This window comes from Vibrio proteolyticus NBRC 13287, from assembly GCF_000467125.1.
Taxonomy (GTDB): Bacteria; Pseudomonadota; Gammaproteobacteria; order Enterobacterales; family Vibrionaceae; genus Vibrio; species Vibrio proteolyticus.
This window is the reverse complement of sequence record NZ_BATJ01000021.1, coordinates 1-57,671: the sequence shown is the minus strand read 5'-3', so window position 1 is coordinate 57,671 and position 57,671 is coordinate 1. Positions and strand designations below refer to the sequence as shown.

The following is a 57,671-nucleotide window of genomic DNA, read 5'->3' as shown; positions in this document are numbered from 1 at the left end:
CACTGCCCATGACCCGGGCTTTGACCATCGCATAGCGCTCCCAGTCACGGCCTTGTTCCTGATAATAATCTTCCAGCGCAGCGTAGCTCATCACCAGCGGGCCACTTTCCCCAAACGGACGCAAACGCATGTCGACCCGATAACAGAAACCGTCGAACGTGTGCTGATCGAGGGCTTTGATGATGCGCTGACCAAGACGGGTAAAAAATTGGGCATTGGCGATGCTGCGTCGTGCGCCCTGCGTTTCGCCATTTTCCGGATAGGTAAAAATCAAGTCGATGTCTGACGAGAAGTTGAGTTCACCGCCCCCCAGTTTGCCCATGCCGATAATCAGCATCGGTTGTGCTTCACCTTGCTCATTGCACGGCGTGCCCCACTCCTGACAACAGCTCTGGTACTGCCAGTGGTAAGTCTCAAAGATCATCGCCTCTGCCAGCTCGGATAAGTGCGCCAGACTCTCTTCTAATGTCCACAGATTGAGAAAATCACGCCAGGCAATCAGCACCATTTCCCGGTTGCGAAACTGACGCAATACCCGGTGACCACTCATTTCATCCGCACAGCTGGTCAACAGCGAGTTAAGACGGGAACGGTATTGAGCTGCCCGATCGGATTCAGCCAACATCTCGGGCAGGCTGCGCAGTAAGGTCTCGTCGCGCTGCAAAGCTTCAGTCACAAATTGACTGAGACCGGCAATATAGTGCAGTTGCTGTTGATGTTGCTTGGGCCAATAGGCATAAGCCGGCTGTTGAATAATCCCTTCCAGAGCAGTCTCAGCGACAGGCTGGAGTGACGCGGGTAATTGCATGATTCTTCCTTGCTTTTGGCGGGAGTGAAACCTTAATGTCATGAACTCATTTATACCAGAGTTTCCGCAATAAAAAACGCCCACTGGTGAGAGTGGGCGTTGCTTCAAAGCTTTTGGCGTCAGACTTTAAACACAGTGATCTTACGATCGAGCTCTTCCGCGTTACTTTGCATGATTTCCGAGGTTTCCAGCAGCTCGGTCACCACGGTCACCGAGGCTTCCACCAGCTCACGCACATTGGTCAGGTTCTGGTTCATTTCTTCCGCCACGCTGCTCTGCTGTCCGGCCGCGGTGGCAATCTGGAAATTCATGTCGTTGATCTGGTTTACCTGAGACACAATGCCGTCCAGCTCGGTACCAGCATTGGTCACCAGCTCCACCCCTTCCGCTGCTTCGACAACACTTTTCTCCATCAGGTCCACCGCCGAACTGGCACTGTCTTGCAACTGAGAGATCATGTCCTGGATTTCGACTGTAGCCTGCTGAGTGCGCTGCGCCAGGTTACGGACCTCATCCGCCACCACCGCGAAACCGCGGCCCGCTTCCCCTGCACGGGCAGCTTCGATTGCGGCATTCAATGCCAGCAGGTTGGTCTGCTCCGAAATGCCCTGAATGGTGCCGACCACACTGCCAATGGAGACCACGCTTTCTTCAACCTGATTCACCGCCTGGGCTGAGGCCGAGATATCCTGTGACAGCTCACTGATTTTCGACACCGTGCCACGCACAAACTGCTGACCCGAAGCCGCTTGGGTCGAAGCGCTTTCGGTCAGAGAGGACGCACTCTGAGCGTGCTCGGCCACGGTTTGTACCGTCGAACTCATTTCGCTCATCGCCGTGGCCAGTTGATCGATCTCATTAAATTCTTCCTGAGCAGACTCTTTGGTCTCCGACATGCTCAGGGTCATCACTTCGGTCAGCGAGGCCAGTTCTTGGGAAGACTGAATTTGCAGTTTGATCATCTCCTGCAACTGACGACGGGTGGTTTCCAGCTCTCTGGCAACATCTCCGTATTCATCTTTGCACGCCATCTCAATGGGCACCGACAGATCTTTGCTGGCCATCTGTTTGATCGATTCGCTCAGATAGCGGGTCTGGCGCAGCATGATCCGCGCCGCAAACAGCAACAACGCCACAAACACCACAATCATCAGCGCCGTTTGCCACGCCACCTGCACCAAATAAGCCTCGTAGTGCTGCTGGGCTACGGCCGTGTTCTGGGTCGCAGCCAGCAGGGACTGATAGAAGGTGCTCGCATCCCACAACTGTTTTGCGACAATCAAAATGGTACTGAACACCATCAGCATCACCATTTTGGGTACCAGGCGAATATCCGTGATCACCCTCTCCCATGGCTTGAATGCCATTGTTGTCATATCTGTTCTCCATTAAGTTATAGTTCTGGAACCCATTTTCTGAGCTCGTGTGCAAACACAAACGGGTTCAGCGTATTTATTTCGAGCTTCGTATGAAAAAAGATGATACCAAAGACGTCGTTAAGCCGTTGAGTCTGCTGTCACTGATTTTGTCGATTGTGTCGCTATTTGTGATCTCTGGCCTTTTGTTTATCCCGGTGGATCACGATACCCGACAGGTTCTTATCGGCCTTGACTTTGTGATCTGTAGTATTTTTCTCCTGCAGCTGACCACAGACTTGATCCGCGCCGCAGATCGTCTGCAATTTCTGAAACGCCACTGGATTGACTATCTGGCCAGTATTCCGATGATCGAACCCCTGCGTTTTGCGCGGATCTTTCACATCCTGCGGGTTATCTGGGTGATCCGCTCCGGGCGTTTTCTGATGCGCCAGTTGGTCACCAACCGACGAGAAACGACACTGGCTTCGATTTTGCTGTTGATCGTGGTGCTGCTGACGATTGGCTCAAGCATGATGCTGTCATTGGAGTCCGCTGCGCCAAATGCCAATATTCATACCGCAGGTGACGCCATCTGGTGGGCGCTGGTGACAATTTCTACTGTGGGGTACGGCGATCATTATCCGGTGACCGACGGTGGTAAGATCCTCGCAGGGGTACTGATAGTGTGTGGCGTGGGCTTATTTGGTATGACCTCCGGTCTGGTCAGTTCTTTGCTGACGTCGCCGTCACGCATTCAAGAACAGCGCTCTGCCAATAAAGAACGCATGTTGCACGAATTGCTGGCGCAGCAAAGCGAGATCCTGCGCCGTATTCACCAGTTGGAAAAAGACATTGCTGCGACAAAAAAACAGGATGCCTGAGCATCCTGTAAGTCATCATTCCTGCCAGTAAGGCTTGGCCTCGACACTGATGAGGCGCGTCTGCTCCATGGCATGCAAAATGGAACTCTCCTGGCGTTGCAGCCAGCGCAGTAACTGCTCCTGCTCTTCGCCTTCAAGCTTGTCGGTCAACACTTCCAGCGGCTTGAGCGTTAACAGGTCGTCAATGCCCTGCATCAAATCTGCCCAGGGGAGACGAAAACTCATCCGCTCGTCCGGGTTGTACAGGTTAGCAAAGCTCATCCCGGTATACAGATTGCGCATCAGACGATACTGCTGGTCAATATACTCCTGTTTGGACAACTCACGCTCCGGCGGAAACGCTTCGAGCAATTCCGCCCAGGTGCGATCCAATTGCTGCACTGAAAAGGCCTGAATATTGCGCGCCATTTTCTCTCGCGCTTTATCGTCCAGAAATGGCTGCCAGCCTCGGGTCAGGATCCAGCGGCTCAAATCCAGCAGCAGTCCGGTATAACGGGCGGAGCTGAGCAATTGCAACGTCTCTTCCCGCTCGGGGAGCTGCTCTTCCAACAATTTCAATTCACCGACCAAAAACTTGCGGGCATCGAGCTTACGCAGCGCGTGTCCTTTATCTTCCAGCAAGTCTTCCAGGTAATCGTAGGTTTTCAGCCAGCCCAATTCCTCTTCCAGCCACTTGAGTTCCTGACGTAAGATGGCACTGGCGCGGCGCGGTACGATGCCACCGAACACTGTTAAAATCTGACGGATAAAGCTGATCGCATGGCTGATTTCATGCAGCGCTGGCACCGATTCCGTTTCCGTGTACAACTGCTCATGGTCGTGCCAGTGTGCCAGCGCGTGCTCAAGCGATTTGATGAAACAGGATTCCACCGTGTCGTGCTTGTCGGTATCCACCAGAGACAAAGGTTGCGCGGTGCCAATTTCATACCCCATTGCCAGGCGGTAGCCACGCGCCGCTTTACTCAGGTTCCCAAGACGCATTCCCCCAGACTCACCCAAGGTGCGTGCCAGCGTAAACAGCGCATCGGTTTGACCCGATTTCAGCTCCAGCTCTACCTCGCAAATCGGCTCTTGTTGCTCCCCCGCGACCACCAGCCCTTGGTCAAAAGCGACTTCGACCTGGCTCCCGTCCGCCATTCCTACTAGCCATTGCTCGCGGGCAAAGTTGGTTGAGAATAAGGGCGTAAGTTCAGTTTGCAGGGTGTCTAAGGCTTTGCCTTCAGGCCAGATATCTTCGGGGTGGAGAGTTAAATCAGGAGTGTTGCAGGAGTGTTCGGCATTGTATTCCGGTCGCTGGTGCAACCCTGCGACCACCCGGCCTGCGGTTTTCACCGTTTGCACGAAAACATCATCATAGCGGCGGATCCGTAGCCCGATGTCATGCTTTCGTAACCAGTTATCAGGCGTATCAAAATAGGTATTACCAAGCTCTCGACAACTGTGCTGAAGTACTTTGGTTTCAGAAATCTTGTCACGTAAGGTTTCTGAAAATTCAGGAGAAACAAAAAACTTCAGTTCTATCTCGGTTTCCATAGTTGTACCTTTCAAAGCAGATAGCGACAGGATATTGCCTAAATTCCAGCGGGGCAAGAAGGAAATATCGCCCCAATGATGATCTAAAACAGTTTTAATGAGTGATTTAATGCGTTACCATGCGCGCCTTTATAGCCATCGTTCAACATTTCGCCACGAAATGGTGTATGTTTTTTTAAGGTTATAGCAATTAGGTTGAATAACCATGCCAGTAAATACAATCATGGGGTTATTTGCAAAGTCCCCTATTAAGCCTTTGCAGCGACACGTTGTTTGTGTAAACGAATGTTGCTCTCACCTGGTGAACTTCTTTGAAGTGTGCTCTCAGGGCGACTGGGAAAAAGCAGCAGAAATTCGCGCACAGATTTCTCACCTTGAGAAAGAAGCTGACGTATTGAAGCGCGAAATCCGCCTGAAACTTCCTCGCGGTTTGTTCATGCCTGTCGACCGTACAGACATGCTGGAGCTACTGACCCAGCAAGACAAACTGGCTAACCTGGCGAAAGATGTCGCCGGCCGTGTCTACGGTCGCCAGCTCATCATTCCTGCCCCTCTACAAGAAAACTTCATCGCTTATTTAAAACGTTGTCTGGATGCGGCGAATCAGGCGCAAAAAGTGATCAACGAGCTCGATGAGTTATTGGAAACTGGATTCAAAGGCCGCGAAGTGACACTTGTGGCTGAGATGATCAATCAACTGGATGTGATCGAAGATGACACCGATGCGATGCAAATCCAGCTTCGTCAGCAACTGATGGCGATCGAAGCGGACATGAATCCAATCGATGTGATGTTCCTGTACAAAATCTTTGAATGGGTCGGCGGTATTGCAGATCAGGCGCAGCGCGTAGGCGCACGTCTTGAGCTGATGCTTTCCCGCTCTTAACAGTTAATCAAATAACGAAGAGCACCAGACAGACACACTTGTATTTAACGATGACCTGAGCACATCGAGGGGTCATCGTGTGTCTCGTTTTTGCTCCGCTTGTTATAAAAAACAACTAGGTATTACGATGGATATCCTCGCGAACTACGGCACTGTCCTGATTATTGTTGCTGCTCTTTTCGGCTTCCTGATGGCAATTGGTATTGGCGCAAATGACGTCGCCAACGCAATGGGTACATCAGTCGGCTCAAAAGCGCTGACCGTAAAACAAGCCATCATCATTGCGATGATTTTTGAATTTGCGGGTGCTTACCTTGCAGGCGGTGAAGTAACCGATACTATCCGTAAAGGTGTGATTGAAACCTCTCTTTTCGCCAACCAGCCTGACATTCTGGTATACGGCATGATGTCCGCGCTGCTGGCAGCCGGCACCTGGCTGCTGCTGGCGTCCTACATGGGCTGGCCAGTATCGACCACCCACTCGATTATCGGTGCCATCATCGGTTTTGCTTGTGTGTCCGTTGGCACCGAAGCGGTGGACTGGGGCAGTGTGAAAGGTATTGTGGGCAGTTGGATCATTACCCCTATCATTTCCGGCTTCTTTGCTTACGTTATCTTTGTCAGCGCACAGCGCCTGATCTTTGATACCGAGAAGCCACTGATCAACGCCAAGCGCTTTGTGCCTGTGTACATGTTCATCACTACTATGGTGATCGCGCTGGTGACGATCAAGAAAGGGCTGAAGCACGTTGGCCTGCACCTGAGCAACACCGAAGCCTGGTTCTGGGCTATGGTGGTGTCGGCACTGGTGATGATCGGCGGCTTCCTCTACATTCAGAAGAAATTTGCCAACCGCGATGAAGATCACAGCTTTGCCGGTGTGGAAAGCATCTTTTCCGTACTGATGGTGATCACAGCGTGTGCGATGGCCTTTGCGCACGGCTCAAATGACGTTGCTAACGCGATTGGCCCTCTGTCTGCTGTGGTATCGACGGTTGAGCACATGGGACAAATCACCGCGAAAAGTGAAATTGCCTGGTGGATTCTGCCGCTGGGTGGGATCGGTATCGTTGTGGGTCTTGCGACGCTGGGTCATAAGGTCATGGCAACAGTTGGTACCGGTATTACCGAACTGACCCCTAGCCGTGGCTTTGCAGCGCAGCTGGCAACCGCTTCGACTGTGGTTCTGGCCTCAGGTACCGGTTTGCCTATTTCGACGACACAGACACTGGTCGGCGCGGTACTGGGTGTGGGTTTTGCGCGTGGTATTGCCGCCCTTAACTTAGGCGTTGTGCGTAACATCGTGGCGTCCTGGATTGTCACGCTACCGGCAGGAGCCCTATTGGCGGTCGTATTCTTCTATGCAATGCAGGCCTTATTCGGCGCTTAAGCCGCGTCAACACTATGTAAGCGCTCTGTCATTATTGACTCAAACGCACAGAAAGGGAGGCTTTGCCTCCCTTCTTAGTTGATCATACCGCCGAAAGTTTTTACTATTTGCTGCCTCAAGCGCGATATACAAACAAAGCAACACTGAAAGGATTTACCGTGAAAAAACTGATTTGCATGGTTCTGGCTTCAATGCTGGTAGTACCGGCGGCCCTCGCCCAAAACCGTTACATTGCGGACAAACTATTTACCTACATGCACTCAGGTCCTAGTACTCAGTACCGAATCATTGGCAGTGTGGACGCTGGTGAGAAAGTCACTCTGGTGTCTACCAGCAAAGAAGCCGGCTTCACCCAAATCGTCGATGAACGTGGCCGTAAAGGCTGGGTGGATTCCAAATTCGTGACCTCTCAAGAAAGTATGGCGGTTCGCCTGCCAAAACTGGAAGCAGAGTTATCGGACGTGAAAGACAAACTGGCTAATGCCCAGAAGAACGCCGACTCCGCCAAAGCCGGACTGGTCGACTCGCTGGACATTCGCAATAAGCAGATTGCGGAACTGGAGCAAAACTACAGTGACATCAGCCAGCAACTGACTGAGTCTCAAACCGAAGTCCGTGAACTGCGTGCTCGTCTGGATACTCAGAAAGAAGATCTGCTGCTGAAGTACTTTATGTACGGCGGTGGTGTCGCGGGTGCCGGTCTGTTGTTCGGCCTGATTCTGCCGCACATCATGCCGCGTCGCAAACGCTCTCCGGCGGGCTGGGCGTAATCGCCCCCGAAGACGTCGATAACCGAAGATAAAAAGAAAAGGTCACCCTCTGGTGACCTTTTTTGTAGTGCTTGTACTCAGCCTGGCCAGTCATACAGCGCTGGCACACGAATCAGCTTACCGCGAAAACGAATGGTGCACGATTGCGGCGCGATACGCACCAGTTGGGTATCCGCATCAATCTGTTCCCCTTGCTTGTATTCCTGACCGTTAATTTTCACCCAGCGGCGATTGGCGTCACTGGTGTACACATGGGTCTGAAAATTCATGGCAGGTAACTGACCGATCAGATCATCGCCCGCCATCGATAAATCCACCGCAGCGTCGTCCGCCTCACCGGTATCTCGCATCGCAGCTCTGACCGACTCAGACGACATGGCCGCTTCTACCCGCCGCGCCAGTGACGGTGGCAGCGAGCTGAGGTCGACCCCATCCAGCTCAGAGTCGGCACTTGGTGCCGATGAGGTCGACGGTGTTGGCTCATCGCGACGAATGGCAGGCTCCGCCTGTGGCAGTGGCGTGGTCCGCCGATTCACCGCCAGCGTTGCAAAATCCGGGTACGGTTTGACCGACAGCGCCGCTGGCACATCCACGACCACTTCTTGTGGCTGATTGCTGCTTATCCAGTCCACCAGCGCCGATTGATAACTCTGATAGCCCACCCAGGAAACCGTGGCCACCGCCGGCAGCAACAGGCAGGTTGCATGCAACCACAATGGCGTATCCGCTCTGTGACTGACGGCCTGACGACTGGCGCCCCCCGGAGCGGAATTGTGTAACTGCTGATGACTGCGCTCTGACTGCTCCAGCGCTTTCAAGACATTCGACATCAGACGTCCTCCTTCACAACAGACAGAACGGGCGGATTGGTTTGCGTCATCAACTCCAGACGACGCAGCGTCCGCACCCCGGCAATGCCGTCGACGTTCAGTCCCTGCCAGCGTTGGAACATTTCGACTTTACGTTTCAGCTCGGCATCAAAGCGATCACTGCCATCATAACTGTCCCCCATTAGCAGCGACAGACGCTCATTCAGCATCGCGACTGCTCTGCCACGCATGCCAGGTTTGAGGGTTGCATGCCAGACACTTTGCCAGATGTAATGGTATTCCCCTGACCACAGCTCTTTCAGCCACTTGGTCTCAAACTCAAGGCGCTGTCCATCCACCAACAGCTGCACCGTATCGGCACCGAGGTGATACAGCACTGCGTAGCTAGCCTGACCGTTGACATGCAGAGTTAACACCACCGGAAAACCAAGCTGCTCAATATCACTGAGCGCCCCCATGGCACTCTCACAGCGGAACAGGCTGTTGTCGTTGTCAGCACAGAAGCGATCCAGCATAGAAGCCTGATACCCCCAGACTTTATACAGCTCCGCCAGCGGCTCTTCGAGTGAGGTGGAACGAACCAAAGCCTCCGTCAGGGACGGCGGCATCACTTCCTGTGTAATTTCCACGTCCGGCTGCTGCGGATGCTGCGCTTCAATCTGTTGTTCAATCCAGGGCTGAGCCATCACCGGTGTCCATTGATACCCAAGCCAGGCGAGACCCAAGCCAATCACCACAGAAGCCGTCAGCGCCATACCAGAGCGTTTTGGCGGCGCAATCTTGGCTGAGACATTAAAGGAACTCTGAAACGCCATAACTTCTTCACAGGCGCTCTGTACGGTTGCATGGCTCGGCTTATGCTCCCCGATCTGATACGCCTGTTTGAGCGCGGCGTCGCACACCAGGTTGATCAGACGAGGAATGCCCTGCGTCTGTACCCCAATCAGTTTAAGGCTTTTGACTGCAAATAGATCCCGTTCGCCGCCGGCCAAATCGAGACGAAACTGAATGTACTTGGCGGTCTCTTCAATATTGAGCGGTAGTAAGTGGTAGCGTCCGGTGATCCGCTGAGCCAGCTGTCGCAACTGTGGCATCTGCAGTTTCTGCTGCAGTTCTGGCTGACCAATCAACAGCACCTTCAATAACTTACGGCTCTCTGTTTCCAGGTTAGTGAGCAAACGCAGTTGTTCGAGTACGTCCGCCGCCAGATGTTGCGCTTCATCGATCACCAGCAGTGTCTGTTTGCCGTGCGCATGGCTGTGGAGCAGAAACTGGTAAATGGCCTGGCTGAGCTGTTTGAGAGTCGCATCCGCCGGATACTGGATGCTGAATTCATCACAAATCGCCTGCAACAGCTCAATATCGGAGAAGGTCGGATTCAAAATAAACCCGGCCTGTGTGGTCGGGTCGAGAGATTTGAGCATTGCACGGGCAACCGTTGTCTTTCCCGTACCGACTTCGCCGCTGAGCATGGCGAAGCCGCCCCCGTCGCCTAGCCCGGCACGCAGATGCTGGATGGCTTCTTTGTGTCGCTGGCTGAGAAACAGGTAACGAGAATTGGGAACGATCGAGAACGGCAATTCCACAAATCCAAAAAATTCCTTATACATTCTCTCGTCTCTATAATTTCACTAATAAGAAAAGTACCATTGCCGTGTAATCCAAGCCAATGGCTGTTTCTGATTTTGAGGTTTGATAAGTGCAAGTATACCTAGTTGGTGGCGCTGTGCGCGACCAGTTGCTCAATATTGCTGTCTATGACAAAGATTGGGTTGTCGTCGGCAGCGCTCCACAGCAGATGCTCGACGCGGGCTTTACGCCCGTCGGTAAAGATTTCCCGGTGTTTCTGCATCCAGACACCAAGGAAGAGCATGCTCTGGCCCGAACCGAACGCAAAACCGGCGCTGGCTATAAAGGTTTTGACTGTTACTTCGCACCGGACGTCACGCTGGAAGACGATCTGCTGCGCCGCGATCTGACCATCAACGCAATGGCACAAGACACCCAGGGTAACATCATTGACCCTTATGGCGGCCAGCAGGATCTCCATGACCGGATTCTGCGCCATGTCTCGGCCGCGTTTGTCGAAGATCCCTTACGGGTATTGAGAGTCGCCCGTTTTGCAGCGAAACTCGCTCACCTCGGTTTTCGCGTTGCCGACGAAACCATGGCGTTGATGGCTAACATCGCCGCCAGTGGAGAGTTGGATCACCTGACCGCTGAGCGGGTGTGGCAGGAGTGGCACAAATCCCTCTCAACTTCTGCGCCACAGGTGTTTCTTCAGATACTGCGCGATTGTGGCGCCCTCAAACACATTTTGCCGGAGCTCGACCGGCTGTTTGGCGTCCCACAACCCGAAAAGTGGCACCCGGAGATCGATACCGGTGTTCATACCCTGATGGTGGCCGAGCAAGCAGCGCAACTGTCTGAGGCTCTGCCAGTGCGCTTCGCCGCACAGGTGCACGATCTGGGCAAAGGCGTGACACCAGAAAAAGAGTGGCCGAGCCATAAGCTGCATTGCCACACTGGCCTGAGCTTGATTGAACAATTGTGTGAGCGGATCCGGATTCCGAACGAATATCGCGATCTGGCGCTGGCGGTGTGCGCACAACATTCCAATGTTCACCGCGCGGCCGAACTTAAGCCGGCCACCAAGCTGAAAGTGCTCAACAAGCTGGATGTATGGCGCAAACCCGAGCGGTTAAACGCGGTGCTGCGGTGCTGTGAAGCCGACCACCGTGGCCGGCTTGGTCTGGAACAGAATCCGTACCCGCAACGGGCGATTTTTCTGCGCGCCTACCACGCCGCGCTCAACGTGGATGTTCAACAGGTGATTGCGGATGGATTTAAAGGGAAAGCCATTCGTGACGAGCTGGAAAAACGCCGTATTGAGGCAATCAAAACAGCGGACTGATCGCCACTGATGGACGCGCGCAGACACGCGCCTCGCAGAGACAAAAAAGCCCCGCAATGCGGGGCTTTTTAAAGTGTCTATGCTGAGCTTAAATTAAGCTTGGCCTTTCACTTCTTTCAGACCGTTGAATGGTGCGCGCTCACCCAGTGCTTCTTCGATACGGATCAGCTGGTTGTACTTAGCAACACGGTCAGAACGGCTCATAGAACCCGTTTTGATTTGGCCTGCTGCAGTACCTACCGCCAGGTCAGCGATAGTTGCGTCTTCAGTTTCGCCGCTGCGGTGAGAGATTACTGCGGTGTAACCTGCGTCTTTCGCCATCTTGATTGCAGCCAGAGTCTCAGTCAGAGAACCGATTTGGTTGAACTTGATCAGGATAGAGTTAGCGATGCCTTTCTCGATACCTTCTTTCAGGATCTTAGTGTTGGTTACGAACAGATCGTCACCAACCAGTTGGATCTTGTCGCCCAGCAGTTCAGTCTGGTGCTTAAAGCCATCCCAGTCTGACTCGTCCAGACCGTCTTCGATAGAAACGATTGGGTATTGCTCAACCAGACCCGCCAGGTAGTGGTTGAACTCTTCAGAAGTGAAGATTTTACCTTCGCCTTTCATGTTGTAGTTGCCAGCTTCTTTGTCGTAGAACTCAGAGGCAGCACAGTCCATAGCCAGAGTCACGTCTTTGCCCAGCTCGTAACCAGCAAGCTCTACCGCTTCTTTGATTGCAGCCAGTGCAGCAGCGTTAGATTCTAGGTTAGGAGCGAAACCACCTTCGTCACCAACTGCTGTGCTCATGCCTTTTGCTTTCAGAACTTTAGCCAGGTTGTGGAATACTTCAGCACCGATACGTAGACCTTCTTTCAAAGTTTTTGCGCCAACTGGTTGGATCATGAACTCTTGGATGTCAACGTTGTTGTCTGCGTGCTCACCACCGTTGATGATGTTCATCATAGGCAGAGGCATAGAGAATTGACCTGGAGTACCGTTGAGTTCAGCGATGTGCTCGTACAGAGGCATGCCTTTCGCAGCTGCTGCAGCTTTCGCGTTTGCCAGAGAAACAGCCAGGATAGCGTTCGCACCGAATTTAGATTTGTTTTCAGTGCCGTCTAGGTCGATCATGATTTGGTCGATGTCAGCTTGCGCTTTTGCGTCTTTGCCAACCAGGGCTTCAGCGATTGGGCCATTAACGGCTTCAATTGCTTTCAGAACACCTTTACCTAGGAAACGTGATTTGTCGCCGTCACGTAGCTCAAGAGCTTCGCGAGAACCGGTAGATGCGCCAGATGGAGCAGCTGCCATACCTACGAAACCGCCTTCTAGGTGTACTTCAGCTTCAACAGTTGGGTTACCGCGTGAGTCGATGATTTCACGACCTAGAACTTTAACGATCTTAGACATTAATGTTTCCTCTCGTTTCAAATATAAATGTCAAATTTAAAGGGCAGCAGCACAGCTGACGCTACTGCCCGTATCCCTTTACTTCTCTTCGCTGCGCGAGTATTCACCAGCAGCTTTAACGAAACCAGCAAACAGAGGGTGACCGTCACGAGGCGTCGACGTGAACTCTGGGTGGAACTGAGCCGCTACAAACCATGGGTGAGCCGGGTTCTCAATCATTTCAACCAGTTTCTTATCCGCAGACAGACCAGACACTTTCAGGCCCGCTTTTTCAATCTGAGGACGCAAGTTATTGTTCACTTCGTAACGGTGACGGTGACGCTCATGAATGGTGTCGCTACCGTACAGTTCACGGGCTTTCGTGCCCTTCTCCAGGTGACATAGCTGTGCGCCCAGACGCATCGTGCCACCCAGATCCGACTTCTCAGTACGCTCTTCGACGTTACCTTCGTTGTCGACCCACTCTGTGATCAAGCCTACCACAGGGTATTTGGTGCCTTTGTTAAATTCTGTTGAATGCGCACCTTCCATGCCCGCGACATTACGTGCGTACTCGATCAGTGCTACTTGCATCCCCAGACAGATACCCAGATACGGAATTTTGTTTTCACGCGCATACTGCGCTGAGCGAATCTTACCTTCAATACCGCGATCGCCGAAGCCACCTGGTACCAGGATCGCGTCAAGACCTTCCAGCACTTCTACGCCGCGAGTCTCAACATCCTGTGAATCTACATACTTAATATTAACGCTCAGGCGATTTTTCAAGCCTGCGTGTTTCAGTGCTTCGTTAACGGACTTGTAAGCGTCTGGCAGTTCGATGTACTTACCTACCATACCGATGGTCACTTCACCGGTCGGATTCGCTTCTTCGTAAATCACCTGTTCCCATTCGGCCAGATCCGCTTCTGGGGCATCAATGCCAAAACGGGCACATACCAGATCATCCAGGCCCTGAGCTCTGATCAGTTGCGGAATCTTGTAGATCGAGTCTACGTCTTTCATGGAGATAACCGCTTTCTCTGGCACGTTACAGAACAGCGCAATCTTCTTACGCTCGTTCGCCGGGATCATGCGATCGCTGCGGCATACCAGGATATCAGGCTGAATACCGATCGACAGCAGCTCTTTCACTGAGTGTTGTGTTGGCTTGGTTTTGACTTCACCCGCAGCCGCCAGATAAGGAACCAGCGTCAGGTGCATGAACATCGCGCGCTCGCGGCCCAGCTCAACCGCCAACTGACGGATCGCTTCCATAAATGGCAAGGATTCGATATCGCCCACCGTGCCGCCGATCTCAACGATCGCGACGTCGTGGCCTTCCGCACCAGCAACCACACGGTCTTTGATGGAATTCGTGATGTGAGGGATAACCTGAATGGTGGCGCCCAGATAGTCACCGCGACGTTCTTTACGCAGAACGTCAGCGTAAACACGACCGGCCGTGAAGTTGTTGCGCTTGGTCATCTTAGTACGGATGAAACGCTCGTAGTGACCAAGGTCTAGGTCTGTTTCAGCGCCGTCTTCTGTCACGAATACTTCACCGTGCTGAGTCGGGCTCATGGTGCCCGGGTCAACGTTGATGTAAGGGTCTAGCTTCATGATGGTCACTTTAAGACCACGAGCTTCTAGAATCGCTGCAAGAGAGGCCGCTGCAATACCTTTACCTAGAGAGGATACAACCCCGCCAGTAACAAAAATGTAATTTGTCGTCATGTTTAACCTGAAATTGGTTGAATGAGGGAAATGGATTTCTTCTGGACGGGACGTAAATATACCAGAAGCTCCTTACCGCCACAACGTGAAATCTATCACACTAGAATTTTTTATTTTTTGCTTCAAATCAAACCTGTGGCGGCCCGACTTGACTGGGTGCAAACAACCGGTCGCCTACTCCTCCGAGCGTTTGACCTGATCCCACAGCGCATCGAGTTGCGCCAATGAGCATTCCTGCAAGGTTTTCTCCTGCTCGCGCACTTTGGCTTCCACGCCTTTGAAACGACGCACAAACTTGGTGTTGGCTTTGCCCAGCGCCACTTCCGGATTTACCCCCAAATGGCGGGACAGGTTCACCGTGGCAAACAGCAAATCCCCCAGTTCCAGTTCCACACTGGCCGGGTCCGGTGTCACCTGAAGCGCTTCTTCCATCACTTCGTCAATCTCTTCATGTACTTTGTCGACCACGGGCCCCAGCGAGTCCCAGTCAAAGCCATAGCGGGCGCACTTCTTCTGAATTTTGGTTGCCCGGGACAGCGCGGGCAAAGAGTTTGGTATTGAGTCTAGGATACTTTGCTCCGTTTTGCCCGCACGGGCTTTTTCTCTGGCTTTTTCGGCTTCCCAGTTGGCGTGAATGTCGTCTTCGTCCGCCAACGCCATGGCGGTGAACACGTGCGGGTGACGACGAGTCAGCTTTTCATTCACGCCCTCAACCACATCGGAAAAATCAAACAACCCCTGCTCTTTGGCCAGTTGACTGTAAAAAATCACCTGAAACAGCAGATCGCCCAGTTCTTCCTGCAGATTCGGCCAGTCACGCTGATGAATCGCGTCCACCACTTCATACGTCTCTTCAATGGTGTGCGGCACAATGGTGTCAAATGACTGTTTCAGATCCCACGGACAGCCGCCGTCCGGATCGCGCAGTTTGGTCATGATCGCTTCAAGTTGTTCAATAGGATGACTCATGTTCTTCTCTTCCTGTAACCAAAAGGCGAGCCGTCTGCACCGCTCGCCCTGGTCATTTTGTTGCTTTGCGTAGCCACCGGCTGGGTAGCCTCGTTATCAGCGGCGCTTAACCAAGACGTTTCACCGACATGACGTCCCGGATCTGTTCGACCCGTTTGACGATGCGGTTGAGCACCTCAAGGTTGTTCACTTCCAGATCAAAATCCATGATCGATAACTGACTGCGATAATCAATGCGACTCTTCATGCTGGTCACTTTGATTTTTTCGTTGGCAAACAAGGTGGTGATGTCTTTCACTAACCCACCGCGTTCCATCGCTTCGACACGCACCGTCAGAATATACGAGCCGACAAAACCACTGCCCCAGACGGTATCAATGATGCGTTCCGGTGCATGATGACGCAGCTCATCCAACTGCTCACAATCACTGCGGTGAACGGAGATACCCCGTCCTTGCGTGATGTAACCGCAGATGTCATCACCCGGAATCGGATGACAGCAGCGCGCCAGATGCGTCAGCAGGTTATCGACCCCTTCGACCACCACCGCGTCTTTCTTTGGCCGACTCTGCGCCGGTGCCCGGTTTTCGGCTTCCTGCAATTTCTCCAGCGCCTGAAGATCTTCTTCTTCCGCGGTCGGTTTGTTCACCAACGCATTGATGTGATTGATGATCTGGTTGATACGCAAGTCACCGCTGCCGACCCCCACGTAGAGCTCATCCGGCGTGTTGACGTTGAAGCGCTTGAGCGCGTATTGCTCTGCATCTTTCAGCGTGGCACCAATCTTAACCAGTTCACGCTCTAAGATCTCACGACCGGCCTCGAGGTTCTTCTCCCGGCTCTGCTTGCGGAACCAGGCATTGATTTTCGCCCGTGCCCGCCCGGAATGCACAAAGCCCAGCGACGGATTCAACCAGTCACGTGACGGGTTCGGCTCTTTCGAAGTGATGATCTCGACCTGATCGCCCATGTGCAGCTTATGGGTGAACGGCACGATCCGACCTGCCACTTTGGCCCCGATACAACGGTGGCCCACTTCAGAGTGAATGTGGTAGGCGAAATCAAGTGGCGTGGCCCCCATCGGCAAATCCACTACGTCACCACGTGGCGTAAAGGCGTATACCCGGTCATCAAACACCTGGCTGCGTAACTCATCCAGCATCTCACCGGAGTCGGACATCTCTTCCTGCCAGTCAAGTAGCTTGCGCAGCCAGGTGATTTTCTCATCGTAGCCACTGCGCGCACTGCTGCCTTCTTTGTATTTCCAGTGGGCAGCCACGCCAAGTTCAGACTCTTCGTGCATCTGCTTGGTGCGGATCTGTATCTCGATGGTCTTGCCTTCCGGCCCCAGGATCACGGTGTGGATCGACTGATAACCGTTCGGTTTCGGGTTGGCGACATAATCGTCAAACTCACTCGGCAGATGCTTGTATTTAGTGTGCACCACCCCCAGAGCGGCGTAACAGTCCTGCAGCTTGTCAGCGATAATGCGCACCGCCCGGACGTCAAACAGCTCATCAAACGCCAGATTTTTCTTCTGCATCTTTCGCCAGATGCTGTAGATATGCTTAGGACGGCCACTGACTTCAGCATTGATGCCACACACTGCCATCTCCTCCGCCAGATCATCGACAAAGTCTTTGATGTACTGCTCACGGACGATCCGACGCTCAGCCAGTTGTTTGGCGATCTGCTTGTAGGTATCAGGGTGCTGATAACGAAACGCGTAATCTTCAATCTCCCACTTGAGCTGACCAATGCCCAAACGGTTAGCCAACGGCGCGTAGATGTTGGCACACTCTTTCGCCGCCGCACGGCGCACTTCATCCGGCGCCTTTTTCACTTCAATCAGGTTGCAAATCCGCTCAGCCAGCTTAATCACCACGCAGCGGAAATCATCGACCATCGCCAGCAACATACGGCGCACGTTGTCGACCTGTGCCGACGCCGCACCGCCAGACATGGTGACGTTCAACTGACCGATTGCCGCCATCTCTTCAACGCCGTCGATCAGTTTGATGATCTCTTTACCGTAATGTTCTTCGAGCAATTCGCGCTCAAACAAGCCACTGGTTACGATCGGAAACAGCTGAGCGGCCACCAGCGTGGCCCGATCCATTGACAGGGTGATCAAAATTTCGATCATCTCCCGGCCACGCCACAACAGCAACGGCCCCTGCTCTGTGCCGTTCAGCAGTTCTTCGCACTGGCGATAAACGTTACTCAGCCGGTTGGCCGTCTCTTTATCCTGCTTCAGACTAGAGATCCACTTCTCCAGCTCAAACTGTTCGTCTTGATTCAAATGTGCGCTTCGTACCGCAACCATCTTTTCGTCCTGTTATATTTTTTATCAGCGACCTACCCCGGTGTTCGACCAGAATCCATCAGGTAAGTTCGTTCAATCCTTCACAAAAAGCGCCATCGATTCCAGATGGCTGGTATGCGGAAACATGTCCAGCATACCCAGCTTCTTCAGCTTATATCCTTGTGCCAGCAAGCTGTGACTGTCTCTGGCAAGCGTAGCAGGATTACATGAAACATAAACTATCCGCTTTGCGCCCAGCGACGATAATTGTTCAACGATCCCCGCGGCGCCGGCCCGAGCCGGATCCAGCAGTACTTTATCGAACTTTTCTCCCGCCCACGACTGAGACGACATATCTTGTTCCAAATTCGCCTGGTAGAAAGACAAATTCGGTAGCTGGTTCAGTGTAGCGTTCGCTTTTGCCTTAGCAACCATCTCATCGACGCCTTCTACTCCGACCACTTGTCCGGTGAGTTTCGCCATTGGCAGGCTGAAATTCCCCAGACCACAAAATAAGTCCAGCACCCGGTCGTCTTTCTCCAGTGCCAGCCAGTTCAATGCCTGCTGCACCATTTGGCGATTGACCTGCTGGTTCACCTGAATGAAGTTATTGGGGGTGAACGGTATCGTCACGCCGGCTTCAAGATACACCGCCTCTTCACCGCTGAGGCGAACCAATTGGTCACTTTCCGGCATCAGATACAGCGTCAGATCGTGCTGTCTGGCAAAGTCACTCAGCGCCTGTTGGTCAGCCGTTGGCAGCGGTTGAAGGTGACGTAACGCCAGCACGCGGTGGTTGTCTCCTTTGACCAGTTCAACATGGCCCAAGGCCTCCGGATGCTCAAACCCCGCCAGCAACGATTTGAGTTGCGGCAGTAAACGGTTCAGTTCCGGAACCAGTACCGGGCAACCGGTGACATTGACGATCTGTTTGCTGCTTTTTTTGCGAAAGCCGAATTGCAACTGGCGCGCACCTTTGTCAAGCCTGAGGCTGATACGGGCGCGGCGGCGGTACCCTTTATCGTCGGCCGTCACCGGGGCTTCCAATGTCAGGCTCTGACCGGCAAACTTGTTCATCAGTTGGTTGAGTGCCTGCTGCTTGTAGGCTCGCTGCGCATCAAGAGTCAGGTGTTGCATGTTGCAGCCACCACATTCCTGATAATGCGGGCAGAAAGCCGCGACGCGCTCATCACTCGGTTGTAACACTTTGATTAATTGCCCACGCGCAAACTTACTTTTGCTTTCCGTCAGTTGCATCAGCACCTGCTCCCCTGGCAGAGCGCCGTCGATAAAAATAGGTTTACGCTGATGGTAAGCAATACCGGCGCCGTGATGATCCAGTTTTTCTATCGTCACCACCTGGTGTTTCTTGTCTATCTGAGTGTTCTTCTTTGCCTGGAAAAAACGCGCCATGCTCTGTGCCCATTATAAAAATCTGAAACAAATAATTCGCCCCGGCATCACTATTCTGCAGCGGGGAGATTGTACCGGCCGACCGAGTTGATTATGCTTATTGTTTCGACGGCTCTGTCTTCCCGGCCCGTTTTAAAGGCATTACGGGAAGCACGAAGTTATTTTCCCATATCCACACCACGATGTTTAGACAATAATGACCCGATATGGCTTACGCGCCCGCGTGATTACCCTGACCCTGGCGCCCACTTTGATCATCGGCCTGTTGCTGAGTGCCTTTTTTTCTTACAACCGTTACCACGATTTGGAAAAACAGGTGATCAATTCCGGCCTGAGCATTATTGAGCCGCTCGCCATCGCCAGTGAAGACGGACTGAAAAACCAGAGCCGGGAATCGGTGCGCCGTCTGATCAGCTACGCACACCGTAAGAATTCCAAAAACGTGCGCAGCATTGCAGTGTTTGACGCCAACCATGAACTGTTCGTCACCTCTAACTTCCACCCGAACTTCGAATCCTTAACGTTTCCCAAAGACAAACCGATCCCATTAGTCGGCTCGTCAGAACAGTTTGAAAATACCCTGGTGCTGCGCGCGCCGATTCTGGCCGAGAACCGTTTTATCGACAGCGCCAATGGCGACAGCGGGCCAAATCGTGCCATCGGCTACATTGCCGTGGAACTGGATCTCTCGTCATTGCGTCTGCAACAGTATCAGGAGATATTTTCGGCGTTCATTGTGCTGCTGACCGGCCTCGGGCTGTCAGCGGTCTTCGCCTATCGGCTGATGTATGATGTCACCCGCCCCATCACCAATATGAAAAACATGGTCGATCGCATCCGCCGGGGACACCTGGACGTGCGGATTGAAGAGAAGTTTTACGGCGAGCTGGATTCACTCAAAAATGGCATCAACGCCATGGCAGTGTCGTTGTCCGAATACCACATGGACATGCAGCACAGCATCGATCAGGCCACCTCGGACCTGCGTGAAACTCTGGAACAGCTTGAAATCCAGAACGTCGAGCTGGACATCGCGAAGAAGCGTGCCCAGGAAGCCGCTCGGGTGAAATCGGAGTTCCTCGCTAATATGTCACACGAACTGCGTACCCCACTAAACGGTGTGATCGGCTTTACCCGCCAGATGCTCAAAACCCAGCTCACCAACAGCCAAACCGATTACCTGCAAACCATTGAAAAATCGGCCAATAACCTGCTGAACATCATCAATGACATCCTCGATTTCTCCAAACTGGAAGCCGGTAAACTGGCACTGGAAAACATTCCGTTCGACTTCCAGGAGTCTCTGGAGGAAGTGGTCAGCTTACAGGCCACCAGCGCACATGAGAAAGGCCTTGAACTGACCCTGAAAGTGGATCCGAAAATCCCGACTGGGTTGGTCGGCGATCCACTGCGGATCCAGCAAGTCCTGACGAATCTGGTGGGTAACTCGATCAAATTCACCGAACGGGGCAATATCGATATCAGCGTGGAACTGCGCTCGCAGAAAGACGATGTGGTTGAGCTGCAGTTTATGGTACGCGATACCGGCATCGGCATTTCCGAGCGCCAGCAGGCTCAGTTGTTCCAGGCCTTCAGTCAGGCCGATGCCAGCATTTCACGCCGCTATGGCGGGACCGGACTTGGCCTGGTGATTACCCAGAAACTGGTTAGCCAGATGGGGGGCGAAATCAGTCTCACCAGTCGCCTCCACCAGGGTTCGACATTCTGGTTCACGCTCCGGTTACACGCCACCGAAATGCCGGTCAGCGAGTTGATCGACGTGCAGGTGCTGCAGCAGCGTCATATCCTGCTGGTGGAGCCAAACATGCAGGCCGCTTCCGTGATCCAGCAGGTACTGGTGCAGGAAGGGCTCAACGTCACCTACCGCTCTTCCTTGCCGGAGGATACCAGCCAGTTTGACTATGTCCTGCTGAACTTGGCGCCGAACATGCAGCATGAACGGTCAACAATCGAAAAATGGGTCGAAAAGGCAATGTCGCTCGCACCGCAGGTGGTGGTCGGTATTCCGAGTACTGAGTTGGCTCTATCCGATCATCTGCTGCAACGTTATCAGGTGCAGTGCATCACCAAGCCATTATCGCGCAAGAAGTTACTGCAACTGCTGGCGGCCAGTGGCCCGGCAAGCACACAGCCACGCCTGGAACTAGTACAGAGCGAGAAATTGCCACTGCAGGTCATGGCAGTGGATGACAACCCGGCCAACCTCAAACTGATCACGGCACTGCTGCAAGAGCGAGTCTGCAAGGTGATCGCCTGCACCAACGGGCTGGATGCCGTCAAACAAGCCGAGCAGCATAAATTCGATATCATTCTGATGGATATTCAGATGCCGCACATGGACGGTGTGACCGCCTGCAGAAAAATCAAGCAACTGGCGCTGAATGCATCTACCCCGGTGATCGCCGTGACCGCACACGCCATGAGTGGCGAGCGGGATAGGCTGCTCAATGCCGGCATGGATGACTACCTGACCAAACCGATCGAGGAACACGTGCTGCAGCAGGTGTTGCAGAACTGGAGCCCTGAGCACCGAAGCAATGGTGAGAACCTCCCAGTCCAGTCACCACTTGCACCCGTCACTCCATCTCCGGAAAGTGAGGCTGCGCACGACACTATGATCATTGACTGGCAGGCGGCGTTAAAACAATCGGCCAATAAAGTCGATTTGGCGCGCGATATGCTGGGGATGTTGATCGGCTATATCCCGGAAGTGAATGCCATTGTCGAAGCCGCTCTGGATGACGATATCTTCGATCGTGACACTCTGCTGCATCACGTGCATAAGCTGCACGGCAGCTGCTCTTACTGCGGAGTACCGCGCCTGAAAAAAGTGTGTGCCACGATCGAACAGGCACTGCGTGCCGGCCGCAGCATCGAAGAGCTGGAGCCGGAGCTGTTTGAATTGCAAGATGAAATGGAAAAGGTTACCGCGTCTGCGCAACCTTATTTGGATTCGTAAATGACCGTCGCCACGGCATAGTGGCGTTCGTCGGAAATCGACAGGTGAATGGCGGTGATCGCCATCTGCTGAGCCAGCTGTGCGGCTTTGTTGTGCAGCGTCAGCACCGGCTTGCCCAGCTCATCATTGCTAATGACAAAGTCGTGAAAAGTCACCCCTTGCGCAATGCCCGTACCCAGCGCTTTCGAGGCCGCTTCTTTCGCTGCAAAACGTTTCGCCAGATAGCGCCCTTTCTGCTTCAACTGAGCGAACTTTTCCATCTCCACATCGGCCAGAACCCGACGAGCAAACGCCTCGCCCGAGCGGGACAGGGCGTTTTCAATCCGTTCAATCTCAGCGATGTCCGTGCCAAGGCCAACCAAAGCCATTACCGACGCGCCGCTTCCATGACGGCTTTCATGTCCGCGACCGCTTTATGCAGGCCATCGAACACCGCACGGCCGACAATGGAATGGCCGATATTGAGTTCGTAGATCTCCGGCATCGCAGCGATCGGTGCCACGTTGTGGTAGGTCAGACCGTGGCCGGCGTTGACAGTGATCCCCAGGTCGTTCGCATAACTGGCTGCCGCGGCGATTTTTTTCAGCTCTGCCTGACGATCGTCATCATTTTTCGCATCAGCATAGTGGCCGGTATGCAGCTCAATGAAAGGCGCCCCGCATGCTTTGGCCGCATCGATCTGCTGACGATCGGCATCAATGAACAGTGACACCTTAATCCCTGCGTCGCTCAGTTGTTTTGTCGCGGCTTTGATTTTGTCTTTCTGACCCGCCACATCCAAGCCGCCTTCAGTGGTCAGCTCTTCACGTTTTTCCGGTACCAGACACACAAATTCGGGGTTGGTTTCCAGGGCGATAGCCACCATTTCATCCGTCACAGCCATTTCCAGGTTCATGCGGGTCTGAATGGTTTCACGCAAAATGCGCACGTCACGATCCAGAATGTGGCGACGGTCTTCACGAAGATGGATAGTGATCCCATCGGCGCCGGCGCGCTCCGCGATTTCCGCAGCGTGGACAGGGTCTGGATACTGTGTCCCACGCGCATTACGCAAAGTGGCAATATGATCGATGTTAACGCCTAGATAGATTGAGCTCATTTTCCAATACTCCGTGCTCTGGGAATGCCCGTTTTCGCCATGAACAATTCCCGACTTTTTAAAGGTTTGCCGCCAAGATACGGCTTTAGTGCTATACGTGTAAAGCGTTTTGCCGCCCTAAGCTGCTCTTTGGTCACAAAACGGCGTTCACTGATGGCGATCAATTCATTCCCGACAAAGGTGAGGTTGTCGTTTCTGACGGAAGCAATAAACCCTTTCTGCTCGCGATAACGGTAGGTCATGTCGGGTTCAATCGGCTCCCCGCTGCCTGCGCAGTGGAGAAAATCGACGCCGTATCCCATGGCCGCCAGCAACGCCAACTCAAAACGGCGCAGGGCCGGCTCCGGATTGTCGGTCTGAGCCAGCTCAGTCAGTGCTGCCAAATAATCGTGAAAAAGTCCGGGCATGGGAACTTCCGCCATCAGCACCCGCCCCAGCAGTTCGTTGACGTACATTGCGGAATAAAGATGAATACCGCTCAGCGGCAGACCCAGACTGATCGGCTCTGCCTGACGCAAGGTCTTCATCGAGCCGTTTCCCGACCACTTCAGCAGTAATGGCGTGAAGGGCTGCAACGCCCCTTTGAGGTTCGAACGTTTGCTGCGCGCGCCTTTCGACATCAACGTCACGCGGCCAAACTCTTCACTGAACACATCCAGAATCAGGCTGGATTCACTGTAAGGGCGGCGGTGCAAAACAAAGCAGCGCTGTAAACCGTCAGACATATCTCTCAACCAAGCAAAACCGCAAGCGGCCACCATCCGATAAAAAATAAGGAGCCATCCGGCTCCTTATGTCATTCATGTTGCGGAGCGAATCACCGTCGCACCCAGGTTACAAATCGTCAATGTAACCCAGAGAACGCAGCGCACGCTCGTCGTCAGCCCAGCCGGATTTCACTTTAACCCAGGTTTCCAGAAACACTTTACGTCCGAACAGCTCTTCCATGTCCAGGCGGGCTTCACGGCCGATGGTTTTGATTTTCTCACCACCTTTACCGATGACCATTTTCTTCTGCCCACTGCGCTCTACCAAGATCAGCGCATTGATATGGAAGCCGTCCGTTTCCGGGTTATAGTCAAACCGTTCGATCTCCACCGTGACAGAATACGGCAACTCATCACCGGTAAAGCGCATCAGTTTTTCACGCACAATTTCTGACGCCATGAAACGCTGAGAGCGATCCGTCACGTACTCTTCCGGGAAGTGGTGCGTGGCTTGAGGCAGATGTTCGCGCACGTGTTTGCGGATCACATCCATGTTTTTGCCTTGTTTGGCCGAAATAGGCACCACATCGACGAAGTTCATCTTCTTCGACATCTCCAGCATGTGCAACATGACGTCGTTGCGATCTTTCACGTTATCGACTTTGTTGACACACAAAACCACCGGAAAATTGGCATTTTGCAGCTTATTCAGCACCATCTCGTCGTCTTTGGTCCAGTGGGTACCGTCGACCAAAAACAGAACCAGATTCACATCGCTCAACGACGAGTTCGCCGCCCGGTTCATCAGACGGTTGATCGCCCGCTTTTCTTCAATATGCAGCCCTGGGGTATCAACGTATATCGCTTGGTAATCGCCGTCGGTGTCCACACCCATGATGCGGTGACGCGTGGTTTGCGGCTTACGTGATGTAATGGAAATCTTCTGTCCCAGAATACGGTTCAGCAGCGTCGATTTCCCCACATTCGGGCGCCCCACAATGGCAATGAAGCCACAGTGCTGGTTTTCTGGTGAACTGGTTTCACCGTGTGATGCGAAGAACGCATCAATATTAAATTCGTTATCAGCCATTAGTCAGTTGCTCTAAAGCAGTTTCGGCAGCCGCTTGCTCAGCCTTGCGACGACTCGTACCTTTTCCAATTACAGGCTGTCCGATGCCTGCGACTTCACACGACACAGTAAACTCCTGATTGTGTGCTTCACCTTTAATATTAGTCACTGTGTAGACAGGAAGCGGCTTTCTTCTGCCTTGCAGAAATTCCTGCAGGCGAGTTTTGGGATCTTTCTGTGACACACCTGGTTGGATCGCATCCAGACGTTGTTGATACCAACGGAGGATAATACGACGCACCTGTTCGATGTCACTGTCGAGATAAATCGCCCCGATGATCGCTTCAACCGCATCGGCCAGAATCGAATCACGACGGAAGCCGCCACTTTTTAACTCACCTGGACCTAATTTTAAGTAATCTCCCAGCTCGAATTCTCGACCCAGTTCCGCCAGTGTGTTGCCGCGAACCAAGGTGGCACGCATGCGACTCATGTCCCCTTCATTCACTTTCGGAAAACGATGGTACAAATCATCAGCGATAACAAAACTTAAAATTGAATCGCCCAGAAACTCAAGACGTTCATTGTGTTTACCGTTGGCGCTGCGGTGAGTCAGCGCCAGGTTGATAAGCTCGGCATCATTGAACTGATAGCCGAGCTTAGTTTCTAATTTACGGATTGGAGAAGTCATACTCTCTCGATTTGTTAATGTCCCGCAGGACTAGTTAATGCCACCAATGCGGTTAAAACGCACACCAGTTGGAATCCATGAAGGCAGAATGCTGTCCGCGCCACGTTCAAACTCAAAACTGATCCAGATACCGATCGCCTTACCCACCAGGTTGGCTTCCGGCACGAAGCCCCAGTAACGGCTGTCGGCACTGTTATCGCGGTTGTCGCCCATCACAAAGTATTCACCTTGTGGAACCACCCATTCACTCACGCCAGGGCGTGGCTGATAATCGTCAACGCGATCGCGGCGCAGTCGGTTAATCAGGATCTGGTGTTCTACCGGGCCCAGTTTTTCTCTGGCTTCGATCAGAGGTAGACCGTTTTGGATAAACTGACTTTCATGCACATCCGAGATAGCCACCGGCTGACATTCCGAGGTGCCTTTCGCCTGAATGCACACCTGTTTGTCGGCACTATAACGCACCGTATCGCCAGGCAAACCCACCACACGCTTAATGTAGTCAATGCTTGGTTGTACCGGGTACTTAAAGACGATGATGTCACCACGCTCAGGCTTACCGGTTTCGACCAACTGAGTACGCCACACCGGATCTTTCAGGCCATAAGCGTACTTTTCCACCAAAATGAAATCGCCCACCAGCAAAGTCGGCATCATTGAGCCTGACGGAATCTGAAACGGTTCATACAAGAAAGAGCGCAAAACCAGCACAAAAGCGATGACCGGGAAGATCGACACGCAGTTTTCCACCCACCAAGGCTGAACGATCAGTTTTTGGCTAACACTGTCGTCAAGGCCGTTAGTCTGTGCTTCGACCGCCGCCAGTTTCTGTTTGCGTTGCTTGGCCCAAACCAGTTTTTCCATCACCCAGACAATCCCGGTGATCAACGTGGCAAAGACCAGTATCAGTGAGAATATTTTCGCCATTGACTTCCCTTATCTTAAAAACACGAAAGTGAAAGAGCCGAAACCCTTTCACTTATCTTCTTCTTATATTTCAGTGTCAACGCACCGAGCGTTAATCTTTACCGACATGAAGAATCGCCAGGAAGGCTTCCTGAGGCAGCTCGACGTTACCGATCTGCTTCATGCGTTTCTTACCTTCTTTCTGCTTCTTCAGCAGTTTTTTCTTACGGCTGACGTCACCACCGTAACACTTAGCGATAACGTTTTTACGCAACTGTTTGACCGTCGAACGCGCGATGATGTGGTTACCGATCGCCGCCTGAATCGCGATATCAAACATCTGACGCGGAATGAACTCTTTCATCTTCTCGACCAGTTGACGGCCGCGAGTCTGAGACTGATCTTTATGCGTAATCAATGCCAGCGCGTCCACTTTGTCGCCATTGAGCAGCACGTCAACACGCACCATGTTCGACGCTTCAAAACGCTGGAAGTTGTAGTCCAGTGACGCGTAACCACGAGAGGTGGATTTTAGACGGTCAAAGAAATCCAACACGACTTCAGCCATCGGGATATCGTAGGTTACCGCCACCTGGTTGCCGTGGTAAACCATATCCACCTGCACACCACGTTTCTCAACACATAGGGTGATCACGTTGCCCAGATAGTCCGACGGTACCAGAATGTTACAGCGCGCGATGGGTTCGCGGATCTCTTCGATGTCATTGACCGCTGGCAGCTTCGCCGGGCTATCAACGTACATCACTGTGCCGTCTGTCTGCTCCACTTCATACACTACCGTCGGTGCGGTGGTGATCAAATCGAGATCGTATTCACGCTCCAGACGCTCCTGGATGATTTCCATGTGCAGCATGCCAAGGAAACCACAGCGGAAACCAAAACCCAGTGCCGCAGAGTTCTCTGGCTCATAGAACAGCGACGCGTCATTCAGGCTCAGTTTGCCCAGTGCATCACGAAAGTTTTCGTAGTCATCGGAAGAAACCGGGAACAGGCCAGCGTAAACCTGAGGTTTCACTTTCTTAAAGCCTGGCAGCGGTTTGTCACAGCCGTTTTTCGCCAGCGTCAGCGTATCGCCCACGGGTGCGCCGAGGATATCTTTGATACCACACACTACCCAGCCAACTTCACCGGTGCGCAGTACATCGGTATCCACCTGTTTTGGCGTAAAGATACCCAAACGGTCCACACCCCAAGCCTGACCCGTGCTCATCACTTTAATTTTGTCGTTTTTCTTCAGCGAGCCATTTTTGATCCGCACCAACGACACCACGCCAAGGTAGTTGTCGAACCACGAGTCGATGATCAGTGCTTGCAACGGACCATCCGGATCGCCTTCCGGCGCCGGAATCGCAGACACAATGTTTTCCAGCACATCATCCACACCCAGACCGGTTTTCGCCGAACAACGAGTGGCTTCCATCGCATCGATACCCACGATCTCTTCAATCTCTTCCGCCACGCGCTCAGGATCAGCCGCAGGCAGGTCAATCTTATTCAGGATCGGCACGACTTCCAGATCCATTTCGATCGCGGTGTAACAGTTCGCCAAAGTCTGTGCTTCTACGCCCTGACCGGCATCCACCACCAGCAGAGCCCCTTCACAGGCCGCTAGCGAACGGGAAACTTCGTACGCGAAGTCAACGTGTCCCGGCGTATCGATGAAGTTTAGCTGGTATGTTTCGCCATCTTTCGCGGTGTAGTTTAGTGTCACACTCTGAGATTTAATGGTGATACCACGCTCACGTTCAAGATCCATGGAGTCAAGAACCTGCGCAGCCATTTCACGATCAGACAGACCACCACAAACCTGAATCAGGCGGTCAGAAAGGGTCGACTTACCGTGGTCGATATGGGCGATAATCGAAAAATTACGAATGTGCTTCATAGATATGGTGTGACTAACTCTTTGCAAATAGGGACATAAGAAAGCCGTCGTTTGACGGCATTTCAATCAAGTTGGCAGATTCTACCCAATTTCGGGCGGCTTCGCACTAGCTAATTGGCTCTCCCAGAACCCGCAGTAACACCACCTCATCATGGGATTGACGTTCCAGATTTTTCGACAGCTTTTTCGCTGCCCAAATCCCGCCCGCTGTCGACAACGTGGAGCAGAGGATCACCGCCCCTTCGCCGAGGCCGAATGCCGGTACCAGCAACCATTGTGCGAGCAGTGCCCCGGCGATCATCGCCAGCAGCGGCACCAAATACACGATCGCCGCCGACTGCAGTAAACTCTTTTCCGGGAAACCGATTTCAACCACCTGTCCGGCTTTGACTGAGCGGGAGGTCAACAAACGCCAATGCAGGGATTTCTTACCCACGGCTTTGGAAACAATACCGGTCCCACAGCTCTTTTGTGATGCGCAACTGCTGCAACTGGTTTGCTGATCGCAACTGAGTTCAACCTCGAAGCCTTTCGCCTTCGAGGTTACAGAAGAGACCGTCGCCAGCGCCGTCATCATGGTGTGGTTGCTCCTGATTGAGCGCTGAACGTCACCGACTGAGCAATGCGTTGAGCGGTCGACGGTGGAATGTCACCGACCACAGACACTTCATTCTTACCACTCACCAGGCTATGAAGTGTGCGTCGCCCCTGACGCACCAGTTGGCCCCGCAACGAATGGTTGTCGCTGTCGGAGACGTACACCGAGAAACTGAACAGGCCATCAGAGTACATCTGGCTCTCGACCATACGATCGGTGATCGCCATGCGGTAACGGTTCAGTTCCTTGGGTTCAAACCCTTCAGGAATCCAGCCCACTTTCCAGTACGTCTGTTTCACCGGGCCTTTAGGTAACGATAATACTTGTGGCAGTTTGACCTGATTGAGGCCACTCAACAGTTGCGCAATTTTATCGTTGACGCTGTAAGCGATGGTGCGGTATTGCTCCAGCACTTCACCATCACGATCAATCAGATCAGCGCGAAGCGGCAATTTGCTCTGCTCATCAACCCACAGAACATAGGAGTAACGTAAGCCATCTTTGGGTACAACACGCAACACCTGGCAAGCCGCGCCAGCTTCGCGGGCACGCCCAACTTTGACGAAATCGTAAAACTTACTGATGTCATCAATATCACTGTTGAGTAAAGGAATGGTCGGCGCCACCATATTACCGGATTCAATGGTAAACGGTTCAACCCCAGGCTCGATGTAACTGATCTCATCACCGCGGCGAATCACTTCGCGCACCGGACCACTCAGATACACCAGATGGGCCAGCTGCTGGGTTTCCTCCAGCGCATGGCGGTACAGCAAAGGCTCGATACTGTTTTTCTTAATCAGGATATAAGACAGCTCGTAATTTAGATGCTGACTGGCTTCGTTCATTTGATGCAATAAAGCCTCCGCAGAGTCGTTATCCTCTGCAAAGGCCATACCTGAGCTCAAACTGAACAGCGTCAGCGCACTGATCAGAAATTTTTTCATTCAACTACCGGTTCAACTCGATCGCTGTGTTGGTCAGCGTTCTCACTGTTTAGTCTAAGCTGAAGCTCGTAATCTTGCAGCATGGCATTGATACGACGACGCTGCTCCTGGACATTAATGTCACCAGTGTGCTGCTTCTCTATCGAATCACGGGTCAGACTGACAGGCTCTGCACTGCCGGCAAACGGCACCGTTTGCAGAACAGGCACTTGATTATTCTGTGGCTGAGAAGGATCCGTGCCACCATACTGTTGAACACCCAGAATCACAGCCAAAGACACACACGCGGCCACCGCCACCTGACCAAACTGGCTCAACCAACCCGGCAACTGGCGGCGCGCTTGTTGCGGTGCCGGTTGTTCTTCCACCCGCACCGCATCAAGATGCGTGACATTGGTGGCATGATTGAGATGGTGTGCAGGCTCATTTTCCAGCGCCAATGCAACACTTTCTGCAATGTTCCACTCCGGTGCTTCCGGAGCCTCACCTCGCATCACATCACCAATCAAATGGTAATTTTTCCAAGTTTGCAGGCTTTCCTGATCGTCACCCAGCTCTGCAATCAGAGCTTTGTCGATCATTTCCCCATCCATGAGTGCTGAAAGTCTTTCTTTGTCAGCCATTGTTTTCACCATAGTCATTACTGGTAATTAGCGTTGCAACAGCGGTTTGATTTTTTTCTCAACCGCTTCACGAGCTCGGAAGATTCGAGAACGCACTGTCCCTACCGGGCAATCCATCACAGCCGCGATCTCTTCGTAACTTAAACCATCTAACTCGCGTAAAGTCATTGCAGTTTTTAAATCGTCGGGTAGTGCTTCAATCGCACTGAAAACCACGCGTTTCAATTCTTTGGACAACGTTAAGTTCTCAGGGTTCGAAATTTCTTTTAACGCACTCGCCGACTCGTAATATTCAGCTTCTTCAGCATCCACATCGTTGGCTGGCGGTCTGCGGCTCTGGGCAACGATGTGGTTTTTGGCAGTGTTGACAGCAATTCGATATAGCCAGGTATAAAAGGCGCTTTCACCACGAAAGCTTGGCACCGCCCGATACGCTTTAATGAACGTTTCTTGGGCCACATCGGCGACATCTCCAGGATTGCTCACATACCGGGAAATAAGATTGCAAACTTTGTTCTGGTATCTCAGTACTAACAGATTGAATGCCTGCTTATCTCCACTCTGAACTCGCTCAATCAATACTTGATCGGTCAGCTGCTCGTTCATTCGAGCGTGTACTCCTATTTGTTTCTCTCCCCTATCCTCACAGATATGGGCATTAATTATGCAAAATGTAGTATTGACACCACTGCTTACATGAGCACTATTGTGACTCTGGCGTATATAGAAAGTTCCACATATTCTCTAAAAAAATATTCTGATACGTTCGCAGGGCGATGTGTTCGTTGTCACTGCTCCAAATTCTGGGGGCGAAGTACACGAAAAGCAATGGGATTTACAAAGTAATGCGTGGCCACTGATGATAATATAGAGGGATTCATCGGCGCTCCGCGCATGGGGATAGAGTGTTGCTACTCTGAATATAGTTCGGGATTTTAACAGTTTTATGAACGCAAACCGTGAACATCAGTGTGATGTATTAGTCATTGGTAGCGGCGCAGCAGGCTTGTCGCTTGCACTGCGCGTAGCCAAACGTGCCAACGTGATTGTCTTAAGTAAAGGACCAAGGAGCGAAGGCGCGACGTACTACGCTCAAGGAGGAATTGCAGCGGTATTTGATGAATCCGACAGCATTGAATCGCATGTACAGGATACACTGATTGCCGGCGGCGGCATCTGTGAAGAAGAAACCGTGACCTTTATCGCCGAAAATGCCAAAGAGTGCGTCCAGTGGCTGATCGACGGCGGTGTTCCGTTTGACCGCGAGGACGATGACGACGACGATGAGCCACGTTATCACCTGACCCGTGAAGGCGGCCACAGCCACCGCCGTATTCTGCATGCAGCCGATGCAACCGGCATGGCGATGCAAACCTCACTGCAGGACAACGTTCACAATCACCCCAACATCACGGTTCTTGAGCGCCACAATGCGCTTGACCTGATCACCGAAGATAAAATCGGTGGGGACGAAAACAAAGTCGTCGGTGCTTACATCTGGAACCGAAATGAAGAGCACGTTGAGACCGTACGCGCCAAATTTGTCGTACTGGCAACCGGCGGAGCATCGAAAGTATATCAGTACACCTCCAACCCTGACGTCTCGTCCGGTGATGGGATTGCCATGGCCTGGCGTGCCGGCTGTCGGGTCGCCAATATGGAGTTTAACCAATTCCACCCGACCTGTTTGTACCACCCGGAAGCCCGCAATTTTCTGCTGACCGAGGCTCTGCGCGGTGAAGGTGCCTTCCTGCGCCGGCCCGACGGCTCCCGTTTCATGCCGGAATTTGACGAGCGCGCCGAACTGGCACCGCGTGACGTGGTGGCCCGGGCAATCGACTACGAAATGAAACGCTTGGGCGCGGACTGCATGTACCTTGATATCAGCCACAAACCCGCCGATTTTATCGAAAAGCACTTCCCGACCATTTACACCCGGTTAATGGATCTCGGCATAGACATGACGAAAGAGCCGATCCCGATTGTTCCCGCTGCGCACTACACCTGCGGCGGTGTGATGGTTTCTCAGCAGGGGCAGACCGATCTGTCACAACTGTATGCGATTGGCGAAGTCAGTTACACCGGTTTGCACGGTGCCAATCGCATGGCCTCTAACTCGCTGCTGGAGTGTGTGGTCTACGCCTGGTCTGCCGCTAAAGACATCCTGACCAACCTCGACAGCGCCACCCTACCGACAACCTTGCCGGCGTGGGACGAAAGTCAGGTGAGCAACTCAGATGAAGAAGTGGTTATCCAACACAACTGGCATGAACTGCGCCTGTTCATGTGGGATTACATGGGCATTGTGCGGACCGACAAACGCCTGGAACGTGCGCTGCGCCGAATTCAGTTACTGCAACAGGAAACGCACGAGTATTACAGCCATTTCCGCGTCTCAAATAACCTGCTGGAGTTGCGTAACTTGCTGCAAGTCGCCGAACTCATGGTCCGCTGTGCGATGCAACGCAAAGAGAGTCGTGGCCTGCATTACACTCTGGATTACCCTAATCCGGCGGAACACAGCGGGCCAACCATTTTGGTGCCTCAAAAATAATCACGTTCAGGGAGCCTGGCGCTCCCTTTGAACCACCACCAGCAGATGGCGATAATCCGCGTCACTCAAACTGTCGCGCCACACCGTTAACGCCGCGCGCTGTTCAAAATACACAATCACAAACCAGTGAGCACATGCGCTCTGACAACCGCGCAGTGTCAGAGTGTCATCGTTAAAGCGAACCTGTCGTCCGGGACCACAACGCAGTTGACCTTGCGCGGCGGGGGGCAACAGTGCTCCCCGATGACACAATTGCCATATCGGTACCAACAGCATGGGAAGAATGACCAGTGGCAGGAAAGCAGCAAGGGATGCCCAGGTCGTCAGTAGCCAAGCCACCATATGCAGGACACGGGCATCAGTAGAAGGGAGTAAGTGGACGTTAACGCACTTTGCTGAGGTTATGGGCAACAATCTTGTCTACCATGGAGGCGTGACTCAGGTTCTCACTGCGTCCATGCCCCATAATCCAGGTAAACAGATCCGGGTCATCACACTCCAGCAGCGACACAAAATCCTGTTGCTCCGTCTCGCTCAGTGAATCAAAGCACTCCTCAAAAAAAGGCATAATGACCACATCAAGTTCCAGCATCCCACGTCGGCATGCCCACTTGATCCGTGCTTTTTCTTCTGCAGTGTACATCGGTTATCCTCACCTAATCATAATTTTAGCTGAGTGTAACAGGGGTCAGAGACGGCGACCACTAACTCAGTCACAGTCCGCAGAAGCTGACAAAAAAACTCAACCGGATTAACATAACCCCATACCAACATAGCTAGGAATTTCACATGGATTGGCAAAACTCATTCACTCCTCTTGCCGTAAACGCAAACGATGCGTTGCCGCCCCTGATGCTGGCTTACCTGCCCTCATGGGGAGCCATCACTCTGCAAGGTGATGACAAGAAGTCTTACCTGCAAGGTCAGGTCACCTGCGACGTGGTATCTCTGCCTTTGGACCAAACTACACTGGGTGCGCACTGCGATGCCAAAGGCAAGGTCTGGAGCGTATTTCGTGTGTTCCACCACAACGGTGGCTTTGCCATGGTGCAGCCACGATCGGCGATCGACGTCGAATTGCGAGAGATCCGCAAGTACGCGGTGTTCTCCAAAGTTGAGATCAATGCCAGTCAGGAGATCATTCTGGGAGTGCTCGGCCAACAAGCCGAACATTTTATTGACAGCCTGTCGGAGCAGCGCGGTGATGTCCGGGCCATCAACGGTGGCAGTGCGGTGAGAATAGATGCTGAGCGCTGGATGCTGTTGCTGGACGCACACGCAGCCGAAACGCTGGCAGCACAGTGGACCGCGAACAAAGTCGACGAATCCCTGTGGACCCGCTTTGACATCGAACATGCGTTACCGGTACTCGGCGCCAGCGAGCAAAATGAACATATTCCCCAAGCGCTCAACCTGCAGGCACTGGGAGGCATCAGCTTTACTAAAGGCTGTTACACCGGTCAGGAAACCGTTGCGCGAGCTAAGTACCGCGGCATGAACAAGCGTGCGATGTACATAGTCAAGGGCAGTGTCTCAACGGCAATTGAAGGCACGGCACTTGAGCGGGCGGTCGGAGACAATTGGCGTGGCGCTGGTCAGTTGCTTGCGCATTATGTGTTTGCCGACAACAGCGCCATCGGCTTGATTGTTCTGCCCAACAACCTCGACGCCGACACTCCCCTGCGCCTTCAGGATCAGCCGGAACACACCTGGACCATTCAGCCTTTGCCGTATACGTTAGAAGAGAATGAATAAGCCGATAGAGACCAAAATCACGCGGTATCTACGTGAGCAGCAGGTGGCGTATCGCCTGCTGCCTCATCAGACGCCAGCCACCACCATCGAAGACGCCGCCCGGCAACGAGGCATCCGTCCCGCCCAGATGGTGAAGTCAATTCTGCTACGGGACATGGGCGGTCAATACGCTCTGGCGTGCGCTCCTGGCGACAGATCTGTGGATCCAAAGAAAGTTCGTGCTCTGCTTGGCTGGCGCCGAATGACCTGTGTCGATCTGGCTCAGGTCCCCGAATTAACCGGCTATCAGCCAGGTTGTGTTGCTCCCCTTTTGCTGCCCGTATCGATGCCGATCATCTTTGATCAACATCTGCTGACAGAGCCGGAAGTTACCATCAGTAGCGGCTGTCACATGGCCGGAGTAGCTCTGGGTTGTCACGATCTGGTGCAGTTGTGCCAGCCTCAGTTCGGAGACATTTGCCGTGATACGGCAATTTAGTGTAATGGATTACAATAAAACGTGATCAAACTCGAACTCCAGACACTAACATCAAAGATATTTATTCAAAATAAAAACATAAATAGTCATGGGCATTTTTTTCGCGTAGTCTGTGCTTGTTGGTTAAAGTTCAAACAATTTGAGTAGTATTGTTGATATCCTTCTCCAACAACAAAAGTGAATCCACTGATTGTTTCAGGACATCCACTTTTTGTGTAATGCATCTGTGACTATTCGCCCGCAATGTTTTGCGGGCTTTTTTTCAACAAAAATTTACACCTTTCTTAAATTCTTAGCTAAATTTCGACTATTCTTAATTCTGTAATAATTCTCGTGCCTAATGTGCGCGTCTCAGTTCATTAGGTAGTTCCACACACCGAACTAAAATGAGGTAAGCATCACATAAACTTGGATATTTATCTGAGAATCTGCCTACAGCAGCACAAATATCCAACAAAGTCGATATCCACTGCATATTTCTCCAAGACTGTCACACAATTTTAAACCAGTCTTACTTACAATTTGCGGTGCCAGAAAAAACAAGGATAAAGATATGAGACTGTTTAAGCGCTATATCCCCGGTATGATTGCTAAACACGTGAGTCGATTATTCAAGGGAAGAATTTACATCTATGGAATTGGCAAATTTGAATTTGATAACGGCAAATTGATCTTGCCGGATCGTGCCGAAGCCCGTCATTTTCAGGCGGTCAAAGAAATCAACAGCGAAATCATGAAACTGCGCTGTGCCTATGCATAAAATGAATTAAAAAGGGTTGGCCACTGGCCAACCCTTTTACCTTTCTAATGGTTTAATCCGCATACACTGTTCGCTTTGCCAAATCAGGCAAATGGCCTTTTAGTCCCAGGGCACGCTTCATGATCTCATCTTTCGCGCCGGGCAGCTGGCCTGCCAGTTTCATTCCCAGACCACGAATCAGCTTCTTCGCCGGATTGTTCCCGTCAAACAGATCGCGGAATCCCTGCATCGCAGCAATCATCTTCGCCGCTTCGGCTTTGCGCCAGCGCTCGTAGCCACGCAGGTTACGACGCGCACCGATATCTTCTCCCTGACGCCACAGCGCATACACCTCTTGCGCTAAGCTGGCGGCATCCAACAGCCCGAGATTCACGCCCTGCCCTGCTAACGGGTGAATGGTATGCGCCGCGTCACCAACCAGAGCAATACGCTGGGCGATGAAATCACGGGCATAACGCATCTTAAGTGGATACGCTGCCCGCTCGCCACGGACTTCACACAACCCCAAGCGGGCATCGAACTCGGCGGTGAGCACTTTGTTGAATTCACGATCCGACAACGCCATCAAGCGCTCAGCCCGGCTGGGATCGGTTGACCAGACAATCGAGCTAAGATGTTGATCTTGCAAAGGCAAAAATGCCAGAGGCCCATTCGGTGTGAAGATCTGCCGTGCGACACTGTCATGAGTGTCCGCGGTATAAACATTGGCCACGATCGCGCTGTGACCATAATCCCAGTGGGTCAGAGGAATATCCTGTTGATGACGAACCCAAGAATTAGCGCCATCAGCTCCGACCACCAGCTTGGCAGTCAGTGCCTGTCCGTTGTCCAGTGTCAGCCAGGCTTCGCGTTCACTGACGGCCAGAGAGTGACAGGTGGCGGGCATGTATAACGTCACATTGTTCATCTGCTGAACCTGCTCCAGCAGGGCCAACTGAATCACACGGTTTTCAACGATGTGTCCCAGATCCGGCTGCCCCAGCGCATTCGCACTGAATTCGATCCGGGCGAAGCTGTCCTGTTCCCACACTTCCATCGCGGAATACGGCGACAATCGTCGCCGGGTGATACCTTCCCAAACACCCAGATTACGTAAAATAGTTTCACTGGAACGGCTCAGTGCGGACACGCGCACATCGGGCAATTCCGCCAGAGATTCATCCGGAGTCCGACCTTCGATGACCGCTATCCGTAGATCGCTGTCCTTAAATGCGGCAGCCAGAGCTAACCCCACCATACCACCACCCACAATGGCAATATCAACGCTCTGCATCATGTTTTTACCTTAATCCGTCTCCGTTAGCGGTCGACCAGTCCGAGCGTTCGTCTCAGCAAAGGTGCCTTGAGCGCCGGGATATTGTCCATCGCAGCCAGGCCAAGATTGCGTCCCAGACGCAATGTCAGCCAATCATTTGAAAATATGTGTACCAGTGACGTCGTCAATTGAATGGTACGGTTCCGATCGTCATGGCGACGCTGACTGAACGCCGCCAGCGCGGTGTAGCGTCCGACATCATCAAGCGAGTTCAGCAGTTCTTCAGCCAGGCTGGCGACATCGCGAATACCCAGGTTGAACCCCTGCCCGGCGATGGGGTGCAAAGTTTGCGCTGCATTACCAACAATAGCAAAGCGGTGACTGATATTAGCCTCCCGGTAACGCAGTAATAGGGGATAACTCGCCCGGCTTCCCACTTTTGAGAATTTCCCCAAACGCCAGCCAAAGTCGCGTTGCAGCTCAGCAAGGAACTGTGTGTCATCCAAAGCCAAAACGCGCTCAGCCTGTTCGGGCGGCATACACCAAACCAACGACATTCGTCCTTCACTCATCGGTAGCAACGCCAGTGGACCATGCTGGGTAAAGCGTTCAAACGCACGCCCCTGATGAGCCTGTTGACACAGCACATTGGCGATCAATGCCACCTGACCAAAATCATGCTCCTGAAGCGGCAGCCCCAATTGCTGGCAACAAGTGGACACCGCGCCATCTGCTGCCACCAGCAGCCGGGTTTTGAGCTGTGTTCCGTCCCGAAGTGACACCAAAGCATGGCTGTCTGTGCGCTTAACATCGGCCACGGCATTCGGACAAAACAGGGTAATTTGCGGACACTGGCTGATTTTTTGCTGGTAGAGACGGCCCACATCCGCCAACTCGACCACATACCCCAGAGCGGCCAATCCCAGCTCTTGGCGATCAATGTCCGTCATACCTGCGTGGCCACGGTCAGACACATGAATGTGTGCAATCGGAGTCACCACCTCAGCAAGCGTCTCCCATAAGGCAAACTGCTTGAGTGTCTCAACCGTACCATGCGACAGCGCAATGGATCGCGAATCGAACCCCGGGTGGGCTTGATGATCGGTGTGAAACGGTTCCACAATCCCAATAGACAGTTGCTGATTACTAAGATGATCCAGTGCAAGCGCCAGAGTCATCCCGGCCATTGCACCGCCAGCAATCACTACATCAAACGGCTTCATCCTGGTACCTGCTTAGTGAATGGTGGGCGTACTCTCAGGCGCCGGCCGGCTACCCAGTTCTGCATGGATGGTCAGTACGCAGGCTTTAATATGTTCGACCACCTGAAGCAGCAGCTGTGCCTGCTCACCTAAATCGTCATCTTCATCAATGCCAAGACGGGCAATCTCTTCCATATCCGCCAGCGCTTCTTTCACATCTGCCGACGCATTTTTCAACCCGGCGTTCACCAGCCCCAGGCCGGAAATAAAATGGTTGACCCAATCGGCAACCCCGTCCGCCAGATCAAACAGGCTGGCGCCTGCATCATCATCCGGCAAAAGCAGTTCCATCTCCAGGCTGGTGCCGGTCATCTCTTGTTTGCTTGCTTCCAGCACAGATTTGGCCACCAACAGCGCACCGCTTGGCCAGCCCATACCATCGTTAGTGTAATCAAACAGCAGCGGCTGCCAACTGTCATCATTTAAACTTAATCCGCCACTGAGCATCCCTGTGAGCAGACCATGCAGTTCCGCTGGGTTGACAGCCAGTCCGGCCGATTGAAGTTCAGTGGCAGCGCCGAGGTAGTCAGGGAGTGTAGTTTTGCTCATGGGAAGCCTAATTGTGACAAATAAAGCTAATCCTATCACTTCGCACCCAGAGCGAAAACGTTGAGTTCCTTAAATGTGGGCAGCTTTTGTGCAAATTGCCCAAATCCTGTGTTGTTAGGCTTTGTTTTGCTCAATGGTCAGTGGAAAAGCTTGAATCTTAAAGGCGCTTTTCCTATAGTTTCCTCCTCGGTGGCGCATATTCCACCGACCCAATAAGGCGCGTAAAGAGTTCATCAAACATGAGTAATCAAGCGGTTGAAATTGAAGTACTGGGCAAACTGACCCGGGTCAATTGTCCTCAGGGACAGGAAGAGTCATTGCTGAGAGCGGCCGATGACCTAAATAACCGTATCCATGAAATGACCTCTCGCACCAAAGTGACCAATGAAGTGCAGTTGTTAACCATTGCCGCACTGAACATTTGTTACGAATTGCAATCTAAGAATGAAGAAGCGCTGGATCGTCAAGCGCTGACAGAGCGGATGGAAAAGCTCTCCATAACACTCGATGAAGTGTTAAATAAAGTGAAGCCAGGACAGCAGTAGCTTTTACCGGACGACCAAATTTACCCTGGAGTGTGCGTCAGCAGGATGTAAGTCCCTGAGCCGATAAGCAATACCTAAGGGTTAGTACTTGGTAGCTATTGAGCAAGCTCGGCCCGTACCGAGAAGCCTACGGTTATCATTGCTGATCCGCCTTGAACCAGCTGGTTCAAGGGCCACAATCCTCAACGGCACTCTGGGGTATCCTATCGATACCAAGAACAATCTCAAGGTAATTGGTATGAACCTTTCAAGGCAGGACTTTCGCCGCCAGATACGCGAAAGACGCAATCAACTTTGCAGTGACACCCAGCGTCTGGCCGGACTCGATCTGGTGAAACAATTTTCTCAATTGCCAGAGTACCAAACCAGCCAGCACATTGCCCTGTATCTCTCCACCGACGGTGAACTGGATACCCGCCCCTTGATCGATGCGCTGTGGGCCGAAGGCAAAGAGGCCTACCTGCCTGTCCTGCATCCTTTCTCTCCTGGCCATCTGTTGTTCCTCCGCTATCGCGCTGACAGTCCGATGGTGTTCAACAAATTCGGTATCGCTGAGCCGAGACTGGCCCAACAGCACATTCGGCCAGTTCAGCAACTGGATCTGATCTGCACTCCCTTGGTGGGATTCGATTCACGTGGTCACCGACTCGGTATGGGCGGCGGCTATTACGACCGGACGCTTGAAAGCTGGTTTAAAACCGGTCGTGGTCCCCGGCCTGTGGGTCTGGCGCACGACTGCCAGCACGTCGAACAGCTACCGATTGAATCCTGGGATATACCACTGCCCAAAATAGTGACCCCAAGCCGGATCTGGCAATGGGAATCCACCGGCAATGAGGCTATAATCGCGCCGCGATAACACTTTAACTCAAGCATTCAGGAGATGGGCATGACTCAAGATGAAATGAAAAAGGCCGCGGGTTGGGCTGCGCTGAAATATGTTGAAAAAGACAGCATTGTCGGTGTCGGTACCGGTTCTACCGTGAATCACTTCATCGATGCACTGGGCTCAATCAAAGACGACATCCAAGGTGCCGTGTCCAGCTCAGAAGCTTCTACCGAAAAACTCAAAGCACTGGGCATCGAAGTATACGACTGCAACGATGTGGTCAAACTGGATGTCTATGTGGACGGTGCCGATGAAATCAACCCGGCTCGTGAAATGATCAAAGGGGGTGGTGCAGCGCTGACTCGCGAAAAGATCGTCGCCGCCATTGCCGATAAGTTTATCTGTATCGTTGATGACACCAAAGCCGTGGACGTGCTGGGACAATTCCCGCTTCCTGTGGAAGTCATTCCGATGGCCCGTTCGTACGTGGCCCGTGAATTAGTGAAACTGGGTGGCGATCCGGCGTACCGTGAAGGGGTCATCACCGACAACGGCAACGTGATTCTGGATGTGCACAATATGCAGATCACGCATCCGAAAGACATGGAAGACAAAATCAATGCACTGCCAGGGGTCGTGACTGTCGGTTTGTTTGCACACCGCGGCGCAGATGTGGTCATCACCGGCACCCCACAAGGTGCGAAAGTCGAAGACTAAAGCACATGATTTCCGTCATTTGATTACAAACGGCACCATTAGGTGCCGTTTTTTTTACTTTTCTCTAGAAAAAGCATGGCTTATTCCGTAATTTTCTTACCCAAAGTGATTTTTTTTTGTTACTTTAATGTTCAGAAGACGCACAGGGAAAACGTTTGCGTCCCGATAAGATGTGCTCTGAAACCTGAGTTTTAGTCACTTTTATACACTGTGCGCCAGTTAAGCCCCCTTTCCCCATTTAAAGGATGAACATAATGGCCAAAGTTTCGTTGGATAAAGAGAAGATCAAAATCCTCCTGCTGGAGGGTGTGCACCCGTCTGCCGTCGAGGTGCTGCAAGCTGCCGGTTACACCAACATCGAATATCATAAAGGCTCCCTGCCTGAAGACGAGCTGCTGGAAGCTGTCAAAGATGTGCACTTCATCGGCCTGCGTTCCCGTACCAACATTACTCAGCAAGTGATCGACTCGGCAGAAAAACTGGTGGCAATTGGCTGTTTCTGTATCGGTACGAATCAGGTTGATCTGAATGCGGCAGCAAAACGCGGTATCCCCGTGTTCAACGCCCCATTTTCCAACACCCGCAGCGTGGCCGAACTGGTACTCGGTCAGGTTCTGTTGCTGCTGCGCGGCATTCCTGAAAAAAATGCCCTCGCCCATCGTGGGATCTGGAAAAAAAGCGCTGACCACTCCTTTGAAGCGCGCGGCAAACGCCTGGGTATCATAGGCTACGGCCATATCGGCACCCAACTTGGCATCATCGCTGAAAACCTGGGGATGCGTGTTTATTATTACGACATCGAAAACAAACTGTCGTTAGGCAACGCAACGCAGATCCACACCATGAGCGAACTGCTCAACAAATGTGACGTGATTTCCCTGCACGTACCAGAAACGCCAGAAACCAAAGACATGATGGGCGAAGCTGAATTCGCACGTATGAAACCGGGCGCGATATTTATCAATGCGGCGCGCGGCACGGTCGTGGACATCCCAGCACTGTGTCACGCTCTGGAGTCTGGCCATTTGGCTGGCGCAGCGATCGATGTGTTCCCGGTGGAGCCGAAAACCAACGCTGATCCGTTCGAATCGCCACTGCAAAAATTCGACAACGTGATTCTGACACCGCACGTAGGCGGCTCAACTCAGGAAGCGCAGGAAAACATCGGGGTGGAAGTCGCCGGCAAACTGGCGAAATACTCAGACAACGGCTCTACATTATCGAGCGTCAATTTCCCGGAAGTGTCACTACCAGAACATCGCGGTACGTCGCGTCTGCTGCATATTCACACCAACCGTCCGGGTATCCTGACTCAAATCAACACCATCTTTGCGCAGGACGGCATTAACATCGCAGGTCAGTATCTGCAAACATCGGCAGACATCGGTTATGTGGTGATTGATGTTGAAACCGAACGTTCAGAAGAGGCATTGGCCAAACTAAAAGGCATTGAAGGTACCATCCGTGCACGGATCCTGCACTAAGCTAATGCTCTAACCGTAAAAAGGCCACCTGACGGTGGCCTTTTTTGTTGGTCGCGATATGAATCAGATAAAACACGCTAAGCTTTAAGCGCTCGCTCACCACGGGCAATCCCTACAACACCGCTACGCGCTACTTCAATCACATCGGTAACTTCGGACAATGCGGCAATGAAGGCATCGAGTTTCTCGGCCGTTCCCGCAATTTGAACCGTGTACTGTGAAGCGGTCACATCAACGATCTGACCACGGAATATATCGGCAGTCCGTTTCACTTCCGCCCGGGCGAAACCACTCGCTTTAACTTTCACCAGCAGCAGCTCACGTTCGATGTGCTCCAGCTCCGACACCTCCTGTACTTTCAGTACATCGATCAACTTGTGAAGTTGTTTCTGAATTTGCTCCAACTGCATTTCGTCAGATGTGGTGGTGACGTTCAGACGCGATAACGTTTCATCATCCGTTGGGGATACATTCAGCGATTCGATGTTGTACCCACGCTGAGAGAACAGACCAACGACCCGAGACAGAGCACCCGGCTGGTTTTCCATTAACAGTGAAATTATGTGTCTCATATCAGGTTCTCTCCGTTTTGCTCAGCCACATCTTATCCATACCCTCGCCTTTGATCTGCATCGGATACACGTGTTCGGTTTCATCCACATTGATGTCGACGAATACCAGACGATCTTTCATCGCCAACGCTTTTTTCAGCCCAGCTTCGAGTTCGTCCGGCGTCGAAATACGGATACCGACGTGACCGTACGCTTCTGCAATCGCAGCAAAGTCCGGTACTGAGTCCATATACGAGTTGGAGTGACGCCCCTGATAAATGATGTCCTGCCATTGCTTGACCATGCCGAGGAAACGGTTGTTAAGGTTGATAATTTTCACCGGAATGTCGTACTGCATCGCGGTTGACAGTTCTTGTATGTTCATCTGGATACTGCCGTCACCGGTCACCACCACAACTTCCTCGTCCGGCTTGGCAAATTTAACCCCAAGACCGGCAGGAAAACCAAACCCCATCGTGCCCAGACCGCCGGAGTTGATCCAACGCCGCGGCTTATTGAACGGATAATACAGCGCCGCAAACATCTGGTGCTGACCCACATCAGAAGCCACATAAGCATCACCGTTGGTCAGTCGATGCAGCGTTTCTATCACCTGTTGGGGTTTGATACGCTCAGGAGAAGTTTCATAAGCCAGGCAATTGCGATCACGCCACCCTTGAATATCCTGCCACCAGCTTTGCAGTGCGTCAGCATCGTTCGTGCCGCCTTGTTCAACCAGTAGTGTCAGCATGGTGTCCAAGACTTTCTCGGCCGAACCAACGATAGGCAGATCGACCCGCACATTTTTTGAGATGGACGACGGATCTATATCAATGTGCATCACTTTGGCATCCGGGCAGTATTTCTCCAGATTGTTGGTGGTGCGGTCATCAAAGCGCACACCAATGCCGAAGATCAGATCGGCATTGTGCATGGCCATGTTGGCTTGGTAAGTGCCGTGCATCCCCAACATACCCAAAGAGTTATGGTGTGTGCCCGGGAAAGCGCCAAGCCCCATCAAGGTACTGACCACCGGCAGGTTCAATACTTCTGCCAGTTTAAGAATTTGTTCGTCGGCGCCGGAAATCACCGCGCCGCCACCGATGTACAGCACCGGTTTTTTCGCATCCAGGAGCGCTTTTAAAGCCTTTTTGATCTGACCTTTGTGGCCGGATGTCGTCGGGTTGTAGGAGCGCATTTTGATTGTCTCCGGATAGGCATAAGGCAATTTGATCTGCGGACTCATCACATCTTTCGGCAGATCGATCACCACAGGGCCTGGACGACCCGTTGACGCAATATAGAAGGCTTTTTTAATTGTTTCGGGGATATCTTCCGCATTTTTTACCAGGAAGCTGTGCTTCACCACCGGACGGGACACACCGACGATATCGCACTCCTGAAACGCATCGTTGCCGATCAGGTTCGTTGGCACGTTGCCTGAAATCACGATCATCGGTACAGAGTCCATGTAGGCGGTCGCAATGCCGGTGATGGTATTGGTTGCTCCTGGGCCGGAGCAGACTAACACGACGCCTGGTTTGCCTGTTGCACGAGCATAACCATCGGCCATGTGAGTCGCTGCTTGTTCATGGCGAACCAGCACGTGTTTGATTTTGTCGGTTTTTTCATGCAGAGCATCGTAGATATCAAGCACCGAGCCACCTGGGTAACCAAAGATCTGCTCTACGCCCTCTTCGATCAGAGACTGGACGACCATCTCTGCGCCGGACAACATTGCCATATTTTTCTCCTTACCAGCATCCAATCACGCTAGGTCAGCGCCATTGTTCTGGTTTTACATAGTCTAGGTCTTATTCGTAGCCTAATTCGAAATACGTTCACTCTTTCGGCTATGTCTCGTTTCTGTCATAACAAAAACGAGTGAGCTCCCACTGTAGCGTGTAATTCCTGAGCGGTCTAACGTGACAAAAGTCACACCATTAACAACATGCTTAAAAAGAGGAAATTATAAGAAAAGGATGTCACAAAGAAGAAAAAATACGGGGGTTATGATTAACACTTCGCAAAAAAAAAGAATAAAATTCCACAACACAACCACCAGACTCACACGCATGAAAGAAAGAGCCACGCCCAATCTGCAAACAAGCAATAAAAAATCCTCCCACAGCAGTCACGCTGAGCAGGAGGACTTTTTATCGGATTAACCAGCTTGAGTGCAGGTTTTTATCTCTTTTTTGAATTCTCAGTGTACATTTCGTCGATTTCATCCTGATATCGGTCATGGATGACTTTTCGACGCAGTTTCTGCGTCGGGGTCAGTTCACCGTCATCCATTGAGAAGGCTTTCGGCAACAATTTGAATTTTTTCACCTGCTCAAATTTTGCCAGCTCTTGTTGCAGGTCGGCGATGCGCGCTTCGAACATGGCAACAATCTGATGATGTTTGATCAGCTCCATTCGATCATGATACTTAATGTTCAGCTCTTTCGCGTACTGCTCCAGGCTATCAAAACACGGTACGATCAACGCCGAAACAAACTTGCGCGTATCGGCGATCACGGCAATCTGCTCAATAAAATGGTCTTTGCCTAACGTGCCTTCGATCATTTGCGGGGCAATGTATTTACCACCGGATGTCTTCATCAACTCTTTGATCCGGTCGGTAATAAACAAGTTCCCCTGCTCATCAATCTGCCCAGCATCGCCAGTTTTCAGGAATCCATGCTCGTCAAAGCTTTTTGCCGTTTCTTCCGGCATTTTGTAGTAACCGCGCATGACCATAGGTCCGCGGACTAAAATCTCATTATTGTCACCGATTTTCACCTGCGCGCCCGGCATCGCCATGCCGATGGAGTCAGGGTTAAAACAACGATCGTCCCAACAGGAGACGGTCGCTGTGGTTTCGGTCATACCGTAACCGAGTTTGACGTTGATGCCCATTGCATGGAAAAAGCGCCCGATGGTCTCATCCAGTTTGGCCCCCCCACACGGCATGAAATTAATTCGTCCGCCGAGCAGATCGCGCAGTTTAGACAGCACCAGTTTATCCGCCAGCCGGTAAGATTTTTTCAGCAACAGAGACGGTTGGCGATTCTGTTGCTGACAGAGAGACATTTTGGCCCCCATGTTGACCGCCCAGGTGAACAGTACTTTACGGAGAAAGGGCGCTCGCGCGACTTTTTCGTGAATCGCAGAGAAGATTTTCTCGTAAAAACGGGGAACCGCACACATCACAGTCGGACGAACTTCACTTAGAGCGTCACGCACCTGCATAGTGTCTTGCAGATAACAGTTGGTTGCCCCTTTGTACAATACGTAAAACGTCCAGGCGCGCTCAAAAACGTGTGACAAAGGCAGAAAACACAGTGATACGTCCTCCTGAGAGAGACTCAGACGCAGATCATGCCCTTCCAACTGGGCGCCAATGTTCGCGTAGTCGAGCATCACCCCTTTGGGCTGGCCGGTGGTACCAGAGGTATAAATCAGCGTGAGTAAGTCATCCATACACGCCTGCTCCAGGCGTTGTTCCAACTCAGCTTGCTCGCTCTGTTCGCCCTGTGCCATAAAGCGTTCCCAGCTCAGCGCTTGCGGGCAATCTCTCAAGTCGACATCATCCGACATGGCCACGATCAGTTCCAGCTGCGGACACTGCTCCAGGAGATTTAATGCCGCATCGTATTGCGCCTGTTCACCGACAAACAGTATGCGGGCATCGGCATTGTCAACGATGTACGCGGACTGCGCCGCCGTATTGGTCGGGTATATGGGTACCGGCACCGCGCGAACTTGCAACGTGGCCAAATCAGCAATGGTCCAGCGCGACATGTTGTTGGAGAAAATCGCCACTTTGTCCTGTACCGCGATGCCCTGTGCCAGCAGCGCGCGTGACAACTGATCGATTTCGATCCCCAGTTGTGTCCAGCTGATGCCCTGCCATACAGCGCCGTCTTTCTGCTTCAGAGCAATGCGTGCGCCACCCTGAGCAATCTGAGCGCGAATACGTTTAACAATGTGAAAATCTAAATTGGCCATGCTTTGTACCTTTGGCTTACACCTGTAAGCTTTTTTTGAGCGCACAAGTGTACAATCAAGGCCAGAAAAGGCAACTGACAGACGTCAAAGTTAGCCACCTAAATAGTAAAAAACCTTGAACGAAGAGCTCCGTTCAAGGTTTTTACCGTCAGTTTGGTGCCAAAATTGCCTTACGACAATGCCACCACTTCGCCACAGATCATCATCAGTTGATCGCGCATCCAGATATGACCTTTGTCTTTTTCACTGGATTCATGCCAGCTCAGATATCCGCTGATATTGGCGTTCTCAAACGGCAACGCCAACATCTGCAACTGGTCTTTGTTGGCGGCATTTTCCACCATCCAGCGTGGCGCGATCGTTACCAGTTCAGACTGCCCAACAACGTACAGCACATTACTTAAACTGGTGCCCTCGTAATAAGGCTGACAATCCATTTCACGGTATGCCTGCTCGGAAAAACTGCGTTGACCGTGAATCTTCGACAATTTGGCGTGTTTCTCTGCACGCAGTTGTTCTGCGCTCACCTCTCCCTGAACACGAGGGTGCGCTTTGGCGGCAACGACCACCAGCTCGTCCTGAAAAATCTCAGTGCTGGAGAAGCCTTGATCATCAAAACGGGCGTAATCAATAACAAAATCAATTTCCTGATAACGCATACGTTCGGCCAGCTTACGGTCGAACTCTGCATCCAGATGCAGTTGCACATTCGGTGCCTGTTCATGCACGGAAGTCATGATCTTAGGCGCAAAGCGCATGTCACAAGGGCTGCAAATCGCCAGTTTGAACAGACGAGTTGACGTTTCAGGAGAAAAAATCGAGCTTGGCAGCTCATTGCGGATCAGCTGTAATGCCTGACGAATCGGACCAAACAGCTGGCGAGCGCGTTGTGTGGGTTGAATACCACGTCCCTGACGCATGAACAATTCATCATTAAACATCACTTTCAGACGAGCAACCGCGTTACTGACCGCTGGCTGAGACATGCCCAGATTGTGCGCGGCGCGAGTGATGTTTTGTTCCTGCATCACGGCATCGAATACCGTCAACAGGTTAAGGTCTACCCCACGTAATGTGCTTTCCATTCGGTAGCTAGCAATAGCGCTCATTGCATCTTTTTTTTGTAACATTGATTACGCCTCTTAATGGTCGTCGATAGCTCTAGGTTTGTTTTGGGTTGGAATAGATAACCTGTCGTTTTTATATTTATCGCCCCGATAAGAGCGGAGCGACACTTACTATCAGCGAATCAATCGAGGTTTAGCAACTAGATTGATAATTAATCAGTATTTTTTATCTGGATAACAATAAAGCCTTTAAAAATCAATAATATAATCTTTTTATAAAAAAGCATAAAAGGGCTTTTTTAGCCCTTTCATAATTTTCTAATGATTTTATCAGTGACAAAGCTGAGCGTTTTTTACCCATTGACACGTTGAATACGTCAATAGGTACAGCAAAAGGCAGGATCAATATCGGCGTTACAGATTGATAACATAACTGGGAAAATCGACTTTTTCCCATAACGCGAGACTGAGCGACGCCGGATCAGACAAATCACCACCAACCAGCCAGTCAGCAATCGCCCCGGCCACATCCGGGTACGACACGCTTTCTGCTTCTTTTTCATCCAGCCAACTGCGCACGGCAGAGGCGTCTAAGAAATCCATCGAGCTCGCTAATCCAAGGTTTTCCAGTGTGGCGACGTTGCTCTGCTGTTCAAACTGACCAGCCAGCGGTTTGAGCAGCAGTTTCTTACCCAAGGTCAGCGCCTCGGAAGGCAACTCAAATCCGCCATTGGCGATCACACCCGAGCAACGCTGCAGGTGATGTTGAAAACCCTGATGGCACAGCGGACGTAGCGTAACGTTTTCCAGCTCTTGCAAGCCTGTCACCGCTGGATGGAAGCAGACAAAACGCTGATTGCCGAAACGAAACAAAAGTTCACAAATATCATCTACCGATTCAAATGGCAGATAAACCAGCACATACTGCTCTAGGCGCGCTTTCTCACCCAAGGTGTGGACAATTGGCGGCAGCAACGGCTGATCAAAATGGTACCAGTGCAAACCGATATGCTGATCACACGGCGCAAAATGCTCAATCACCCGCTTATCCAGCCAGGAGGCTCCTTTCAGCGGCACCGGGTAGCGAAATGCATTCTGATGGCTGATACCGATGCAGGTGACCTTCTGCTTTTTTGCCGCCCAGGCTGAGATAGGCTCAAAATCATTCAGCACCAGATCGTAGCGGCTGAGATCCAATGCTGCGATTTCCTTGTTTAGCTGGATCAGGCTGTTATTCAGCCCGGTTTTCCAGTAATTCACCCGGCCTTTTTCTGTCACGAACGTCATCCCCCGCCGGGTCTGATAGTCCCCAAAGTCGTCCATGGAAAAGTATTTGTCCGACGCACGGCCGGAGAAGAGAAAATCGACTTCAAGATCACGCTGCTTCAGCGCTTTGCTCATAGCTCTGGCCCGAGCAATATGCCCATTTCCAGTTCCCTGAACACCGTACAAGATTTTCAATCGTTAGCCTCCAACAACTGAGATGGCGAAAGTGGCACTGCCCACTCCCAATAACATACCGATCAGCACATCGCTGATGAAATGCACCCCGAGTAGAATACGGGCCGCACCAATGGCGGCCGCCCACAACAGGGCAAAGCTGTGCAGATCCGGATAAAAGTGACCAATTAAAGTAGCCATCAGGAAGGCGGCGGCCGTGTGGCCTGATGGCAGGCTATAGCGGTCAGAAGGGGTAATAAAAGACACCACTAAGTCAGAAAACTCGTCCGGTCGACGACGCTTAAAACTGTTTTTGGTTAGCCAATAGATAGGCAGTTCAAGTGCGAAGGCACTCAGCCCAGCGGCCAGAAACATCGCTCCGGTAGGGCCATCCAGCCACCAAGCCAACAACCCAATCACAAGATACAGATGGCCATCCCCGGTGTGCGAAATGGCTTTACTCATTTGGGCAACCTGTTGGTTGAATCTGTGTTGAAGACAAAACAGAGAAAATGCCAGGTCAAGTTTGGCAATCGGTTCGATAGCTCTCATCTTGTTGCTCCTGCAAACCTTCCACTCATTGTTGAAAAGATGTTAGGAGCCCCAAGTGACAGAAACATGAAGATTGTTTGGAGATATGGTGACAAACCAGCTCAGCCGCTGGCATTACTTTCCGAAGTGGTGAGAAACCCGCTGGTCATCAGACGAATATTGTGTTCAAACAAGCGATCGAGAAACTCGTCACTGAGTTCGACTCCATGCAGTGCCAGCATCGACGGGGGCGCCATAAACGGAAACACCATCAGGCTGATGTATGAAATCCGACACAGCTTGGGATCCATATCCGGCCGAATCACCTGCTCTTGCACCAGACGATCAAAAATGACGTCTTGCATCGGCTTACTGATGTCCATAAACACTTTTTCCATCAGCTTTCTTTGTGTGTCGGACGGTGGCATGTTCATCAGTTGCATGACCAGACGCGGAAACTGAGGCACTTTAACCATTTCCCGGTAATAGGTACGCATAATGTCGATAAAATGCCCACGTGAAGCATGTTTGATCAGGGTATTGAGCTTTTGTTGCACTGGCGCGAGCGTCTCGCGCAACATCGTCTCGAACAAGCCTTCTTTATTGCCGAAATAATAGCTGATCATCGCGCTGTTCACACCAGCTCGCTGAGCAATCAAACGGGTAGAAACCTTGTCATACGCCATCACGGTAAATAACTCCCGGGCATGATGGATCAAGTGTTCACGTGCGTGAGTTTGATTACTCGGCCGGCCCACTCTGCGTGCCTTTTCTGACCGTGTAGTCTGTTGCATAGATGATCTCGACAATTAATCATTGATTAATTGTAGGCCAGTTACCCTGCTCCTTAACAGGTTTATTATTCATCATAATAAGTGACACTGGTTAAAATCAGTCCAAACGATGAATTTGCCCCTGGATTAGGCACCGGCGAATAAAAAAGCAATTTTAGGGTTGACGAGCTCCATTGAGTGCGGTACTAATTTGTTAACTTAATTCTGTGGAACGCTTAACAACATGACAGCACGTTTTTCTCTCCTGCTTAGCCTCCTCCTTATCGTGACCAGATCGCGCGGGTAGGCTGTGGAAGAAAAATAACCTCACAGAATGATACTAGACCCGCACGCAGATGCGGGTTTTTTTATACCTAAATACCGGAAGTAAAACGATTACTCATCGCAAAAGGAAGCAAACATGAACGATCAGGTCATAATCTTCGACACCACGTTACGTGATGGCGAACAAGCGTTGTCAGCAAGCTTGACGGTTAAAGAGAAACTGCAGATTGCGTATGCGCTTGAAAGGCTCGGCGTCGATGTGATCGAAGCAGGCTTCCCTATCTCTTCACCGGGTGATTTCGAGTCCGTACAAACTATCGCTAAAAACATTAAAAACAGCCGAGTTTGTGCCCTTTCGCGTGCCGTTGCGAAAGACATCGATGCCGCCGCCGAAGCGCTCAAAGTGGCGGACCAGTTCCGTATCCACACCTTTTTGGCCACCTCAACCATCCATGTCAAAGACAAACTGCGCCGCAGCTATGATGACGTGGTAGAAATGGCGGTTAACGCCGTCAAACATGCGCGTAAATATACCGATGATGTCGAGTTCTCGTGCGAAGATGCTGGTCGTACTCCGATTGACAATTTGTGCCGCATGGTTGAGGCCGCAATCAACGCAGGCGCGACCACCGTCAACATCCCAGACACCGTGGGCTACACCGTGCCAAGCGAATTTGGTGGCATCATCCAGACCCTGTTCAACCGCGTGCCAAACATTGATAAAGCGGTGATTTCCGTCCATTGCCATGACGACTTAGGAATGTCGGTCGCCAACTCGATTGCCGCGGTGCAGGCCGGCGCACGTCAGATAGAAGGCACCATCAACGGTATTGGTGAGCGCGCTGGTAACTGTTCGCTGGAAGAGATCGCGATGATCATCAAAACCCGCCAAGAGTTCTTAGGCGTACACACCGGCATCAAACACGAAGAGATCCACCGTACCAGTAAGTTGGTCAGCCAACTGTGCAACATGCCGATCCAGAGCAACAAAGCCATCGTCGGTGCCAACGCCTTCAGTCACTCGTCCGGTATTCACCAAGATGGCATGTTGAAGAACAAAAACACGTACGAAATCATGACACCGGAGTCCATCGGCCTGAAGAACCAGGCGTTGAATCTGACCAGTCGCAGCGGCCGTGCTGCAGTGAAAAGTCATATGGATGCCATGGGTTATAAAGAAGAAGAGTATAATCTGAACGCACTGTACGAAGATTTCCTGAAGCTGGCCGATCGCAAGGGCCAAGTGTTCGACTACGATCTGGAAGCCTTAATGCACTTCTCAAACCTGCGTGAGGAAGACGACTTCTACAAACTGAACTACCTGAGCGTGCAGTCCGGCAGCGTGATGGCAACGACCAGCATCAAACTGCTGTGTGGCGATGAAGAAAAATGCGAGGCAGCCGTCGGTAATGGTCCGGTCGATGCGTTATACCAGTGTATTTACCGCGTGACTGGGTACGATATCGTGCTGGACAAGTTTGACCTGACCGCCAAAGGTGAAGGGGAAGATGGTTTGGGGCAGGCGGACATCATTGCCAATTATAAAGGCCGTAAGTATCACGGCACTGGCGTCTCGACCGATATCGTCGAAGCGTCTGGCCAGGCGCTGCTGCATGTGATCAACAGCATTCACCGTGCGGATCAAGTGGCTGAAATTAAACAAAAACGCATCACAACAGTATAAAACGCTTCCGGAGGGAAATCGTACCTCCGGGGTCAGATAATGAACAAGAAAGGACAAACATGACAGACAAACATTACAAAATCGCCGTATTACCCGGAGATGGGATCGGCCCGGAAGTGATGGCACAGGCAAACAAAGTACTGGATGCGATTGAAAAGAAGCACTCGATCACATTCGAGCGTGAGCAGCATGACGTAGGCGGCATCGCAATCGATAATCACGGTTGTCCGTTGCCTGAAAGCACCATCAGCGCGTGTGAAGAAGCAGATGCCGTACTCTTCGGCTCGGTGGGAGGCCCGAAATGGGAACACCTGCCACCGAATGATCAACCTGAACGCGGTGCCCTGCTGCCACTACGTAAACACTTCCAGCTATTTTGTAACCTACGCCCAGCTCAAATCCACACTGGTCTGGAAGCCTTTTCTCCTTTGCGCGCTGATATTTCTGAGCGTGGTTTTGATATTGTCGTGGTTCGTGAGTTGACGGGCGGTATCTATTTTGGCCAGCCCAAGGGCCGTGAAGGCGAAGGCGCGACCGAAAAAGCATTTGATACTGAGATCTACCACCGTTTCGAGATCGAACGCATCGCCAAAATTGCATTTGAATCGGCACGTCTGCGCAATAAGAAAGTGTGTTCCATTGACAAAGCGAACGTGCTGCAAAGCTCGATCCTGTGGCGAGAAGTGGTGGAAGAGATCGCCAAAGATTACCCGGATGTCGAGCTTTCCCATATGTACATCGATAACGCCACCATGCAGTTGATCAAAGATCCGGCGCAGTTTGACGTCATGCTGTGTTCGAATATCTTCGGCGACATCATCTCAGACGAATGTGCCATGATTACCGGGTCGATGGGTATGCTACCGTCAGCAAGTCTAAATGAGAGCAAGTTCGGCCTGTATGAACCAGCAGGCGGCAGCGCACCGGATATTGCAGGTAAGAACATCGCCAACCCAGTGGCACAGATTCTGTCGGCAGCGTTGATGCTACGTTACAGCCTGGGTGAGGAAGCGGCGGCGCAGGATATTGAAACAGCGGTATCTCAGGCCCTATCTGCCGGTGAGCTAACGGCCGATCTGGCCGGTGACCATCCGGCACTGTCGACCTCCGCCATGGGCGATACCATCGCCAGTTACATTTTAAATTCATAACAAGAATATCGTTGTCTGAGACCGAGCTTTACGCACGGCTCAGGCACGCAGGAAGCAAACACAATGGGCAAAACTCTGTATGAAAAAGTCTACGACGCGCATGTGGCCGTAGCCGCCGAAGGCGAAAACCCAATTCTGTATATCGACCGTCATCTGGTGCATGAAGTCACTTCACCACAAGCGTTTGATGGCTTGCGTGAGAAAGGCCGACCGGTTCGTCAGGTTGGCAAAACGTTCGCGACCATGGATCACAACGTATCCACGACCACCAAAGACATCAATGCGTCAGGTGAGATGGCGCGCATTCAGATGGAAACGCTGAAAAAGAACTGTGAAGAGTTCGGCGTCACTCTGTACGATATCAACCACAAATATCAGGGAATCGTCCACGTGATGGGGCCGGAGCTGGGCATTACCCTGCCAGGAATGACCATCGTATGTGGTGACTCTCATACCGCCACCCACGGTGCATTTGGCTCATTGGCGTTTGGTATCGGAACCTCCGAAGTGGAACACGTCCTGGCTACTCAAACGTTGAAGCAAGCGCGTGCTAAAACCATGAAAATTGAAGTGCAGGGTAAAGTTGCACCAGGCATAACGGCCAAAGATATCGTACTGGCCATCATCGGTAAAACCACCGCTGCAGGCGGAACAGGCTATGTGGTCGAATTCTGCGGTGAAGCAATCACCGACCTGACAATGGAAGGCCGTATGACGGTGTGTAACATGGCGATCGAATTAGGCGCTAAAGCGGGTCTAATCGCACCAGATGAAACCACCTTCGAGTACATCAAAGGGCGTAAGTTCGCCCCCACCGGAGCTAACTGGGAAGCGGCCGTTGAATACTGGAAAACATTCCGTACCGACGATGATGCAGCGTTTGATGCGGTGGTGACACTCAATGCAGCCGACATTAAGCCTCAGGTCACCTGGGGAACTAACCCGGGTCAAGTGATTGCCGTTGATGAGCCAATCCCGGCACCAGAAAGTTTCTCCGATCCAGTCGAACGCGCTTCTGCGCAGAAAGCCTTGGCTTACATGGGACTGGAAGCGGGCAAATCGATGTCTGACTATAAAGTGGATAAAGTCTTCGTTGGCTCTTGCACCAACTCGCGTATCGAAGACATGCGCGCGGCGGCAGCCATAGCGAAAGGCAAACAAGTTGCTGCTCACGTTCAGGCATTGATTGTCCCAGGCTCAGAACAAGTCAAAGCGCAGGCGGAAGCTGAAGGTTTGGACGTGATATTTAAGGAAGCGGGGTTTAAATGGCGCTTACCAGGCTGTTCTATGTGTCTGGCAATGAACAACGACCGTTTAGGTCCCGGGGAGCGCTGCGCGTCAACCTCAAACCGTAACTTCGAAGGTCGTCAGGGCCGAGATGGCCGCACCCATCTGGTCAGCCCTGCTATGGCAGCCGCCGCTGCGATTGCTGGCCACTTCGTTGATATTCGTGAGTTGGACTAAGGAGAGAACAGATGTCAGGTTTTAAACAACATACAGGATTAGTGGTTCCTCTGGATGCAGCAAACGTCGACACCGATGCGATCATTCCTAAACAGTTCTTGCAAAAGGTGTCTCGCTTAGGCTTTGGCAAGCACCTCTTCCACGACTGGCGCTTCTTGGATGATGCAGGCCAACAGACAAATCCGGATTTCGTCATGAACCAGCCACGCTACCAGGGCGCCTCTATCTTGCTCGCGCGGGAAAACTTCGGCTGTGGCTCATCACGTGAACACGCCCCTTGGGCACTGGCCGATTATGGTATCAAAGCGATGATCGCCCCAAGTTTTGCGGATATTTTTTACGGCAACTCCATCAACAACCAAATGGTTCCTGTACGCCTAACCGAACAAGAAGTGGATGAAATCTTCCAGTTCGTTGAAGCGAACGAAGGCGCTGAGATTGAGGTTGATTTGGAAGCCAACCTGGTGCGGGCTAATGGCAAAGAGTATTCATTTGAGATTGACGAGTTTCGCCGTCACTGCCTGTTAAACGGCTTAGACAACATAGGTCTGACCCTACAACACGAAGACAAAATTTCAAACTACGAGGCGAAGATCCCCGAATTCTTGCGCTGAGACTTACCTGAGCAAAGATCACAAAAGGTTGGCCATGAGCCAGCCTTTTTTATTGAAAGCAATTACGCTTGAAGTGGGTCTACTCTTCAAATCATTCATTTGGAACTTATTATGACGCGCTTGCTGACTTTACTCTTAACTGCCCTTTCTTTTTACAGCTATGCAGCCCCTAAAGCGGAACTGTGGCCATACTGGCAACAAAGTGACGAAAGCAGCACATTATCCATTTCACATCAGGCATGGCAGGAGCTTCTGGATCGGTATCTGGTGAAGGAAGGAGAGTTTACCTTGTTTACTTATCAACAGGTGAAACCCGCCGATCGCAAAAAACTCAATAGCTACCTGCGTATGCTGAGCAGTATTGACCCATTACGCTACTCCAAAGCTGAGCAGTATGCATATTGGGTTAATTTGTATAACGCGATGACCGTAGAACTGATCCTCGACAGCTATCCCGTCAGTTCCATCACTAAATTAGGTGGGCTATTCAGTTTCGGCCCATGGGATGAAGAGATCACGAAAATTAACGGTCATCCTCTGACACTGAATGACATTGAGCATCGTATTTTACGCCCTATCTGGAATGATCCGCGTACGCACTACGCCGTCAACTGTGCCAGCCTGGGTTGTCCGAATTTACAGCAACAAGCCTTCACCGCAGAGAACAGCGAAGCGCTATTACAAAAAGCAGCCCGCGAATTCATTAACAGTGGCAAAGGCGCCCAAAAATCGAACGGTACACTGGTGCTGTCTTCTATTTATGAATGGTTTAGCGAGGATTTTGGTGATCGGCAGCAGCTCTTAGAACATTTAGGTGCCTATCGTACTGAACTGCAACATTACGATGGGAAGATAGATTACGACTATGACTGGCAGCTCAACGAGAACAAATAACGCTCCAATAGCAAAAAACCTCAGCCAAAGGCTGAGGTTTTTCAGTATTTAGAGCCTAGCGATGTCCTACTCTCACATGGGGAAACCCCACACTACCATCGGCGCTACTCTGTTTCACTTCTGAGTTCGGCATGGAATCAGGTGGGTCCAAAGCGCTATGGTCGCTAAGCAAATTGTGTTCTCATTAGAGAGAATAACTGGTGCTGATACCCAGACTCGAACTGGGGACCTCATCCTTACCAAGGATGCGCTCTACCACCTGAGCTATATCAGCACACAAAATTTTGTGTCGGTGGACTAAAAAAGCCCGTCATACAACGGGCTCTTTAAAATTTAAGA

The 57,671-nt window shown here is 51.9% G+C and carries 51 protein-coding genes, 1 tRNA gene, 1 rRNA gene, 1 other RNA gene and 1 pseudogene (1 of these 55 running past the window's edge); 20 read left to right on the top strand and 35 right to left on the bottom strand.

What is annotated here, in order from left to right; genetic code table 11:
• Both glnE and VPR01S_RS18680 read right to left on the bottom strand, forming a co-directional pair.
• Positions 1-709: pseudogene (glnE, locus tag VPR01S_RS18685) on the bottom strand (bifunctional [glutamate--ammonia ligase]-adenylyl-L-tyrosine phosphorylase/[glutamate--ammonia-ligase] adenylyltransferase); its annotated part reaches 2,033 nt to the left of the window's first position; the annotation flags it as partial.
• Between the two features lie 218 nt (positions 710-927).
• The gene (locus VPR01S_RS18680; protein ID WP_021706934.1) at positions 928-2,184 is read right to left on the bottom strand and encodes a methyl-accepting chemotaxis protein; all 1,257 of its coding nucleotides are present in this window, start codon (positions 2,182-2,184) and stop codon (positions 928-930) included.
• A 92-nt stretch (positions 2,185-2,276) separates the two neighbouring features.
• On the opposite strand from VPR01S_RS18680, the gene VPR01S_RS18675 reads away from it, so the two are divergent.
• Positions 2,277-3,047: a potassium channel family protein gene (locus VPR01S_RS18675; protein WP_021706933.1), complete on the top strand. Its 771-nt coding sequence runs from the start codon at positions 2,277-2,279 to the stop codon at positions 3,045-3,047.
• Positions 3,048-3,062: 15 nt separating this feature from the next.
• On the opposite strand, the gene VPR01S_RS18670 is transcribed toward VPR01S_RS18675, so the two are convergent.
• On the bottom strand, positions 3,063-4,580 hold the full coding sequence (locus VPR01S_RS18670; protein ID WP_021706932.1) for a CYTH and CHAD domain-containing protein: 1,518 nt from the start codon (positions 4,578-4,580) through the stop codon (positions 3,063-3,065).
• Positions 4,581-4,785: 205 nt separating this feature from the next.
• Here VPR01S_RS18670 and VPR01S_RS18665 point away from each other — a divergent pair, with 205 nt between their 5' ends.
• The 3 genes from VPR01S_RS18665 to VPR01S_RS18655 all read left to right on the top strand — a co-directional run bounded on the left by VPR01S_RS18665 (position 4,786) and on the right by VPR01S_RS18655 (position 7,626).
• Complete coding sequence (locus VPR01S_RS18665; RefSeq protein WP_040903121.1) at positions 4,786-5,466, top strand: TIGR00153 family protein; 681 nt, start codon at positions 4,786-4,788, stop codon at positions 5,464-5,466.
• A gap of 127 nt (positions 5,467-5,593) precedes the next feature.
• On the top strand, positions 5,594-6,856 hold the full coding sequence (locus VPR01S_RS18660; RefSeq protein WP_021706930.1) for an inorganic phosphate transporter: 1,263 nt from the start codon (positions 5,594-5,596) through the stop codon (positions 6,854-6,856).
• Between the two features lie 158 nt (positions 6,857-7,014).
• Positions 7,015-7,626 (top strand): TIGR04211 family SH3 domain-containing protein, encoded by a 612-nt coding sequence (locus VPR01S_RS18655; protein WP_021706929.1) that lies wholly within the window; start codon positions 7,015-7,017, stop codon positions 7,624-7,626.
• Positions 7,627-7,703: 77 nt separating this feature from the next.
• On the opposite strand, the gene VPR01S_RS18650 is transcribed toward VPR01S_RS18655, so the two are convergent.
• Both VPR01S_RS18650 and VPR01S_RS18645 read right to left on the bottom strand, forming a co-directional pair.
• Entirely contained in the window at positions 7,704-8,456 is a 753-nt protein-coding gene (locus VPR01S_RS18650; protein WP_021706928.1) for a general secretion pathway protein GspB, read from the bottom strand.
• Positions 8,456-10,066, bottom strand: a complete 1,611-nt coding sequence (locus VPR01S_RS18645) for an ExeA family protein (RefSeq protein ID WP_021706927.1) — start codon at positions 10,064-10,066, stop codon at positions 8,456-8,458. The genes VPR01S_RS18650 and VPR01S_RS18645 overlap by 1 nt, the downstream gene beginning before the upstream one ends.
• Positions 10,067-10,155: 89 nt before the next feature.
• Between VPR01S_RS18645 and VPR01S_RS18640 the strand changes: the two genes are divergently transcribed.
• On the top strand, positions 10,156-11,370 hold the full coding sequence (locus tag VPR01S_RS18640; protein WP_021706926.1) for a multifunctional CCA addition/repair protein: 1,215 nt from the start codon (positions 10,156-10,158) through the stop codon (positions 11,368-11,370).
• Positions 11,371-11,463: 93 nt separating this feature from the next.
• On the opposite strand, the gene eno is transcribed toward VPR01S_RS18640, so the two are convergent.
• The 5 genes from eno to rlmD all read right to left on the bottom strand — a co-directional run bounded on the left by eno (position 11,464) and on the right by rlmD (position 19,168).
• Positions 11,464-12,765: a phosphopyruvate hydratase gene (gene eno, locus VPR01S_RS18635; protein WP_021706925.1), complete on the bottom strand. Its 1,302-nt coding sequence runs from the start codon at positions 12,763-12,765 to the stop codon at positions 11,464-11,466.
• 78 nt (positions 12,766-12,843) lie between these two features.
• A complete protein-coding gene (pyrG, locus tag VPR01S_RS18630) occupies positions 12,844-14,481 on the bottom strand; it encodes a CTP synthase (RefSeq protein WP_021706924.1) in 1,638 nt (545 codons plus the stop codon).
• 174 nt (positions 14,482-14,655) lie between these two features.
• A complete protein-coding gene (gene mazG, locus VPR01S_RS18625) occupies positions 14,656-15,450 on the bottom strand; it encodes a nucleoside triphosphate pyrophosphohydrolase (RefSeq protein ID WP_021706923.1) in 795 nt (264 codons plus the stop codon).
• A gap of 106 nt (positions 15,451-15,556) precedes the next feature.
• Complete coding sequence (gene relA, locus VPR01S_RS18620) at positions 15,557-17,776, bottom strand: GTP diphosphokinase (RefSeq protein ID WP_021706922.1); 2,220 nt, start codon at positions 17,774-17,776, stop codon at positions 15,557-15,559.
• Positions 17,777-17,848: 72 nt separating this feature from the next.
• The gene (rlmD, locus tag VPR01S_RS18615) at positions 17,849-19,168 is read right to left on the bottom strand and encodes a 23S rRNA (uracil(1939)-C(5))-methyltransferase RlmD (protein ID WP_021706921.1); all 1,320 of its coding nucleotides are present in this window, start codon (positions 19,166-19,168) and stop codon (positions 17,849-17,851) included.
• Between the two features lie 196 nt (positions 19,169-19,364).
• Between rlmD and barA the strand changes: the two genes are divergently transcribed.
• A complete protein-coding gene (barA, locus tag VPR01S_RS18610) occupies positions 19,365-22,148 on the top strand; it encodes a two-component sensor histidine kinase BarA (RefSeq protein WP_021706920.1) in 2,784 nt (927 codons plus the stop codon).
• On the opposite strand, the gene acpS is transcribed toward barA, so the two are convergent.
• From acpS to rpoE, 11 genes are all read right to left on the bottom strand, one after another.
• On the bottom strand, positions 22,133-22,516 hold the full coding sequence (gene acpS, locus VPR01S_RS18605) for a holo-ACP synthase (protein WP_021706919.1): 384 nt from the start codon (positions 22,514-22,516) through the stop codon (positions 22,133-22,135). The genes barA and acpS overlap by 16 nt on opposite strands.
• Positions 22,516-23,247, bottom strand: coding sequence for a pyridoxine 5'-phosphate synthase (gene pdxJ, locus VPR01S_RS18600; RefSeq protein WP_021706918.1), 732 nt, complete (start codon positions 23,245-23,247; stop codon positions 22,516-22,518). The genes acpS and pdxJ overlap by 1 nt, the downstream gene beginning before the upstream one ends.
• Positions 23,244-23,972 carry a DNA repair protein RecO gene (recO, locus tag VPR01S_RS18595; RefSeq protein WP_021706917.1) on the bottom strand — a complete coding sequence of 243 codons (729 nt, stop codon included), beginning with the start codon at positions 23,970-23,972 and terminating at the stop codon, positions 23,244-23,246. The genes pdxJ and recO overlap by 4 nt, the downstream gene beginning before the upstream one ends.
• A 109-nt stretch (positions 23,973-24,081) precedes the next feature.
• Positions 24,082-25,044, bottom strand: a complete 963-nt coding sequence (era, locus tag VPR01S_RS18590; RefSeq protein WP_021706916.1) for a GTPase Era — start codon at positions 25,042-25,044, stop codon at positions 24,082-24,084.
• The gene (gene rnc / locus VPR01S_RS18585; protein ID WP_021706915.1) at positions 25,037-25,714 is read right to left on the bottom strand and encodes a ribonuclease III; all 678 of its coding nucleotides are present in this window, start codon (positions 25,712-25,714) and stop codon (positions 25,037-25,039) included. Before rnc ends, era begins: the two co-directional genes overlap by 8 nt.
• Before the next feature lie 30 nt (positions 25,715-25,744).
• A complete protein-coding gene (gene lepB / locus VPR01S_RS18580; RefSeq protein ID WP_021706914.1) occupies positions 25,745-26,641 on the bottom strand; it encodes a signal peptidase I in 897 nt (298 codons plus the stop codon).
• A gap of 91 nt (positions 26,642-26,732) precedes the next feature.
• A complete protein-coding gene (gene lepA, locus VPR01S_RS18575; protein ID WP_021706913.1) occupies positions 26,733-28,526 on the bottom strand; it encodes a translation elongation factor 4 in 1,794 nt (597 codons plus the stop codon).
• 106 nt (positions 28,527-28,632) lie between these two features.
• A complete protein-coding gene (locus VPR01S_RS18570) occupies positions 28,633-29,103 on the bottom strand; it encodes a SoxR reducing system RseC family protein (protein ID WP_021706912.1) in 471 nt (156 codons plus the stop codon).
• Positions 29,100-30,071, bottom strand: coding sequence for a sigma-E factor regulatory protein RseB (gene rseB / locus VPR01S_RS18565; RefSeq protein ID WP_021706911.1), 972 nt, complete (start codon positions 30,069-30,071; stop codon positions 29,100-29,102). Before rseB ends, VPR01S_RS18570 begins: the two co-directional genes overlap by 4 nt.
• Positions 30,068-30,694 carry a sigma-E factor negative regulatory protein gene (locus VPR01S_RS18560; protein ID WP_040903119.1) on the bottom strand — a complete coding sequence of 209 codons (627 nt, stop codon included), beginning with the start codon at positions 30,692-30,694 and terminating at the stop codon, positions 30,068-30,070. The genes rseB and VPR01S_RS18560 overlap by 4 nt, the downstream gene beginning before the upstream one ends.
• Positions 30,695-30,721: 27 nt before the next feature.
• Complete coding sequence (rpoE, locus tag VPR01S_RS18555) at positions 30,722-31,300, bottom strand: RNA polymerase sigma factor RpoE (RefSeq protein WP_021706909.1); 579 nt, start codon at positions 31,298-31,300, stop codon at positions 30,722-30,724.
• A gap of 340 nt (positions 31,301-31,640) precedes the next feature.
• On the opposite strand from rpoE, the gene nadB reads away from it, so the two are divergent.
• Entirely contained in the window at positions 31,641-33,248 is a 1,608-nt protein-coding gene (gene nadB / locus VPR01S_RS18550; protein ID WP_021706908.1) for an L-aspartate oxidase, read from the top strand.
• Positions 33,249-33,254: 6 nt separating this feature from the next.
• Here nadB and VPR01S_RS18545 read toward each other — a convergent pair whose 3' ends face one another.
• Together VPR01S_RS18545 and VPR01S_RS18540 are read right to left on the bottom strand one after the other, a co-directional pair.
• Entirely contained in the window at positions 33,255-33,590 is a 336-nt protein-coding gene (locus VPR01S_RS18545) for a protein YgfX (RefSeq protein ID WP_021706907.1), read from the bottom strand.
• 40 nt (positions 33,591-33,630) lie between these two features.
• Complete coding sequence (locus VPR01S_RS18540) at positions 33,631-33,891, bottom strand: FAD assembly factor SdhE (RefSeq protein WP_021706906.1); 261 nt, start codon at positions 33,889-33,891, stop codon at positions 33,631-33,633.
• Positions 33,892-34,037: 146 nt separating this feature from the next.
• Here VPR01S_RS18540 and ygfZ point away from each other — a divergent pair, with 146 nt between their 5' ends.
• The 3 genes from ygfZ to VPR01S_RS18525 all read left to right on the top strand — a co-directional run bounded on the left by ygfZ (position 34,038) and on the right by VPR01S_RS18525 (position 36,241).
• Entirely contained in the window at positions 34,038-35,003 is a 966-nt protein-coding gene (ygfZ, locus tag VPR01S_RS18535; RefSeq protein WP_021706905.1) for a tRNA-modifying protein YgfZ, read from the top strand.
• The gene (locus tag VPR01S_RS18530; protein ID WP_021706904.1) at positions 34,996-35,481 is read left to right on the top strand and encodes an aminoacyl-tRNA deacylase; all 486 of its coding nucleotides are present in this window, start codon (positions 34,996-34,998) and stop codon (positions 35,479-35,481) included. Before ygfZ ends, VPR01S_RS18530 begins: the two co-directional genes overlap by 8 nt.
• 553 nt (positions 35,482-36,034) lie before the next feature.
• Complete coding sequence (locus VPR01S_RS18525; RefSeq protein ID WP_021706903.1) at positions 36,035-36,241, top strand: DUF1107 domain-containing protein; 207 nt, start codon at positions 36,035-36,037, stop codon at positions 36,239-36,241.
• 52 nt (positions 36,242-36,293) lie between these two features.
• Here the strand turns inward: VPR01S_RS18525 and VPR01S_RS18520 are convergent, their stop codons facing one another.
• Genes VPR01S_RS18520 through VPR01S_RS18510 form a run of 3 tightly spaced genes read right to left on the bottom strand, consistent with a single transcriptional unit; the run spans position 36,294 to position 39,307 of the window.
• Positions 36,294-37,517 (bottom strand): FAD-dependent 2-octaprenylphenol hydroxylase, encoded by a 1,224-nt coding sequence (locus VPR01S_RS18520; protein ID WP_021706902.1) that lies wholly within the window; start codon positions 37,515-37,517, stop codon positions 36,294-36,296.
• Between the two features lie 23 nt (positions 37,518-37,540).
• A complete protein-coding gene (gene ubiH / locus VPR01S_RS18515; protein WP_021706901.1) occupies positions 37,541-38,719 on the bottom strand; it encodes a 2-octaprenyl-6-methoxyphenyl hydroxylase in 1,179 nt (392 codons plus the stop codon).
• Between the two features lie 12 nt (positions 38,720-38,731).
• The gene (locus VPR01S_RS18510; protein WP_021706900.1) at positions 38,732-39,307 is read right to left on the bottom strand and encodes a YecA/YgfB family protein; all 576 of its coding nucleotides are present in this window, start codon (positions 39,305-39,307) and stop codon (positions 38,732-38,734) included.
• Between the two features lie 239 nt (positions 39,308-39,546).
• Here VPR01S_RS18510 and zapA point away from each other — a divergent pair, with 239 nt between their 5' ends.
• The 5 genes from zapA (at position 39,547) to serA (ending at position 42,882) form a co-directional block, all read left to right on the top strand.
• A complete protein-coding gene (gene zapA / locus VPR01S_RS18505; protein WP_021706899.1) occupies positions 39,547-39,852 on the top strand; it encodes a cell division protein ZapA in 306 nt (101 codons plus the stop codon).
• A 19-nt stretch (positions 39,853-39,871) separates the two neighbouring features.
• A non-coding RNA gene (gene ssrS, locus VPR01S_RS22425) (6S RNA) lies at positions 39,872-40,056 on the top strand.
• Between the two features lie 34 nt (positions 40,057-40,090).
• A complete protein-coding gene (locus VPR01S_RS18500; RefSeq protein WP_021706898.1) occupies positions 40,091-40,711 on the top strand; it encodes a 5-formyltetrahydrofolate cyclo-ligase in 621 nt (206 codons plus the stop codon).
• 30 nt (positions 40,712-40,741) lie between these two features.
• On the top strand, positions 40,742-41,398 hold the full coding sequence (rpiA, locus tag VPR01S_RS18495) for a ribose-5-phosphate isomerase RpiA (protein WP_021706897.1): 657 nt from the start codon (positions 40,742-40,744) through the stop codon (positions 41,396-41,398).
• A 254-nt stretch (positions 41,399-41,652) separates the two neighbouring features.
• The gene (gene serA, locus VPR01S_RS18490; protein ID WP_021706896.1) at positions 41,653-42,882 is read left to right on the top strand and encodes a phosphoglycerate dehydrogenase; all 1,230 of its coding nucleotides are present in this window, start codon (positions 41,653-41,655) and stop codon (positions 42,880-42,882) included.
• A 77-nt stretch (positions 42,883-42,959) separates the two neighbouring features.
• On the opposite strand, the gene ilvN is transcribed toward serA, so the two are convergent.
• The 7 genes from ilvN to VPR01S_RS18455 all read right to left on the bottom strand — a co-directional run bounded on the left by ilvN (position 42,960) and on the right by VPR01S_RS18455 (position 51,261).
• The gene (ilvN, locus tag VPR01S_RS18485) at positions 42,960-43,454 is read right to left on the bottom strand and encodes an acetolactate synthase small subunit (protein ID WP_021706895.1); all 495 of its coding nucleotides are present in this window, start codon (positions 43,452-43,454) and stop codon (positions 42,960-42,962) included.
• A gap of 1 nt (position 43,455) precedes the next feature.
• The gene (locus VPR01S_RS18480; protein WP_021706894.1) at positions 43,456-45,177 is read right to left on the bottom strand and encodes an acetolactate synthase 3 large subunit; all 1,722 of its coding nucleotides are present in this window, start codon (positions 45,175-45,177) and stop codon (positions 43,456-43,458) included.
• Positions 45,178-45,620: 443 nt separating this feature from the next.
• Complete coding sequence (locus VPR01S_RS18475; protein ID WP_021706893.1) at positions 45,621-47,429, bottom strand: AMP-dependent synthetase/ligase; 1,809 nt, start codon at positions 47,427-47,429, stop codon at positions 45,621-45,623.
• A gap of 170 nt (positions 47,430-47,599) precedes the next feature.
• Positions 47,600-48,559, bottom strand: a complete 960-nt coding sequence (leuO, locus tag VPR01S_RS18470) for a transcriptional regulator LeuO (RefSeq protein WP_021706892.1) — start codon at positions 48,557-48,559, stop codon at positions 47,600-47,602.
• 351 nt (positions 48,560-48,910) lie between these two features.
• Complete coding sequence (locus VPR01S_RS18465; protein ID WP_021706891.1) at positions 48,911-49,957, bottom strand: MJ1255/VC2487 family glycosyltransferase; 1,047 nt, start codon at positions 49,955-49,957, stop codon at positions 48,911-48,913.
• Between the two features lie 3 nt (positions 49,958-49,960).
• The gene (locus VPR01S_RS18460; RefSeq protein WP_021706890.1) at positions 49,961-50,488 is read right to left on the bottom strand and encodes a phosphatase PAP2 family protein; all 528 of its coding nucleotides are present in this window, start codon (positions 50,486-50,488) and stop codon (positions 49,961-49,963) included.
• A gap of 101 nt (positions 50,489-50,589) precedes the next feature.
• Positions 50,590-51,261, bottom strand: coding sequence for a TetR/AcrR family transcriptional regulator (locus tag VPR01S_RS18455; RefSeq protein ID WP_040903116.1), 672 nt, complete (start codon positions 51,259-51,261; stop codon positions 50,590-50,592).
• Positions 51,262-51,661: 400 nt separating this feature from the next.
• On the opposite strand from VPR01S_RS18455, the gene leuA reads away from it, so the two are divergent.
• The 5 genes from leuA (at position 51,662) to VPR01S_RS18430 (ending at position 57,332) form a co-directional block, all read left to right on the top strand.
• Positions 51,662-53,209 (top strand): 2-isopropylmalate synthase, encoded by a 1,548-nt coding sequence (gene leuA / locus VPR01S_RS18450; protein ID WP_021706888.1) that lies wholly within the window; start codon positions 51,662-51,664, stop codon positions 53,207-53,209.
• Between the two features lie 59 nt (positions 53,210-53,268).
• Positions 53,269-54,360 (top strand): 3-isopropylmalate dehydrogenase, encoded by a 1,092-nt coding sequence (leuB, locus tag VPR01S_RS18445; RefSeq protein ID WP_021706887.1) that lies wholly within the window; start codon positions 53,269-53,271, stop codon positions 54,358-54,360.
• A 63-nt stretch (positions 54,361-54,423) separates the two neighbouring features.
• Positions 54,424-55,824 carry a 3-isopropylmalate dehydratase large subunit gene (gene leuC / locus VPR01S_RS18440; RefSeq protein ID WP_021706886.1) on the top strand — a complete coding sequence of 467 codons (1,401 nt, stop codon included), beginning with the start codon at positions 54,424-54,426 and terminating at the stop codon, positions 55,822-55,824.
• Positions 55,825-55,835: 11 nt separating this feature from the next.
• Positions 55,836-56,438, top strand: coding sequence for a 3-isopropylmalate dehydratase small subunit (leuD, locus tag VPR01S_RS18435; protein ID WP_021706885.1), 603 nt, complete (start codon positions 55,836-55,838; stop codon positions 56,436-56,438).
• A 111-nt stretch (positions 56,439-56,549) separates the two neighbouring features.
• On the top strand, positions 56,550-57,332 hold the full coding sequence (locus VPR01S_RS18430) for a DUF547 domain-containing protein (protein ID WP_021706884.1): 783 nt from the start codon (positions 56,550-56,552) through the stop codon (positions 57,330-57,332).
• A gap of 53 nt (positions 57,333-57,385) precedes the next feature.
• Here the strand turns inward: VPR01S_RS18430 and rrf are convergent.
• Both rrf and VPR01S_RS18420 read right to left on the bottom strand, forming a co-directional pair.
• A 5S ribosomal RNA gene (gene rrf, locus VPR01S_RS18425) occupies positions 57,386-57,501 on the bottom strand.
• Between the two features lie 29 nt (positions 57,502-57,530).
• Positions 57,531-57,606: transfer RNA gene (locus VPR01S_RS18420), tRNA-Thr, on the bottom strand.
• Positions 57,607-57,671 lie beyond the last annotated feature (65 nt).

Coding starts and splice junctions, on each gene's coding strand:
- VPR01S_RS18560 (WP_040903119.1), bottom strand. CDS start 30,694: ATGGCTGACAAAGAAAGACTTTCAGCACTCATGGATGGGGAAATGATC.
- VPR01S_RS18455 (WP_040903116.1), bottom strand. CDS start 51,261: ATGCAACAGACTACACGGTCAGAAAAGGCACGCAGAGTGGGCCGGCCG.
- VPR01S_RS18545 (WP_021706907.1), bottom strand. CDS start 33,590: ATGGTGGCTTGGCTACTGACGACCTGGGCATCCCTTGCTGCTTTCCTG.
- lepA (WP_021706913.1), bottom strand. CDS start 28,526: ATGAAGCACATTCGTAATTTTTCGATTATCGCCCATATCGACCACGGT.
- VPR01S_RS18540 (WP_021706906.1), bottom strand. CDS start 33,891: ATGTACACTGCAGAAGAAAAAGCACGGATCAAGTGGGCATGCCGACGT.
- VPR01S_RS18460 (WP_021706890.1), bottom strand. CDS start 50,488: ATGAGAGCTATCGAACCGATTGCCAAACTTGACCTGGCATTTTCTCTG.
- pdxJ (WP_021706918.1), bottom strand. CDS start 23,247: ATGAGCTCAATCTATCTAGGCGTTAACATCGATCATATTGCCACTTTG.
- rpoE (WP_021706909.1), bottom strand. CDS start 31,300: ATGAACGAGCAGCTGACCGATCAAGTATTGATTGAGCGAGTTCAGAGT.
- relA (WP_021706922.1), bottom strand. CDS start 17,776: ATGGTTGCGGTACGAAGCGCACATTTGAATCAAGACGAACAGTTTGAG.
- zapA (WP_021706899.1), top strand. CDS start 39,547: ATGAGTAATCAAGCGGTTGAAATTGAAGTACTGGGCAAACTGACCCGG.
- VPR01S_RS18475 (WP_021706893.1), bottom strand. CDS start 47,429: ATGGCCAATTTAGATTTTCACATTGTTAAACGTATTCGCGCTCAGATT.
- VPR01S_RS18480 (WP_021706894.1), bottom strand. CDS start 45,177: ATGGCAATGTTGTCCGGCGCAGAGATGGTCGTCCAGTCTCTGATCGAA.
- lepB (WP_021706914.1), bottom strand. CDS start 26,641: ATGGCGAAAATATTCTCACTGATACTGGTCTTTGCCACGTTGATCACC.
- barA (WP_021706920.1), top strand. CDS start 19,365: ATGACCCGATATGGCTTACGCGCCCGCGTGATTACCCTGACCCTGGCG.
- leuB (WP_021706887.1), top strand. CDS start 53,269: ATGACAGACAAACATTACAAAATCGCCGTATTACCCGGAGATGGGATC.
- VPR01S_RS18510 (WP_021706900.1), bottom strand. CDS start 39,307: ATGAGCAAAACTACACTCCCTGACTACCTCGGCGCTGCCACTGAACTT.
- rpiA (WP_021706897.1), top strand. CDS start 40,742: ATGACTCAAGATGAAATGAAAAAGGCCGCGGGTTGGGCTGCGCTGAAA.
- VPR01S_RS18525 (WP_021706903.1), top strand. CDS start 36,035: ATGAGACTGTTTAAGCGCTATATCCCCGGTATGATTGCTAAACACGTG.
- rlmD (WP_021706921.1), bottom strand. CDS start 19,168: ATGGCGCGTTTTTTCCAGGCAAAGAAGAACACTCAGATAGACAAGAAA.
- rseB (WP_021706911.1), bottom strand. CDS start 30,071: ATGAAAAAATTTCTGATCAGTGCGCTGACGCTGTTCAGTTTGAGCTCA.
- ubiH (WP_021706901.1), bottom strand. CDS start 38,719: ATGAAGCCGTTTGATGTAGTGATTGCTGGCGGTGCAATGGCCGGGATG.
- VPR01S_RS18680 (WP_021706934.1), bottom strand. CDS start 2,184: ATGACAACAATGGCATTCAAGCCATGGGAGAGGGTGATCACGGATATT.
- VPR01S_RS18670 (WP_021706932.1), bottom strand. CDS start 4,580: ATGGAAACCGAGATAGAACTGAAGTTTTTTGTTTCTCCTGAATTTTCA.
- VPR01S_RS18660 (WP_021706930.1), top strand. CDS start 5,594: ATGGATATCCTCGCGAACTACGGCACTGTCCTGATTATTGTTGCTGCT.
- VPR01S_RS18675 (WP_021706933.1), top strand. CDS start 2,277: ATGAAAAAAGATGATACCAAAGACGTCGTTAAGCCGTTGAGTCTGCTG.
- VPR01S_RS18645 (WP_021706927.1), bottom strand. CDS start 10,066: ATGTATAAGGAATTTTTTGGATTTGTGGAATTGCCGTTCTCGATCGTT.
- VPR01S_RS18570 (WP_021706912.1), bottom strand. CDS start 29,103: ATGATGACGGCGCTGGCGACGGTCTCTTCTGTAACCTCGAAGGCGAAA.
- nadB (WP_021706908.1), top strand. CDS start 31,641: ATGAACGCAAACCGTGAACATCAGTGTGATGTATTAGTCATTGGTAGC.
- rnc (WP_021706915.1), bottom strand. CDS start 25,714: ATGACTTCTCCAATCCGTAAATTAGAAACTAAGCTCGGCTATCAGTTC.
- leuC (WP_021706886.1), top strand. CDS start 54,424: ATGGGCAAAACTCTGTATGAAAAAGTCTACGACGCGCATGTGGCCGTA.
- mazG (WP_021706923.1), bottom strand. CDS start 15,450: ATGAGTCATCCTATTGAACAACTTGAAGCGATCATGACCAAACTGCGC.
- serA (WP_021706896.1), top strand. CDS start 41,653: ATGGCCAAAGTTTCGTTGGATAAAGAGAAGATCAAAATCCTCCTGCTG.
- pyrG (WP_021706924.1), bottom strand. CDS start 14,481: ATGACGACAAATTACATTTTTGTTACTGGCGGGGTTGTATCCTCTCTA.
- VPR01S_RS18520 (WP_021706902.1), bottom strand. CDS start 37,517: ATGATGCAGAGCGTTGATATTGCCATTGTGGGTGGTGGTATGGTGGGG.
- VPR01S_RS18650 (WP_021706928.1), bottom strand. CDS start 8,456: ATGTCGAATGTCTTGAAAGCGCTGGAGCAGTCAGAGCGCAGTCATCAG.
- ygfZ (WP_021706905.1), top strand. CDS start 34,038: ATGGATTGGCAAAACTCATTCACTCCTCTTGCCGTAAACGCAAACGAT.
- leuD (WP_021706885.1), top strand. CDS start 55,836: ATGTCAGGTTTTAAACAACATACAGGATTAGTGGTTCCTCTGGATGCA.
- leuO (WP_021706892.1), bottom strand. CDS start 48,559: ATGTTACAAAAAAAAGATGCAATGAGCGCTATTGCTAGCTACCGAATG.
- era (WP_021706916.1), bottom strand. CDS start 25,044: ATGGCTGATAACGAATTTAATATTGATGCGTTCTTCGCATCACACGGT.
- recO (WP_021706917.1), bottom strand. CDS start 23,972: ATGTCTGACGGTTTACAGCGCTGCTTTGTTTTGCACCGCCGCCCTTAC.
- acpS (WP_021706919.1), bottom strand. CDS start 22,516: ATGGCTTTGGTTGGCCTTGGCACGGACATCGCTGAGATTGAACGGATT.
- VPR01S_RS18430 (WP_021706884.1), top strand. CDS start 56,550: ATGACGCGCTTGCTGACTTTACTCTTAACTGCCCTTTCTTTTTACAGC.
- VPR01S_RS18530 (WP_021706904.1), top strand. CDS start 34,996: ATGAATAAGCCGATAGAGACCAAAATCACGCGGTATCTACGTGAGCAG.
- eno (WP_021706925.1), bottom strand. CDS start 12,765: ATGTCTAAGATCGTTAAAGTTCTAGGTCGTGAAATCATCGACTCACGC.
- VPR01S_RS18665 (WP_040903121.1), top strand. CDS start 4,786: ATGCCAGTAAATACAATCATGGGGTTATTTGCAAAGTCCCCTATTAAG.
- leuA (WP_021706888.1), top strand. CDS start 51,662: ATGAACGATCAGGTCATAATCTTCGACACCACGTTACGTGATGGCGAA.
- VPR01S_RS18500 (WP_021706898.1), top strand. CDS start 40,091: ATGAACCTTTCAAGGCAGGACTTTCGCCGCCAGATACGCGAAAGACGC.
- ilvN (WP_021706895.1), bottom strand. CDS start 43,454: ATGAGACACATAATTTCACTGTTAATGGAAAACCAGCCGGGTGCTCTG.